At 41.9% G+C, this 57,671-nt stretch carries 50 protein-coding genes (1 of these 50 only partly in view); 11 read left to right on the forward strand and 39 right to left on the reverse strand.

The window, feature by feature from the left end; translation table 11 throughout:
- Positions 1-559 precede the first annotated feature (559 nt).
- From nirB to V7783_RS07335, 4 genes are all read left to right on the forward strand, one after another.
- Positions 560-3,133, forward strand: a complete 2,574-nt coding sequence (gene nirB / locus V7783_RS07320; RefSeq protein ID WP_335678152.1) for a nitrite reductase large subunit NirB — start codon at positions 560-562, stop codon at positions 3,131-3,133.
- Positions 3,120-3,476 (forward strand): nitrite reductase small subunit NirD, encoded by a 357-nt coding sequence (gene nirD, locus V7783_RS07325; RefSeq protein ID WP_192542145.1) that lies wholly within the window; start codon positions 3,120-3,122, stop codon positions 3,474-3,476. The genes nirB and nirD overlap by 14 nt, the downstream gene beginning before the upstream one ends.
- A gap of 14 nt (positions 3,477-3,490) precedes the next feature.
- Positions 3,491-4,354: a uroporphyrinogen-III C-methyltransferase gene (gene cobA, locus V7783_RS07330; protein ID WP_335678153.1), complete on the forward strand. Its 864-nt coding sequence runs from the start codon at positions 3,491-3,493 to the stop codon at positions 4,352-4,354.
- A gap of 280 nt (positions 4,355-4,634) precedes the next feature.
- Complete coding sequence (locus V7783_RS07335; protein ID WP_335678154.1) at positions 4,635-5,906, forward strand: nitrate- and nitrite sensing domain-containing protein; 1,272 nt, start codon at positions 4,635-4,637, stop codon at positions 5,904-5,906.
- A 168-nt stretch (positions 5,907-6,074) separates the two neighbouring features.
- Here the strand turns inward: V7783_RS07335 and V7783_RS07340 are convergent, their stop codons facing one another.
- The 13 genes from V7783_RS07340 to modA form a co-directional block, all read right to left on the reverse strand.
- The gene (locus V7783_RS07340) at positions 6,075-6,536 is read right to left on the reverse strand and encodes a molybdenum cofactor biosynthesis protein MoaE (protein WP_335678155.1); all 462 of its coding nucleotides are present in this window, start codon (positions 6,534-6,536) and stop codon (positions 6,075-6,077) included.
- Positions 6,536-6,808, reverse strand: coding sequence for a MoaD/ThiS family protein (locus V7783_RS07345; RefSeq protein WP_335678156.1), 273 nt, complete (start codon positions 6,806-6,808; stop codon positions 6,536-6,538). The genes V7783_RS07340 and V7783_RS07345 overlap by 1 nt, the downstream gene beginning before the upstream one ends.
- A complete protein-coding gene (gene moaC / locus V7783_RS07350; protein WP_192542120.1) occupies positions 6,786-7,256 on the reverse strand; it encodes a cyclic pyranopterin monophosphate synthase MoaC in 471 nt (156 codons plus the stop codon). The genes V7783_RS07345 and moaC overlap by 23 nt, the downstream gene beginning before the upstream one ends.
- A gap of 2 nt (positions 7,257-7,258) precedes the next feature.
- A complete protein-coding gene (gene moaB, locus V7783_RS07355; protein ID WP_335678157.1) occupies positions 7,259-7,792 on the reverse strand; it encodes a molybdenum cofactor biosynthesis protein B in 534 nt (177 codons plus the stop codon).
- A 17-nt stretch (positions 7,793-7,809) separates the two neighbouring features.
- Positions 7,810-8,397 (reverse strand): molybdenum cofactor guanylyltransferase, encoded by a 588-nt coding sequence (gene mobA, locus V7783_RS07360; RefSeq protein ID WP_192542118.1) that lies wholly within the window; start codon positions 8,395-8,397, stop codon positions 7,810-7,812.
- A gap of 4 nt (positions 8,398-8,401) precedes the next feature.
- Positions 8,402-9,403 (reverse strand): GTP 3',8-cyclase MoaA, encoded by a 1,002-nt coding sequence (moaA, locus tag V7783_RS07365; protein WP_335678158.1) that lies wholly within the window; start codon positions 9,401-9,403, stop codon positions 8,402-8,404.
- 48 nt (positions 9,404-9,451) lie between these two features.
- On the reverse strand, positions 9,452-12,148 hold the full coding sequence (locus tag V7783_RS07370; protein ID WP_335678159.1) for a nitrate reductase: 2,697 nt from the start codon (positions 12,146-12,148) through the stop codon (positions 9,452-9,454).
- A 9-nt stretch (positions 12,149-12,157) separates the two neighbouring features.
- Positions 12,158-13,666, reverse strand: a complete 1,509-nt coding sequence (locus tag V7783_RS07375) for an FAD-dependent oxidoreductase (RefSeq protein WP_301562303.1) — start codon at positions 13,664-13,666, stop codon at positions 12,158-12,160.
- 166 nt (positions 13,667-13,832) lie between these two features.
- A complete protein-coding gene (locus V7783_RS07380; protein WP_442961348.1) occupies positions 13,833-15,605 on the reverse strand; it encodes a protein kinase domain-containing protein in 1,773 nt (590 codons plus the stop codon).
- A 10-nt stretch (positions 15,606-15,615) separates the two neighbouring features.
- Positions 15,616-17,085, reverse strand: a complete 1,470-nt coding sequence (locus tag V7783_RS07385) for a NarK family nitrate/nitrite MFS transporter (protein WP_335678160.1) — start codon at positions 17,083-17,085, stop codon at positions 15,616-15,618.
- A 223-nt stretch (positions 17,086-17,308) separates the two neighbouring features.
- Positions 17,309-18,334 carry an ATP-binding cassette domain-containing protein gene (locus tag V7783_RS07390; protein WP_335678161.1) on the reverse strand — a complete coding sequence of 342 codons (1,026 nt, stop codon included), beginning with the start codon at positions 18,332-18,334 and terminating at the stop codon, positions 17,309-17,311.
- On the reverse strand, positions 18,321-19,013 hold the full coding sequence (gene modB / locus V7783_RS07395) for a molybdate ABC transporter permease subunit (protein ID WP_192542110.1): 693 nt from the start codon (positions 19,011-19,013) through the stop codon (positions 18,321-18,323). Before modB ends, V7783_RS07390 begins: the two co-directional genes overlap by 14 nt.
- Positions 19,007-19,756: a molybdate ABC transporter substrate-binding protein gene (modA, locus tag V7783_RS07400; RefSeq protein WP_335678162.1), complete on the reverse strand. Its 750-nt coding sequence runs from the start codon at positions 19,754-19,756 to the stop codon at positions 19,007-19,009. Before modA ends, modB begins: the two co-directional genes overlap by 7 nt.
- A gap of 47 nt (positions 19,757-19,803) precedes the next feature.
- Here modA and moeA point away from each other — a divergent pair, with 47 nt between their 5' ends.
- Complete coding sequence (gene moeA, locus V7783_RS07405; protein WP_335678163.1) at positions 19,804-21,024, forward strand: molybdopterin molybdotransferase MoeA; 1,221 nt, start codon at positions 19,804-19,806, stop codon at positions 21,022-21,024.
- A 44-nt stretch (positions 21,025-21,068) separates the two neighbouring features.
- Here the strand turns inward: moeA and V7783_RS07410 are convergent, their stop codons facing one another.
- The 8 genes from V7783_RS07410 to V7783_RS07445 all read right to left on the reverse strand — a co-directional run bounded on the left by V7783_RS07410 (position 21,069) and on the right by V7783_RS07445 (position 34,318).
- A complete protein-coding gene (locus V7783_RS07410) occupies positions 21,069-22,943 on the reverse strand; it encodes a hypothetical protein (RefSeq protein ID WP_335678164.1) in 1,875 nt (624 codons plus the stop codon).
- An 8-nt stretch (positions 22,944-22,951) separates the two neighbouring features.
- Positions 22,952-24,043 carry a hypothetical protein gene (locus tag V7783_RS07415; RefSeq protein WP_335678165.1) on the reverse strand — a complete coding sequence of 364 codons (1,092 nt, stop codon included), beginning with the start codon at positions 24,041-24,043 and terminating at the stop codon, positions 22,952-22,954.
- A 57-nt stretch (positions 24,044-24,100) separates the two neighbouring features.
- Entirely contained in the window at positions 24,101-27,166 is a 3,066-nt protein-coding gene (locus V7783_RS07420) for a hypothetical protein (RefSeq protein WP_335678166.1), read from the reverse strand.
- A gap of 418 nt (positions 27,167-27,584) precedes the next feature.
- Positions 27,585-28,754: a 2-methylaconitate cis-trans isomerase PrpF gene (gene prpF, locus V7783_RS07425; protein WP_335678167.1), complete on the reverse strand. Its 1,170-nt coding sequence runs from the start codon at positions 28,752-28,754 to the stop codon at positions 27,585-27,587.
- A gap of 9 nt (positions 28,755-28,763) precedes the next feature.
- On the reverse strand, positions 28,764-31,370 hold the full coding sequence (acnD, locus tag V7783_RS07430; RefSeq protein WP_335678168.1) for a Fe/S-dependent 2-methylisocitrate dehydratase AcnD: 2,607 nt from the start codon (positions 31,368-31,370) through the stop codon (positions 28,764-28,766).
- Between the two features lie 133 nt (positions 31,371-31,503).
- Positions 31,504-32,628, reverse strand: a complete 1,125-nt coding sequence (prpC, locus tag V7783_RS07435) for a bifunctional 2-methylcitrate synthase/citrate synthase (RefSeq protein WP_335678169.1) — start codon at positions 32,626-32,628, stop codon at positions 31,504-31,506.
- Between the two features lie 36 nt (positions 32,629-32,664).
- Positions 32,665-33,537: a methylisocitrate lyase gene (gene prpB / locus V7783_RS07440; protein ID WP_335678170.1), complete on the reverse strand. Its 873-nt coding sequence runs from the start codon at positions 33,535-33,537 to the stop codon at positions 32,665-32,667.
- Between the two features lie 79 nt (positions 33,538-33,616).
- Positions 33,617-34,318 (reverse strand): GntR family transcriptional regulator, encoded by a 702-nt coding sequence (locus V7783_RS07445; RefSeq protein WP_335678171.1) that lies wholly within the window; start codon positions 34,316-34,318, stop codon positions 33,617-33,619.
- A gap of 265 nt (positions 34,319-34,583) precedes the next feature.
- On the opposite strand from V7783_RS07445, the gene rsmF reads away from it, so the two are divergent.
- Positions 34,584-36,020, forward strand: coding sequence for a 16S rRNA (cytosine(1407)-C(5))-methyltransferase RsmF (gene rsmF, locus V7783_RS07450; RefSeq protein WP_335678223.1), 1,437 nt, complete (start codon positions 34,584-34,586; stop codon positions 36,018-36,020).
- A gap of 351 nt (positions 36,021-36,371) precedes the next feature.
- Positions 36,372-37,190: a polysaccharide deacetylase family protein gene (locus V7783_RS07455; protein ID WP_335678172.1), complete on the forward strand. Its 819-nt coding sequence runs from the start codon at positions 36,372-36,374 to the stop codon at positions 37,188-37,190.
- A gap of 15 nt (positions 37,191-37,205) precedes the next feature.
- Here V7783_RS07455 and V7783_RS07460 read toward each other — a convergent pair whose 3' ends face one another.
- The 14 genes from V7783_RS07460 to yceD form a co-directional block, all read right to left on the reverse strand.
- Positions 37,206-39,059 (reverse strand): metallophosphatase, encoded by a 1,854-nt coding sequence (locus V7783_RS07460; RefSeq protein WP_335678173.1) that lies wholly within the window; start codon positions 39,057-39,059, stop codon positions 37,206-37,208.
- Between the two features lie 7 nt (positions 39,060-39,066).
- A complete protein-coding gene (locus V7783_RS07465) occupies positions 39,067-39,846 on the reverse strand; it encodes a TatD family hydrolase (protein WP_335678174.1) in 780 nt (259 codons plus the stop codon).
- A 12-nt stretch (positions 39,847-39,858) separates the two neighbouring features.
- A complete protein-coding gene (locus tag V7783_RS07470; RefSeq protein ID WP_335678175.1) occupies positions 39,859-40,185 on the reverse strand; it encodes a PilZ domain-containing protein in 327 nt (108 codons plus the stop codon).
- An 8-nt stretch (positions 40,186-40,193) separates the two neighbouring features.
- Complete coding sequence (gene holB, locus V7783_RS07475; RefSeq protein WP_335678176.1) at positions 40,194-41,090, reverse strand: DNA polymerase III subunit delta'; 897 nt, start codon at positions 41,088-41,090, stop codon at positions 40,194-40,196.
- A 1-nt stretch (position 41,091) separates the two neighbouring features.
- Positions 41,092-41,721: a dTMP kinase gene (tmk, locus tag V7783_RS07480; protein ID WP_335678177.1), complete on the reverse strand. Its 630-nt coding sequence runs from the start codon at positions 41,719-41,721 to the stop codon at positions 41,092-41,094.
- A 26-nt stretch (positions 41,722-41,747) separates the two neighbouring features.
- Positions 41,748-42,749, reverse strand: coding sequence for an endolytic transglycosylase MltG (mltG, locus tag V7783_RS07485; RefSeq protein ID WP_335678178.1), 1,002 nt, complete (start codon positions 42,747-42,749; stop codon positions 41,748-41,750).
- The gene (pabC, locus tag V7783_RS07490; RefSeq protein ID WP_335678179.1) at positions 42,743-43,546 is read right to left on the reverse strand and encodes an aminodeoxychorismate lyase; all 804 of its coding nucleotides are present in this window, start codon (positions 43,544-43,546) and stop codon (positions 42,743-42,745) included. The genes mltG and pabC overlap by 7 nt, the downstream gene beginning before the upstream one ends.
- A gap of 76 nt (positions 43,547-43,622) precedes the next feature.
- Complete coding sequence (fabF, locus tag V7783_RS07495) at positions 43,623-44,861, reverse strand: beta-ketoacyl-ACP synthase II (RefSeq protein WP_335678180.1); 1,239 nt, start codon at positions 44,859-44,861, stop codon at positions 43,623-43,625.
- A gap of 112 nt (positions 44,862-44,973) precedes the next feature.
- Positions 44,974-45,210, reverse strand: a complete 237-nt coding sequence (gene acpP / locus V7783_RS07500; RefSeq protein WP_016707440.1) for an acyl carrier protein — start codon at positions 45,208-45,210, stop codon at positions 44,974-44,976.
- Between the two features lie 239 nt (positions 45,211-45,449).
- On the reverse strand, positions 45,450-46,196 hold the full coding sequence (gene fabG / locus V7783_RS07505) for a 3-oxoacyl-ACP reductase FabG (protein ID WP_335678181.1): 747 nt from the start codon (positions 46,194-46,196) through the stop codon (positions 45,450-45,452).
- 12 nt (positions 46,197-46,208) lie between these two features.
- On the reverse strand, positions 46,209-47,135 hold the full coding sequence (fabD, locus tag V7783_RS07510; protein ID WP_335678182.1) for an ACP S-malonyltransferase: 927 nt from the start codon (positions 47,133-47,135) through the stop codon (positions 46,209-46,211).
- Between the two features lie 59 nt (positions 47,136-47,194).
- Positions 47,195-48,238 carry a phosphate acyltransferase PlsX gene (plsX, locus tag V7783_RS07515; RefSeq protein WP_335678183.1) on the reverse strand — a complete coding sequence of 348 codons (1,044 nt, stop codon included), beginning with the start codon at positions 48,236-48,238 and terminating at the stop codon, positions 47,195-47,197.
- Between the two features lie 12 nt (positions 48,239-48,250).
- Positions 48,251-48,421 (reverse strand): 50S ribosomal protein L32, encoded by a 171-nt coding sequence (gene rpmF, locus V7783_RS07520; RefSeq protein ID WP_002962381.1) that lies wholly within the window; start codon positions 48,419-48,421, stop codon positions 48,251-48,253.
- Positions 48,422-48,430: 9 nt separating this feature from the next.
- Positions 48,431-48,955 (reverse strand): 23S rRNA accumulation protein YceD, encoded by a 525-nt coding sequence (yceD, locus tag V7783_RS07525; RefSeq protein ID WP_335678184.1) that lies wholly within the window; start codon positions 48,953-48,955, stop codon positions 48,431-48,433.
- Between the two features lie 142 nt (positions 48,956-49,097).
- Here yceD and V7783_RS07530 point away from each other — a divergent pair, with 142 nt between their 5' ends.
- The gene (locus tag V7783_RS07530; RefSeq protein ID WP_335678185.1) at positions 49,098-49,700 is read left to right on the forward strand and encodes a Maf family protein; all 603 of its coding nucleotides are present in this window, start codon (positions 49,098-49,100) and stop codon (positions 49,698-49,700) included.
- Here the strand turns inward: V7783_RS07530 and V7783_RS07535 are convergent.
- Positions 49,675-50,340 carry an HAD-IA family hydrolase gene (locus tag V7783_RS07535; protein WP_335678186.1) on the reverse strand — a complete coding sequence of 222 codons (666 nt, stop codon included), beginning with the start codon at positions 50,338-50,340 and terminating at the stop codon, positions 49,675-49,677. The two genes, V7783_RS07530 and V7783_RS07535, sit on opposite strands and share 26 nt — an antisense overlap.
- Positions 50,337-51,296, reverse strand: coding sequence for a 23S rRNA pseudouridine(955/2504/2580) synthase RluC (rluC, locus tag V7783_RS07540; protein ID WP_192542090.1), 960 nt, complete (start codon positions 51,294-51,296; stop codon positions 50,337-50,339). The genes V7783_RS07535 and rluC overlap by 4 nt, the downstream gene beginning before the upstream one ends.
- A gap of 625 nt (positions 51,297-51,921) precedes the next feature.
- On the opposite strand from rluC, the gene rne reads away from it, so the two are divergent.
- Positions 51,922-55,143, forward strand: coding sequence for a ribonuclease E (gene rne, locus V7783_RS07545; RefSeq protein ID WP_335678187.1), 3,222 nt, complete (start codon positions 51,922-51,924; stop codon positions 55,141-55,143).
- 142 nt (positions 55,144-55,285) lie between these two features.
- Here the strand turns inward: rne and V7783_RS07550 are convergent, their stop codons facing one another.
- Both V7783_RS07550 and yejK read right to left on the reverse strand, forming a co-directional pair.
- Positions 55,286-55,648: a hypothetical protein gene (locus V7783_RS07550; RefSeq protein WP_335678188.1), complete on the reverse strand. Its 363-nt coding sequence runs from the start codon at positions 55,646-55,648 to the stop codon at positions 55,286-55,288.
- Positions 55,649-56,094: 446 nt separating this feature from the next.
- Complete coding sequence (yejK, locus tag V7783_RS07555; protein WP_064667073.1) at positions 56,095-57,108, reverse strand: nucleoid-associated protein YejK; 1,014 nt, start codon at positions 57,106-57,108, stop codon at positions 56,095-56,097.
- Positions 57,109-57,170: 62 nt separating this feature from the next.
- Between yejK and V7783_RS07560 the strand changes: the two genes are divergently transcribed.
- Both V7783_RS07560 and V7783_RS07565 read left to right on the forward strand, forming a co-directional pair.
- Positions 57,171-57,383, forward strand: a complete 213-nt coding sequence (locus V7783_RS07560; RefSeq protein WP_016707302.1) for a DUF1414 domain-containing protein — start codon at positions 57,171-57,173, stop codon at positions 57,381-57,383.
- A 5-nt stretch (positions 57,384-57,388) separates the two neighbouring features.
- Positions 57,389-57,671, forward strand: partial view of a DUF3413 domain-containing protein gene (locus tag V7783_RS07565; protein ID WP_335678189.1) — the start only. Its footprint extends 1,214 nt past the window's final position; the window shows 283 of its 1,497 coding nt (coding positions 1-283); its start codon is at positions 57,389-57,391; its stop codon lies off the right edge, out of view.

Here is a 57,671-nt window from a genome sequence, read left to right on the forward strand (position 1 = left end):
ATTAAGAAGAAAGAGCACTACCCACTCTTGATCACCCGGTCCAAAGGTCGGTGGTTCGAATCCACTCAGTCGTACCAATTAATGAATAAAAAAACATTAAGAAGAAAGAGCACTACCCACTCTTGATCACCCGGTCCAAAGGTCGGTGGTTCGAATCCACTCAGTCGTACCAATCCTAAATATAAAACCTAAAGAAAAAGCACTACCTACTCTTGATCACCCGCTCCAAAGATTAATAGTTCAAATCATCGCTGTAGTTAATTATTAGCAATAGGCTTTTATGTTGCGACAGAATTAACAGCAAGGAAGTTGCACTGTTAATGTGCCTTTACTGCACCATCGTAACACATTCAATAAAGCTCACACCTCTCATAAAAAACAATTATTAATAAAAACAATTGGATAAAAACATGGCAATGATATTGCTTAGTTAGGTATATAAAAATAAAACTGCTTTTGCAGTAATGGCAACGAAGCCCGCACACACTAACCGAACGGTTTACTGTGGCGGGCTTTTTTATTGCCAAAATTTAAACCGTCAGCATGAAGGAAAAAACAAATGCCACAGAAAATTCTCGTTATTGGCAATGGCATGGTGGGGCACCATTTTGTTGAGCAAATGCGTGGTAGCGATCAGCATGCGCAGATCACGGTATTGTGTGGTGAAGCAAATCTTGCCTACGATCGGGTCTATTTATCAAGTGTGTTTAATGGTAAAACCGCTGCTGATCTAGCGTTAACGACACATGAAAACTACCAAAAACTCAATATTACTGTGCATACAAGTCAGTGGGTTGAGCATATTGACGCTACGCAAAAGCAGCTCACCACTGCTAATGGCACAATCTATGACTATGATAAATTAGTGTTAGCAACCGGCTCGTACCCTTTCGTACCACCCATTAAAGGCAATGATCAATCCCACTGCTTAGTCTATCGCACCCTAGAAGACTTAGAACAAATAAAAAAGTGTGCGAATGATAGTAAGGTAGGCGTTGTAATTGGTGGTGGTTTACTGGGCTTAGAAGCTGCGAACGCATTAAAACAACTCGGTTTAAATACCCATGTTGTCGAGTTTGCGCCACAGTTAATGGCGGTTCAACTTGATCAGCAAGGAGGGAAATTACTCAGAAATAAAATCGAAAACTTAGGTGTTAGCGTGCACACAGGTAAAGCAACTAGTGAGATAGTTGCTGGTGAGCAGTGTCGTTACCGCTTAAATTTTGCTGATGGTAGCCACTTAGAGACCGATTTAGTGTTGTTCTCAGCAGGTATTCGCCCATACGATACCCTAGGGAATAAAGCGGGGCTTACTTTAGGTGAGCGCGGTGGAATCGTGATCAATAACGCATGCCAAACGTCTAATAAAGATATTTTTGCGATTGGTGAATGCGCATTATGGGATAAAAAATTATTTGGTTTAGTCGCCCCTGGCTACAATATGGCACGGGTTGCAGCAAGTCAGTTGTCAGGTGGCGACCTTCAATTTAACGGCGCCGATATGAGCACCAAGCTTAAATTGTTGGGGGTTGAAGTAGGTTCAATTGGTGATGCACATGGTATTACCGCTAATGCGAAAGAATTGATATATCAAGATCCAATTCGTGATTGCTATAAAAAAATAGTCCTCAACGAAACTGGCGATAAGTTACTAGGCGCAGTGTTAGTAGGTGACACCAGCGACTATGACACGTTATTGCAGTACATGCTTAATGATATGGCGTTGCCCGAGCATCCTGAATGCCTGATTTTACCAGACAGCGCAGGCGGCGCGCCAACACTGTCAAGCAGTGCCCTACCCGATACAGCCACTATCTGCTCATGCCACAACGTCTGTAAAAGTGACATTATCAGCGCTATCGATAATGGCGCAAACGAACTTGGCGCAGTAAAAACCTGCACTAAAGCCAGCACCGGTTGTGGCGGCTGTACCGCATTACTTAAATCAGTGGTCGATGCTGAACTTGCCGAGCGTGGCGTTGAGGTAAATAACCATCTATGTGAACACTTCGCTTATTCTCGCCAAGAACTATTACACCTTGTTAAAGTAGAGAAAATCAAAACATTCGCTGAGCTGCTTAACAGTCATGGTGAAGGCCATGGTTGTGAGATATGTAAACCGGCTGTGGGTTCAATTTTAGCTTCAACATGGAATGACTATATCCTGAGTGAGCAACATGTCAGCCTACAAGATACCAATGACAACTACTTAGCTAATATGCAAAAAGATGGTTCATATTCCGTGGTACCGCGTATTGCCGGTGGCGAGGTGACCGCTGAGAAGCTGATTGTACTGGGTGAAGTCGCCAAAGAATTTAATCTATATTGTAAAGTGACTGGCGGCCAACGCATTGATTTATTTGGCGCACGTCTTGAGCAACTGCCTGTTATTTGGCAAAAGCTGATAGCCGCAGGGTTTGAAACCGGCCACGCTTATGGAAAATCATTACGTACCGTTAAGTCTTGCGTTGGCAGCACATGGTGTCGTTATGGCGTTCAAGACAGTGTTGGTCAAGCCATTGCTATTGAAGATCGATACAAAGGCTTACGCTCCCCGCATAAAATAAAAATGGCCGTGTCAGGATGTACCCGTGAATGCGCTGAGGCGCAAAGTAAAGATATCGGCATTATTGCAACCGAAAGTGGTTGGAACCTGTATGTCTGTGGTAATGGTGGCATGCGTCCACGTCACGCAGACTTATTTGCAACTGACTTAGACACCACCACTTTAATCACCTATATCGACCGTATTTTAATGTTTTACGTTAATACTGCTGACAAGCTACAACGTACCTCGGTATGGCTTGAGAATCTTGAAGGCGGCTTAGAATATTTACGCCAAGTCGTGATTGATGACAGCTTAGGTATTTGTGCAGAGCTTGAACAACAAATGGCGCATATCACTAACACCTACGCATGTGAGTGGCTGCGCACCATTGAAGATCCAAATGCAGTTAAGCGCTTCCGTCAATTTGTGAATAGCCCAGATACTGATGAAAACATTGTATTTGTACAGGAGCGAAATCAAATTCGCCCCGCGACTGAAGCTGAAAAAAGTGCCCTTAAATACGCACAGCAGCGCCCTATCGCAGTAACAGAAATTACACAGGAGCAAGAAGATGTCTTGGTATAAAATTGGTACATTAAATGATCTCGTTTTAAATAGTGGGATCTGCGCACAAGTTAATAATCAACAAGTTGCCGTGTTCTATGTTCCTAACGATAAACAGTCCGTATTTGCTATTAGTAACTTTGACCCAATCGGCAAAGCAAATGTGTTAGCCAGAGGGATTGTCGGCTCACTGCAAGCACAGTTAGTTGTCGCTTCGCCATTATATAAACAGCATTTTTGCCTAAAAACCGGTCAATGCTTAGAAGCAGAAACAATTCGCGTACCTGTCTATAAAGCAAAAGTAGAACACGATCAGGTTTTTATTAGTAGCCAGCCAGTACTAGCAGCTAGCTCGGTCAGTTAAAAAGTGAGATAACTATGAGCGTATTTTCATATTTTTCAAGCATAGAGAATAACTGGCTTGATAACATTTTTACTCGATACGGTACTGGCCAAAGCCGCAATAATAAAACCGGTCAAGTGTATCTGATCGGCGCAGGCCCAGGCGATCCAGAACTTATTACAGTAAAAGCACAGCGTATATTAAACAGCGCAGATGTGGTTTTATATGATTGGCTGGTGGCAGATGAACTCATTACCTCACTACCAGCCAGCTGTAAACGCGTATTTGTTGGTAAACGCGCTGGCAAACACTCAATGACGCAACCGCAAATTTGCCAACAACTCGTTAAGTTTGCTCAGCAAGGCCTTACCGTGGTGCGTTTAAAAGGCGGTGATCCGAGTATTTTTGCACGTATTTGTGAAGAAGCTGACGCACTCCAACAAGCTGCGATAAAGTTCGCCATTATACCCGGTGTAACAACCGCATGCGCCACGTCCGCTTATACCGGTATTCCACTCACTAAACGCCATGTAGCAGCAAGTATTACCTTTATGACGGCTCAATTTAGCGACCCTAAAAAGCAGCCTGACTGGCATAAATATCGTCACATGCCTAATGGTGATAATTCCACACTGGTGGTTTATATGGGATTAAATAGATTAGAGCAGTTGGTGTCGGGGCTGGTTTCGGTCGGTTGGCCGAAAAATACCCCCATCGCCCTGATTGAACAAGCCACCACCTTAGAGCAACGTGTTAATACATCAACCTTGGATAAAGTATATAAAATCCCCTCATCAGAGGCGATACATGGCCCTACGCTGATTATTATCGGTGAGGTTATCAATCACACTATGCCAATTAGTCCCGAGTTATTAAATGTCACAGCCTATGGCGTTTAACGCCTATTAAAACAAATCATACGCGCGCTTGCTCTCACCTACAGGAGAAAAAAACTGAGCAAGCGCACTTTATAAGCATCTTAGCAGTGCATTGCTTGCACCAAAATACACCACTTTAGACTATCCCCTTGACTTGCAATAATTCACAAGCGCTCACCAGCCTCTCAAGCTACTGTAATTTAATAAATTTATTTTTAACTTTAATAAATTTATGGTTTATTTTTAACTGGAATGAAGGTTGCTACTGTTAGCATAAATAACAACACAAAAATAACTATCTATGGCTCACAATAATTCGCTCACTAAAAAATTTCTATTAGCCGCTAAATACGAAGAGATCCATGCGTTAGAACAATTACAAAAAAGTTGTTACAACCTGATTAAACTCGGCCAGTTTGTGCATCAACTACAAAAAGAGCGTGCGATGAGTAATATTTACCTCGCCTCAAACAGAACGCTTTTTGAACAGCAACTACAACAGCAAATAAAACATTCTGATGTGTTACAACAAGCCTTGTTTGAATCTCTGGCGCAAACTTATTTATGTACAAAACCAGGCGTTGGTAATAGCCGCTTATATAATTTAATAACTATCAGCCTACAATCCCTAGATACACTTTATTCATTACGTGAAAAGGTAGCCAAACAAGCACTGAATGCGAGTCAATCTACGCAGTCTTTTACGCAAATTATTACCAGTTTATTAAATGTATTTTTAGAAACCGCTGATGGTGCCAGTGATCCTGTGATCACCCGTCTGTTAGTTGCTTATTTTAACTTTATGCAAGGCAAAGAATACGCAGGGCAAGAACGTGCATGTGGTGCAATGGCTTTTGCCAGTAATAAGTTTGATAGCGAACAAAAAGCATTGTTAAGCCATTTTCAACACAACCAACAAACCAGCTTTGAATTTTTTAGCCAATATGCCGATGAGCAACTTACAGCAAGCTACAAGCTACTGTTACAGGATGAGTCAAACCAAGAAATAGACAAATTACGCACTATGCTACAACAATTAGCGCCAAACAATAACCAAGAACTGTCACAGCTCAGTGAAGTCTGGTTTGACGTAGCAACTGCAAGAATCGATATCATGCATCAAATAGAACAACAAATTTCTAAACGTTTGATAGCAGCGGCTAAAGAGCAAATTGTTGCAGCAAAACAAAGTTTAGACACTCATCAAGGCACGCTGGCTATAATTACTAAAGACAGCCCTGATATTAGTATATCAACCACCGCGACCCTTTTATCTGCTGAGCTAAATGGCTGCACCGCTACCAATATTGCCGCCGAGAAGCTCGCTGCAAATAAAACCATGTATGATTTAATAGCCGAGCAAAGTCAGCATATAAAACTGATAAATAATGCGCTCAGTGAAGCCAGAAATGTCATTAATGAACAAAAAATCATTAACCAAGCTAAGTTTATTTTAATTGAACAATTAAAGTTAACTGAAGCCCAAGCGCATAAAAAGTTACAAAAACAAGCAATGGATAACCACGTCAGTTTACATAAAGTCGCAGAGCAAATAATTACGCTGGTAGATTAGGTGCGATAGTAACAAGCGTTGAAAAATCGCTATGCAACGCACTTGCTAGCGATAGTTAGTTTAAACTTTTTCATAAACTTTCCATGTCAGTCTAACCAGTGCGTAGAAGTACTCGTTAGTCATTTATTTTTATTGGTGTTTCAACCATAGCCGAGTTGCTATTTTGGGTCAATCTTCCATCCATTTTTGTTGAGCTTGTAAATCACTGGCTTTAAATTCAACCCACTGTGATGAATGGCTAAAATGTTCTTTTTTCCAAAATGTGGCTTGGGTTTTTAAGTAATCCATAATAAATTGCGCGCCATCAAAGGCATTTTGCCGGTGTTTGGCACTCACGCCAACAAAAACAATTTGCTCGCCAAGGGGCAGATAACCAATCCGGTGATAGATACTAATTCGGCCCAACTGCCAACGCTTTTGAGCTTGCTCTGCAATGCTTAACAGTAGTTGCTCGGTCATTTGTGGGTAATGTTCAAGCTCCAGTGCGACCACATTATCACCCTGACTGAATTCTCTCACTAAACCTGTAAAAGTAACCACTGCGCCTTGCTGCACATTACCTATTTGCAGTGCATCATGCAGTACTGCAATGTCAAAATCATCATGGCTGATGGTTATTTCAATACTCATTAGCCACCTGTTACGGGTGGGAAAAAAGCTACTTCATCACCCCCTTTAACAATCGCTTGCTGTTGCGCTATTTGCTGATTAACTGCCGCTATCAGTAAGTCATTATTAAGCGCTGCTTGCCAACTAGGCTGTAAGCTAATCAAATGCGATTTTAATTGTTTAATTGAAAGCGGTTGCTTAATAGCTAAATTATAACTTGCGCATTGTAAGCGCTCTTTTAGTTGACCAAAAAACAATAGCTTTACTTGCTCAGCGTCGTTGCCAATCACCATGTTTACCTCCTGATTTTTTTATCACCCGAATAGAGTGAATTTCCATATCCGGATCAGCGGCTTTGCACATATCAAATAATGTCAGTGCGGCAACTGATACTGCGCTAAGCGCTTCCATTTCAACTCCAGTTTTGCCTGAGAGTTTACATAAGCTGGTTATTTTTATAATGCAGTTTTGCTCGTCTAGCTCAAAATCAACGGCCACTTTGGTCAACGCCAACGGATGGCACAGCGGGATAAGATCAGCGCATTTCTTTGCTGCTTGAATACCCGCAATACGTGCAACCCCGATGACATCACCTTTTTTATTCTCATTGGCCACTACCTGTGAAAAAGCTTCTTTCGACATCGATATCATCCCTTGCGCAATCGCTTCTCGGGTGGTGATTTGTTTTAGTGAAACATCAACCATATTCGCTTGGCCGTGTTCATCAATATGACTTAACATGTTTAACCCCTAGTTGCACAGCGACTGCCAACACTAATATGTGGCACAAAATTACATGGCTTAAATGTTGCGCTTAATTGCTGCTCAATAATGCCCGTCCACGCAGTTTTGCACGCTCCCGTTGAACCTGGCATGCAAAAAATAACGGTGTTGTTTGCAAGTCCCGCAAGCGCCCGAGATTGAATGGTCGAGCTGCCAATTTCACTGTATGAAATATGTCTAAATAGCTCGCCAAATCCGTCGACCGTTTTATCAAATAACGGCAGCATTGCTTCAGGCGTTGAGTCTCGCTCAGTAAACCCTGTGCCACCAGTCACTAAAATGGCTTGAATAGTTTCATCTGCAATCCATTGCGAGGCAATTGCCCGCATTTGATATACATTATCTTTAACGATTTTTTTATCAAGCAATTGATGCCCAGCATCTTGTAAAGCTTGCACTAGATAATGTCCTGAAGTATCAGTATTTTCATTGCGAGTATCACTGACGGTTAAAACCGCAATATTGACCACGCTGTTATCTGTTGTATTAGCCATAATTTTATTACTTCTTTTTAATAAATTAATTGATTCAATTCTTTAATACCGTGCGCCTTACATAATTGGTTGTATTGCACTGGGGTATTAATATTACTAAATGCGTCGGTTTGTGCGCTTTCAAGCGACTCACCTTGGCATGTTTTTATAAACTGTTTAATCGATAAGTTACTGTCAGTTACACTGAGCACAGAAAATAAATAGTCCTGTGTCACTTGATTATTTTTAATGTAAATGGGTAATGGAAAGTCACTAAAATGCACTAAATTCATGGTTTCAGTGTGCATTTTATGCTGATAAAAATTAACTAAGCGTGTTAATAACGCGCCATTGAGTAATGGCATATCAATCGCCACGACCAGTAAATCGTTCTTAGTGTGTTTGAGGGCGCTATAAATTCCCCCTAGAGGCCCTTTATTTGGATATATATCAGCTAGATAATTTGGGCAACCGTTACGACTGATCAAAACATCGAGCACCCCAACACTGTGCAATAAATCAACACTGTGTTGTTGCAAGGTTTTATCGCCAAACAGCAGCTCAGCCTTATTGGTTTTCATGCGTGAAGATTTACCACCAGCGAGCACTAACCCAGTCACAGCCATTGCTCTATCCCCCTAACATCGCTAAATGTTTGGTTGCGCCCGTTAAGCGCTTATCAAGCTCGTGACTAATGGTTTTGTTACTCATTGCGCTGCGGATCAGTTTAATCGTTTGCTCAGCCGCGTTTTCAGTGGTGCCACTATTTAATGCACTGCGTAAGTCGATACCTTGATCAGCAAATAAACATAAATGTAATTTACCCAGCGCAGAAACACGCAAACGATTACAGCTTTGGCAGAAATCTTTGCTGTAAGGCATTATCAAGCCAATACGGCCTTGATAATCGGGATGCCAAAATTCTTGCGCAGGACCATTCAACGTGCCCTTTACGACTTGTAACCAGCCTGCTGCTAGCAAACTATCTTTAACGCCTTGGCCACTTAAATGATTTTGTTCAAAAAATTGCGTGCCATTACCGGTTTCCATCAATTCAATAAAGCGCACTGTTACTCTCTGGTGCTTTATCCAAGCAAGGTAATCTTTTAGCTGGTTATGATTAAATGCTTTAGCTAATACGGCATTGACTTTAATGCGCTTAATGCCTATCTGCTGAGCTCGTGCAATGCCGTTTAAAATATGTTGTAGCTTGTCGTGGCCAGTTATTAGTTGAAACATTTTCGGATCTAAGCTGTCGATACTGACATTAATGGCATCAAGTCCAGCGGCTTTATATTCATCAACATTATTTAATAAGTTAAAACCGTTGGTTGTGAGCGCCACTTCGCTAATTCCGCTGGTGGCTTTACAACGTTTGATGATCTCTGGCAAATCTTTACGTAGGCATGGCTCGCCGCCCGTTAAGCGAATTTTTTTAGTGCCTAGCTTGGCAAAAGCACTCACTACAGTGGTAATTTCTGCTTGTGTCAAGAACTCACGCGGCGTATTACACTGATAACCATTCGGTAAGCAATAACTACAACTAAAATTACAGACATCGGTAATCGAGAGTCTTAAATAATTAAAACGGCGTCCAAATTTATCTTCAAGTTGATAGTTGTCTTCACGCATAAATTGTTCTACTTATTATTTTTATATACATCTGCTTTGGCATAACAACTACACCGTGACCAGCACATCAATTTGCTGCCCTTGAGCAATCACAGCATGGCGCTTAATGAGCTGACTTAATTCAGTTTTACATGATCCACAATTAGTCCCGCACTGTAACTGCAAGCCCAGTTCATCAACCCGGTGAGTCCCCGCTTTTATGGCATCAACAATTGGCTTTTCTCTGACTTTAAAGCAGCTACAAATTTGTCGCCCTTGGCTAAACTCTTCGTCAGGTGTGGCCGTTAATAATGACTGCAGTTGTGCAAAGTTCAGTGCCGATTGGCTAAACAAGTGATTGATCCACTCAATTGATGTGGTTACTTGCTCATTCGTTACCATCGCCACAAACACTAATCGACCATTGGCAATACATTGAATACGTTGCGTAGCGCCTTCATAAAAACCTGACCACTGCCCTTTTATGCCACTGCTTTGTTGGCACCAGTAAAGTGCATCTGCGATAACATCGTTAAATGCGAGCTGATATTGGCTGCAATTACTGGCATTAACTTTTAACCAATAATCACTTTGCGCCGTTAGATCAGCCTGGCAGTTACTTTGCTTATTAACAAATACATCCATATATTGGCTAAACTCTACCGGTTGCAGCTTTATGGCCGTAAACTTCGTTTCTGGTTGACCTGAAATAGGATCAGCAATGGACGAATATAATTTGCCAACATTAGCTGATGAGGCAAATTGCTGATTCCAATGGATCGGCATAAAACATTCACCCGCTCTGAGTGAGTCGGTAATTTTGGCATTCGCTATTACTTCGCCCACCTTTGACTGCGCTCGAACTAAATCATCATTGTTGATGCCAAGCCGACTAGCATCCTTCGGATGAAGCTCAATATAAGGACGCGTAATATGGGTTGAAAGCGTTGCAGATTTGCCCGTACGAGTCATGGTATGCCATTGGTCGCGAATACGCCCAGAATTCATCACTAACGGATATTCACTTGAGGTAGCTTGCTTAGGGAGTTGCGGCGTAATGGCAATAAAACGCGCTTTTTTATTCGTTGTGCTGAATTGATTTTGGCTGAACACTTGCCCGTGTTGGTAGTTATCGCCTTTAATACAGGGCCATTGGATAGGCCTCAAGGCATTATATTCGCGACTGCTCATGCCCGCTAAAGCAGATAAATTAAGCTGTCGTGACCCGTTATTCTCAAAGCTTGTTAATCGCGCCCACTCATCAAAAATTTCACTTGGCTGGGTAAAATCAAATCCACTGAAACCCATTTTTTTTGCGACATCACAGAGTATTTGCCAATCGTTTTTTGCGCCAGCGAACGGCGCGATAATTGCTCTTTGGCGAGAAATACGGCGCTCTGAATTGGTCACGGTGCCTTCTTTTTCTCCCCAACCAGTGCTGGGTAGTTTGACATGGGCATAATCAAGGGTGTCGTTACTTGCCACGCAATCCGATACAACCACCAGATCACAGGCTTTCAGTGCTTCTGCTATCGCATCGGTATTTGGTAGACTAACCATCGGATTGGTCGCCATGACCCACACGGCTTTGATTTTGCCATCGCGGATCGCATCAAACATATCCAGCGCTTTAGCTCCTGCTTGAGTGGCGATAGTCGGTGATTGCCAAAAACGCTTTACTAATGATTGATGCTGCTCATTTTCAATGTCCAAGTGTGCTGCAAGTTGATTTGCCAACCCACCCACTTCGCGTCCGCCCATGGCATTGGGTTGACCTGTGATAGAAAACGGCCCAGAGCCTGTTTTTAATAACTTCCCTGACGCTAAATGGGCATTAATAATCGCATTACATTTATCAACCCCTGACGATGATTGATTAATGCCCATTGAGTAAAAGCTAATGGCTGAGGCGCTAGTGGCAAACTCGCTATAAAATTGGCTAACTTCGTGGCGACTTAGTTCACAATAGCTGGCAACCTCATCTATCGTCCATGACTGCGTTGCTGCTAATGCAGTTGCAAAATCATCGGTGTGCTTTGCAATAAAATCATCATCAAGCAGTTGGTTATCCGCTAAGTAACGTAATAAACCGTTATACAGTGCGGCATCTGTGCCTGGCTTTAGTTGTAAAAACCTATCGGCCAGCTCTGCGCTATCGGTGCGTCTTGGATCGATAACCACCACTTTCATGGTTGGGTTCATGCGCTTTGCTCGTGCGATGCGCTGATATAACACAGGATGTGTCCATGCCGCATTAGAGCCAATTAAAATAAGCAGTTCAGTGTGCTCTAAGTCTTCATAATCACAAGGCACTACATCTTCACCAAAAGCGCGTTTATAACCCGCCACCGCAGAAGACATACACAAGCGTGAATTGGTATCAATGTTGGCCGAACCAATATAACCTTTCATGAATTTATTGGCGATGTAATAATCTTCGGTTAACAACTGCCCAGAAACATAAAAAGCCACCGCATCTGGGCCGTGCTCGGCAATTATTTTGCTGAATTCACTCGCCACGTAATCACTCGCCTCAGACCAGCTTACTTGTTTATTGTTAATTTCTGGTGCGCTAAGGCGATTCTCGTTGCTAATTGTATCTAATAAATGGGTGCCTTTTACGCATAACCGGCCGTAGTTTGCCGGATGCTCAGGCATCCCTTCTAGCTGTGTCGGTTGATTGCCCGCTAAGGCAACATCAACGCCACAGCCTACACCACAATACGCACATGTTGTTTGAATTAAACTCTCTTTTAAAGTGGTCATGGCGCTCTCTTATGCAAGTTCGGTTACGGGGATCAATGCGCTATCACTGAGTCGCTTAGGCTCTGCTTGAGTGACGGCTAAGCTGTGTTCGGTTACACAGTGTTCGATAATGCAATTTACTCGGCTTTCGCAGCTGCCACAGCCAGTGCAGGCTTTAGTGACTGTTTGTACACCCACTAAATCGATGGCGCCGGCTAACACGGCTTGTTCAATCGTGTGTTTAGTTACTTGGTGACAACTGCAGATCATTGCTTCAGCAGGTAAATCAGCAATTGAAATCGTATCTGCTGTCGGGGCCAGCGGGAAAATAAGTGATTCAGGGGCAACACTAAGTGCCAAATCGTTCAAGTGATATTGCAGTAAGTTGTCATAATCGCTGGTATCACCAACCAATACTGCACCAATCAAACGGGTACCGGCTGGATCAGTGACTATTTTTTTGTAAACACCGCTGAGTTGATCATCAAAAACATAACTACGAGCATCCTGCGTCCGCCCATGAGCGTCACCAATTGAGCCTACTTCAACGCCCATTAGTTTTAATTTGGTGCTCATATCAGCACCAGTAAATGCACAATCACTATGACTAGACAAAATATGTTTAGCAGCAATTTTCGCCATAGCGTAACCCGGTGCCACTAAACCAAAGATAAAGTTACTCCACAGCGCACATTCGCCAATAGCATAAATATTTTGATCTGATGTTTGGCAATGATCATTAATAACAATGCCACCACGCTCACCAACAGCTAAATCAAATTCTCGGGCTAAATTATCATAGGGACGGATACCCGCTGAAAATAAAATAAGATCGGTTTCTAGCGTTTCACCACCTTTAAAGCACATTTTGTAGCGACAGCTATCTCCATCGACAATTTCTTCTGTGGCCATCGAGGTATGAACCTGCACACCTAATGCGCTAATTTTATCTTTCAGTAATCGCCCGCCGCCGCCATCAACTTGCACGCCCATTAATTGCGGGGCAAACTCTACAACATGAGTTTCAAGACCCAACTGCTTCAGCGCATTCGCCGCTTCTAAACCGAGCAAACCACCACCAATCACCACCCCCACTTTACTGCTGCTGGCAGAGTGTTTAATCGCATTTAAATCAGCAATGGTGCGATACACTAAGCAATGTTCACGGTCTTTGCCTGGGATAGGCGGTACGAAAGGAAATGAGCCAGTTGCCAGTACCAGCTTGTCATAATCAAAGATTGCGCCTTCACTGGTCGTTACTTGCTGCTTTTCCCGGTTTATATGAGTGACTTTTGCATTGGTGTAAAAACGCACTTGCCAATCCGCATATATTTGCTCGTTTGTTAGCGCAAGGTCATCGGCTGTTTTGCCAGCAAAAAATTCTGATAAATGCACTCTATCGTAAGCTAAACGCTCTTCACCACTGAGTACTGTCACTTCAGCATCTGAACTAGGGTTTATAAGGCTGGTAATTTGCTCCACGAAATGATGCCCAACCATTCCATTACCGACGACAACGACTCGTTGTTTGTGGTTCATCAGTTCACCCTACTTGCTATATATTTATTGTTATTAGCAATTAAAGCAAGGGCCATACCAAACATTTAAATTCAATATATACAACAACTTAAATTTTAAATAAATATTAAAAGCTAGGTACAGCACCACGACGATCCATTGCTTGCACCACAGTGATACTGCGTTGTTATTTAATGATAAGCACCGTGAGTAAGCAAAGGAATAAACAAATAGCGATCACTTGCCATACCATCACGGGATTACGCTGATAAAAACCAGGTTTATCTATTGGCGTGATACTCAGCTGTGAGTTTGGGGTATTGAGATCGTTAATAAACTCTGAAAATGAACTATAGCGATGCTCAGGCTTTACCGCTGTGGCTTTCATTAACGTTTGGTCAAACCAAAATGGGATATCACTACGATAGTCACGAATACTGCGATAATGCCAAAGAGTACTACCTGAAGGTGCTTGTTGAACAGAAGATAACGATTTATACGGTAACTGCCCAGATAATAGCTCGTAGATAATCACTGCAAGTGAAAACAAGTCACTTTTAAAATCGGCGTTTAAAGTAACCAGTGTTTCTGGCGCTGTGTAACCAAGCGTACCTTGCGGACACTCATCCACTATTTGATTAATATCATCATGCATAGCGGCAATTTTTACGGTGCCGTAATCAATCAAGGTGACTTTACCATGCGCATCAATCATGACGTTATCTGGTTTTAAATCACGATGCACCATGTCAAGACGCTGAAAAGCTCGCAACGCTTGAACCATTTGCAAAGCGATATTACGCACTTGGCTCAATTGTGGATCGGGCGTGTCTGCTAGCCACTGTCTTAGAGTTTGGCCATCCATATATTCACAAATATGATATAAAAAATCACTGTCATCGGCAGTATTAAGGACTTTCATAACATTGGGATGGTTAATACGCTGGCCAACCCACCCTTCCCGCATAAATCCTTGCAAGTAATGGAGGTCTTCTGCGAAGTTTATCGAGGGGGTTTTTAGTACTACTGGTGCTGAATACTCGTTACTTTGCACTAAGTAAATATGTGAACGAGTGCTGGCGTATATTTGCCGAAGTACTTTGTACTGATCAAGTTGCTGACCAACCTGCAATACCGCTGGGATTTTACGTTTAGTGAGATCGCGATATCGCTCATCTAAGCATTTTTTGGGGATTTGTTGCACTTTTACAAGTAAACAACTGACATTGTCATCACTGCCCTGTGCAATCGCAAGTTTTGTTATCGCTTTTGCTGCCGCTTCTAAATCCTGCTCACTATTAATGCACTCTATGATCTGAGCATTACTAAGAAAATCGTGCACACCATCACAGCTCAATACATAAATATCATGCTGTTTTATTTCAAACTGATAAACATCAACTTCTTGGTGTAACTCTGCCCCTAAGGCCTTGGTTAAATGTTGATTAACTTTATGATCACGGGTTAATTGAGTGAGTTCACCATCGCGTAATTGCGCAACACGCGTATCACCCAAATGGAAAATAAAGCCACTGGTTGATTTTAAAATCAGTGCAGTAAACGTAGTCATCCAGTGGGCTTGACGGTGCATTTGTTGACTATTAGTCGGTGTTTGCGAATAAAGCCACAAATTTAAACTCGCCAGCACTTTTGATACTGATTTTTTTACCGACCAACTAGGCTCGGTAGCTAAATATTCATTAATAAAGTGACTGACCGCTAAATTAGCCGCTTCTTTGGCGAATTTAGCGCTTGAACAGCCATCCGCAATACACGCAACAATACCTTTGTAATCACGGTCATGACCTTTGGTATGCAGGGCTGCAAAAGCGTCTTGATTATCGGCTTTATTGCCTGGCGCTGAATGACCACCAAATGACACTTGCAGCTCATTTTTAGCATGCATATTTGCAGTGCGTTTATTAACTTGGCTGCTCGCTTTGGCGGTTTCAGCTATCATCTAATTTGCCTTATGTGACAGAAATTAATTCAACCGAGCCGTCTTCATTCACTTCTGTGATATGGCCCTTCGGTTCTTGCATAAACATTAACGCTATCAGTCCCACTAACGCACTGCCTGCGATAACAAAAAAGAAGGTTTGATAATCAACCATTGATAATACCGTTAAATACACCACCGCCCCTACGTTACCATAAGCCCCTGTCATACCGGCAATTTGCCCAGTTAAGCGACGCTTAATAAGTGGCACCGCCGCAAAAACAGCGCCTTCACCGGCTTGCACAAAGAACGAGCACGCCATTGCAGCCACAACCGCTAACCAAAGCGGCCAACTTGCATCAACTAGCCCCATAACAAAATAACCTACTGCTAGACCCATGGTTAGCACGATTAAGGTAATTCTACGTCCGAGTTTATCAGAGATCCAACCACCACCTGGGCGCGATGCGAGATTCATAAAAGCATACGCAGAGGCGAGTAATCCGGCATAAACCATATCCAGACCAAAAACCTCACTAAAAAATAACGGCAACATAGAAATAACCGCCAACTCTGAGCCAAACGTTGTAAAATATAAAATATTCAACACCGCTACTTGTTTAAACTCATAACGCTGTGACTCTGGGACAGGATGCTTAAAAATAGCTTTATTGATATCGTAGGTTTTATATACTTCATAAACATAAAGTGAAACAAGAACAACATATACGCCTAGCACAAAGTTAGCTGATATAAGATTGGCACCACTTGGCGAAAGTTTCCAACTTAGTAATGCCAATGCCGCATACATAGGAATTTTCATGATCAACAGTAAGACAAAATCGCCTTTACTGGTTACTTCCATTGCGCCAATTTTTTTCGGTTTAAAATAGGTTGCCCCTTTTGGGGTATCGCTGACATTAAAAAACCAAATAAGACCAAATAGGATGCTAATAACCCCAGTTACAGCAATCGCATAACGCCAGCCATCTTCGCCACCAAATAACAGCGCAATCGCAGGCAGTGACATTGCAGCGGCAGCTGAACCAAAGTTACCCCAACCACCATAAATACCTTCGGCTATGCCAAGTTCATTAGCAGGAAACCATTCACTAACCATGCGAATGCCGACCACAAAGCCAGCTCCTATAAAACCCAGCGCAAAACGGGCAATTGCAGCTTGTTCAAAGGTCGTAGCCGCAGCAAACATAAAACACGGAATACTACAGCTAATAAGTAATGCCGAATAAACAATGCGCGGGCCATATTTATCGGTGAGCATACCCACCACCACCCGTGCTGGTATCGTTAATGCGACATTCAAAATCAATAAGGTTTTAACTTCACTCATACTGATACCCAATGAACTGGCTATTGCACCTAACATCGGTGCATGATTAAACCAGACAAAGAATGACACGAAAAAAACCATCCAACTAAGATGGAGCACTTTCATCTTGCCCCGAAATGATAATAAATTGAATCCTGTAGTTTGCTGCATACGACACACTCCTGACGCTATTTTTATTAGAATAAAATCTTAAAATACTTTTAATACTATTTTTTAGTTCTAAGTAAGTTAAAAGCAGGTAAGGGCGAGCAAATTATGAGCCACATAATTATTTTCAATTATTTCAATATGGTAGGGATTTAAAATTATCTAAAGCAGGCCTGTTGCACTATTAAGGGAATGTTAATGTGCTGTATCGGTGCAAAATAGCGTACTAAATTGCATGCAGTTGTGCATACAAGGTTTGTCCTGTCGTTATCGCCAACTGCTGCCATGCCAGCGGGTTGAGACTACACAATAATGTTTGCCCATCAACATCAAGATACAGTAGCGCTTCATGCTGCTGCAGCTGACAACCCACAAACGTACAGTGCAGAGTATTGATGCAGCTGCTATTTTTTTCAGGCGCTGTGCTAACACTGATGTCATTTGCGTTTATACAAATTTTATAGTTGTTTCGATCATCAAACTGATTGATATAAAGTACTTGTTGGCTTTGGCTAAGCGTGACTTTTGTTAAGTTATACTCAGGTAATGGGCTCGGTTGTTGAAAGTTAATAAAACTAAAATGTGTAGTACCTTGCTCATTATTAATATGTTGGCTAATAATATCTGTATCGCCAAATCGAATTATTTTTCCTCGGCTTAATTGCAGTAGTTTATCAGCGCAATAACTAAGCTCTTTCAGAGAGTGACTGACAATAATAAAGGTAATCTTTTTATTTTTTGCTAAGTATTTAATTGCCGAGAGTAACCGCTGTTTTTTTTGCCAATCTAGTGCAGAAAAAGGCTCATCTAACAAAATAATATTTTGGCCAAGCAATAAAGTTCTAGCAAAAACAATTCGTTGCTGCTCTCCACCGGATAAGCTGCCAACCTCACGGTTTAGCAAGTCTGCAACACCTAGTAACGAGACAATCTCGTCGATCATTAATTGATTATTATTTTTAGGGCGATGCTTATAGGCAAAATTTAAATTCCCCAGCACATTTAAATGAGGGAACAACGGGCACGCTTGCAACTGTAAACAAATACCCCGCTTATCTGGTGAAAGCGTTGCTAAATTTAGCTGGTTATTAATAATAGACTGCCCAGTACTAATACCACTAATTGCAGCTAATAAACTCGATTTTCCTGCACCAGATGGACCATAAACACCAACAATAATGCCCTGTTCAACTGCAAACTCTACATCTAAAACAAAGTTTTCAAGTGGCTGATTAATATTAACTTGTAGCATTAGCGCCTCTAAAGCCAAGGTTTGATCTATTAAACTTAAACAGTAAAACTAGGCAGATAAATGAAATTGCAAATAAAATCAGTGATAACTCATGGGCGGCTTGATAGTTAAGTGCTTCAACGTGATCATATAAAGCAATTGAAACAACTTGTGTTTCACCGGGTATATTGCCGCCGATCATAAGCACTAAACCAAACTCGCCAAGTGTATGGGCAAACCCAAGCGAAAAAGCACTTAAAATTGTACTTTTGAGTAACGGGATCAATAAATAGAAAAACCGCTTTGTAGCACTAAAACCAAGCGCAATCGCCGCGCTGTTATATTGACTATTTACTTGGCTAAAACCAACCAATAAAGGCTGCATAACAAAAGGCAGTGAGTAAATGAGTGAGCCAAGCACAATCCCTGAAAAGCTAAAAGCTAACTGATGACCCGTCAGGCTTTGCCAAAACTCCCCTAAAATTGTATTAGGTGAAAAAGCCACCAGCAAATAAAAGCCAAGCAATGTTGGCGGTAAAACTAAAGGTAGCGCAATGACCGCTTCAAAATACGGTTTCAAACGACCTCTGTAGTTTGATAATAGCCAAGCAATTGGAAAACAAATAATCAGCAATAATAAGGAGGTTATAACCGCTAATTTCACAGTCAAAAATAATGCTGTAAAGTCAGTATCTAGCATTGGCTACAGGCCTTTTGATAGCCGAGTTCTGTGATCTCACTTTGCACTGCGGGGGAGAGTAAATAACTCAGTACCTTATTAGCGGCAGCTAAATTGTCAGTTGATTTTAACACCACAACTTGTTGCGTTATGGCTGGGTACTGCTGATAAGGGAGCTGCGTATATGCTAAATATTTATCATTAGCGTGTTGCTGATACGCAGCTTTTAAACTAGCCAAAGCAACAATGCCCTGCCCCGCATTGCCGCTGTCTACAAACTGAAATGCCTGCGTAATATTATGCGCCAATACAAATGATAAGTTGGTTTTAAGATAACGGTCGTTATAATATTTTGCAGCTTCGCCATAAGGTGAAGAGCGAGGATTAGCTATCGCTATATAAGAGTTTGACGAATTTAATTCAGGTTGCCAAAGTGCCAATACTCCCGTTGCATAAGTATGAATACTCTCCTTAATAATTAGGTCTTGTTGCTTTAGTAATGCCGGCCTTTTAGCATCTGCTGAAAGAAACATATCAAAAGGCGCACCATGAATTATTTGCGAATACAATACACCACTTGCGCCAGCTGACAGGGTTATTTCAATTTCATCAGCAAAAGGGGCTTTATTTAAAAGTTGCTCTAAAGGGGCTTTAAAGTTACTGGCAACCGCAATATGTAGGTTTTCTTTTGCCGATACGCTATTAATATTGAGTAATAACACAAACCAAAAATAGTAACAGACTCTATTGTAAAGCATTGACATTATGAGTATTGTTTTAATTATCTAATGAATAAGAAGAATCAATATATATGAATGACTGCTTTAATGCATCCGCTTTATTATCGGTTGAAGACGCGATTGAAAATATCTTATCGACAATAAAACCCATTGCACAACATGAACAGATCAGTCTGTTCAATTCTTTAGATAGGGTTTTAGCCAAAGAGCTAGTCTCCAACATAAATGTGCCTATTCATGATAACTCTGCAATGGATGGCTACGCTATTTGTTATCAATCGTCAGCTAATAGCTATCAACTTATCGGAACCGTGCTTGCTGGCGAATACTTTGAGCAGCCGTTACGCCCAGGCGAGTGCGTTAGAATTATGACCGGTGCACCCATACCTAAAGGCTGTGACGCAGTTATTATGCAAGAAAATGCCACTAAAGTAGGCAATCACGTCACTATAAATCAAAAAATCAAAATGGCCGATAACATCCGCCGCGCCGGTGAAGACATCACCAAAGGTGAAACCGTTTTAACCATTGGCCATAAGCTAACCCCAGTTGACCTAGGTTTACTTGCCTCGCTGGGCATTGAGCAATTAACAGTTTATAAAAAATTAACCGTCGCTGTATTTTCAACTGGTGATGAGTTAACGCTGCCCGGCCAGCCATTAAAAGCCGGTGCAATTTATGAAAGCAATCGCCCGGTACTTATTTCATCACTGCAAAAGCTTGCGTTTGACGTTATTGACTTAGGGATCATTAAAGATACTAAAACAGCGATAAAAGACGCATTTTTAAAAGCTGACCAAGCTGCTGATGTTATCATTAGTTCTGGTGGGGTCTCTGTAGGTGATGCGGATTATACTAAGGAAGTGTTGAACGAGATTGGCGAGATTGGATTTTGGAAAATCGCTATGAAACCAGGTAAACCGTTTGCATTTGGTAAACTTACTAACAGTTACTTTTTTGGTTTACCCGGCAACCCAGTCTCTGCAATGGTTACATTTATGCAGCTGGTGTGCCCGGCACTTAATTACCTATCAGCCCAGCCACGTGCAACTAAAACAAATAAACTCACTGCTACCACCACCACCGCAATTAAAAAACGCCCTGGCCGAACTGATTTCCAAAGGGCAATTGCATCCATTGATCACAAAGGGTTTTACACTGTAAGCGCGCTGCCTTATCAAGGCTCTGGCGTACTAACATCAATGAGTAAAGCAAATTGCTTTATCGTCCTTCCAGCTGATTGTGCAGATATCGCTGAAGGCGCCCGGGTGGAAATTGAAATATTTAAATAGCTTAGTAAAGAAAGTAGCCTATAACACTTATAGGCTACTGTATCTTAAAATAAAGACTCGAATGTACCATCAGGGAATAAAATGCCCGGTACACCTCTTACCGCTGTTACATCAGCAATTTGCGTGTCTCCGAAGTATAAACCACCACTGTAGTTACGCCCTTTTTGTTTAACGTCTAACCAGCGTCCTTGTGCACCTTTGATCACCGCGTTGATATTATTGCCTACCGTACGTATGTTTATTTCAAGTGCTCTGTTTTTTAATCGTAAGGCAAGCTCTGCATTGGTAATTTCAGCTAAGCGATTCAACCTACCTACATACGCGAATTGAAAATCCTTAGCGCCGCTCAATGGCATCATCAATTGCACAGCAAATACGATGTTCGTTGTTGATTCATCAATAAATGGAGTGGCTTCTATTGCTTGCAAATTAAATTGAGTGGTCTGATTTTCGCTGTCTAACTGTCCTTTAAAATCAAAGCCCGATAACACAGTCACAAGCTCTTCAAAAGGTGTTACAAAGCGATTAGCGGTTAGATTTATATCACCTGTCAAGGTGCTAGTTTGATTTTCTAATGTAACGTTTGTGGCAATAGTTAGTTGCCCCGTTGTTTCGCTTTGATCAGTTGAGAATGGATCGTCTGTGCCATCAAACGACACGACTAATTCTCTCGCATCTACATTTAATTGCGTATCATCCCCCGTGACTTTCGCATTCATAACACCACTAACTTGATTACCCAATACGCCACTTATACGCCATTGTGGGATGTTTAAATCTAACTGCACGTCATGATTGTCATACTGCCCTGTGATCACCCACGAGTAAGGTGACTCTTGGTAATTAATAGTTAGCCCTTGCAGAGTATAAATGCCAGCCTCAGTATCATTCAGTGGTGAAAAATTGTAGATAACATCATAAAGAACATTCGCCAGAACGATAAGCGTCTGTTGCGACTGTTGATCTAGTATATCTTCAAACTCAGTTAAATTTTGGGTTAATTCATCACTGTATTTTTGCTCTTGTAATCGCGCAACACCTAATATATTGCGTACATCTTCTAGCAGTTCTTTAGAGTGTAATTGCGGCTGTTCAATTGCTCGTGTAGCTATGTTTTGTGCATCACCGATACTTGCCAACTTTTGTTTCACTTCCCCAACGACTGCTTGCAGTAACTGGTTTCCTTGAACATTCAATAAGTTTTCAGATACATAGCGGTCTGCATAAGTGCGATAAAATGGCAAGCTCTCTAACTGCGCTTGTTGCTCAATAACACTATTACTAGATGTATTTAAACTTTCCTCAATGTCAGCGGCTCTTTTTAAAATAACACCAAAGGTCAACGCGTTAGTCAATAATTCGGCTTCAAGATTATCATTCAACTGACTGTGTGTAAGGTGATAAAAAGGTGTAGCACTTAAACTCTCTAAAGTAATATCTAAATTCTCATCGCTGATAACTGAACTGACTGGCGATAAATACAGTTTATTTTCACCTGGGACTGCAAAAAAGTCAGCCCGATAACTCAGCGTCATGTCCATCACTTCTTGATAATCAAGACGACGGTTGCTGTTCTCATCATACGGGTTATCTCTAAAGGTACGACCACAACCTTCAAAGCTTGGACATGGTATCGTTGTACCATCTGAAACAAATTCAACACGATAAAAATTTAATGTCGCTGCAGGTAGCGTTACATTGTTAATATCTGCAACCGCAATGCTTTGTACATTTCCTGTATCATCATTAGCGAGGGTTAACGTGCCTGTTTTAGACTGCCAAGGTGCAATATAAAAGCTCACTAATGACGAAGTGCTTTCTACCGCCACTGGCACAGTGCTGGTTTGGCTATCATCTGATGAACCACCACAGCCGACCAATGACATTAGTAAACTGACCGATAAAAGTTTTTTTAACATCATGATCCTTAAAACGCCCACTTCACATACCAATTCAAATTGGCATAATAGGCTTTATCAATATCAATATTGTCGGTTTGAATATTTAAACCAAAATAATCATTTTCAATACCAAGCAAAAAGGCTTCACTTTTTGTTTCATAACCACCAATCACGGCCCAATGATCCCAAAAATGCATGCGCCCTTTTAACTGCGAAAAGGTATCTTGATCAAATCGTTTAACCATAAGCTCCGTTGAGAACAAATCGTTAATACGATAATCCGCATAGACTTTAATGCGCACGGGCATATCGAACTTATGCGTGACTTCGTTACCATTTTCAGAGGTTGCTAAACGAACAGTAGGCTCAGTAACAATATCGCCATCGTCATTTTCGGTAAATGGTACTTCTGTGGTATACCCATTTACATAACCACTTTGTTCATACTCAGTTTCATAGAACAAGTCTTGCGCAAGTACGCCTAAAGTTAAATCTTGATTTACTTTCCATTGTGCTGCCAAATCAAAACTGTACCCGATCCCTGACGGGTTCTCATCCGGAGTAAATCTTTTAAATAAAATGTCCTTTGAGAAGTAATAATCAACCGTTAATGCGCCTTGAATTTCATCACTATATACTTGCCCTTGCACATTAGCATCTTGATAATGAGTGCTGGCAAAAATGGTTAATTTAGGGGTTATGGTCAACGCATTTGCTTGCAAAAACTTGAAGTCATATGAAAGGAATAGACCATTGCTGGTTGCTTGTTTACCGTCTAAATAGTAGTTGTAGTGTCGTTCTTCAAAAGGTAAGTCATTTTTTTCAGTATGCAGATACAAAGCAGTATCAGGGTCAAAATTTAACGCATAATCAAAACGGCTTTGAAAACCGAGTTTAAAGTTACCGTAGCCAACACCAAATTCAAATACATTATAAGTAAACGCGCTATCGCCTGATGTTAAAGGCGCATCAAAGTCATCAATAAAAGCTTTTACAGGTTGTGCTTCGGTGTAAACTTCTGAATCGAAGGTGGTGAATATTTGCAGCTTGTCTTCAGCGTGACTTAACGGGGTAATTAAAAATGCAGAAAATCCTAACGTAAGAATTTTTTTTTTCATACTTATATCACTTGTTATTATTTAAGAGGGAGAATCACTCTCCCTCTTATTTTTATGTTACTTAGATGAGTCTAAGAAACTAATGTCAGTGTAATCGATAACTTCGCCATCGATATACTCAACAGAAATACCATTTGTGATTTCTGTTACTGTACCAAACTTCATCATAGCGCCTGCAAAATTTGCATTTACACTGCCCATGAAGTCCTCACCTTCTTCAGCCATTAACGAAAGTTTGTAACCGATGCCATTATGAAGCTCAACATCGACTGCATAAATATCATCTTCGTTTGCCCAATCAAGAGATAACATTGCAGTGAAATCAATTTCACTGGTAATACCTTTAGCACTGATAGTCGCAAGCTCTGAAATATCAGTACCAGCAATGCTTAAAGTACCTACAAAGCCTGAGTCACCATCTACTATCTCAACACGACTCCAGCCATCTACTGATAATACTTTGCCATCAATAGCTGTATCAGCAGTAATTTTATCTTCAAAATTAATAACTAAACAAGAATCAGATGCATCCTTTTCGATTTGACCATTGTTCGCTTCAACACAGTTATCTAATGCAAGCACCATATTATCAAGGGTTTCTACATGTACTTTAGCGCCATCAACAGTTTCAATCATGCCACCAAACGCAAATACCAAAGCCTTATTGTTAGCAGAGCCACTTACTGTGACCATTTCACCTGTAACAGTATTAACAAGATCCAATACGAGCTCATCTTTATCGAAACTGTAGGTCCAATCAGGATAGCGGGTAGAAACAACATCGGTACCTTCGTCACCTAAATCCCACGCTTCAGTTAGAACGTCATATATAATCTCAGCTATATCAAATAATGCTTTACCGCCCGTTTTTGTTACTAAGGTTGCATTTCTTACAGTATCCGTACCTGCTTTAACCTCAACTAACAGCTCAAATTTTGCAATCGTTGATTGCGCATTTATCTCTAATTCCGTAGCTTTTACGAGAGCTGAAGAGGCTTCTTCCGCAATGTTTATTGCAAGCTCAGCACTGAATTCAGCAGCTTTTAATAATTCAGTAGCTATTGATTTATCACTCTCTTGTGAAGCAACTTCAGCTAACGCCACAGCCGCTATTTCTGCTTGAGAAGCTGCATTAGTAAGCCCACCTGCTTGTGTGCTAAGCGCCATTGACGCAGTAATTGCAGTTTGTGCTGAGGTTAATGCCATTTCTGCATTTTCTTTTGTGTCAAGTATTGCGGCATCAACAGCTATCATAGCTGTTGATAAATCGGCTTGCGCTACCATTGCTGTCGAATCAGCTAAACTAAGTGCAGCATTAGCTGCATCGGCATTACTTTTAGCGACATCCAGAGCTAGTTCAAATGCTGCTACAGCTTCATTTGAACGCTGTTCCTCAACCTCAATGCCAGAAATTAATAATGCAACTGATGTTTGTTGGGCTGTTATTGCATTGACTAATACATCTGATCTGTCTGCTAATTGTTGATATTCATCACCTAGACCTGACGCTGTACTTGCAATTGAGGTTGCTAAATTAAGCATTGCAACAAGCTCACTTTGTAACTGACTGAATGTTGATTTAGTGCCAGATAATGAGAATACTGCAGCGCTGTATGCAAGTACTTCACTTGTTGAATCTAAACCAGCATCTCCCAACTCTTTAATTACTTTAAGTTCAGCTGTTCCTGCAGAAACAGAATTTTCTGTAGTTGCTAAGTCAGCTGTGATAGCTGTTATTTGCAATTCTAATTCTGCTGCTGCTTTTGCGATAAAGTCATCGCCCGCGTCACATTTGTCTTCACAACCAATTTTCTTAAGTATTTTTTTAAGTTGCTTAGCCGTTTCTTTTAAGTCTTTATCAAGCCCTTTTTCTTTGGCTTTTTGCTGAACTTTCTCGACCGCTTTAGTGGCTTTATCTCTTAACTTAGCTATTGCATCAGGGTCGGTAATACCTAGATTTTCAGCCACTTTCGCAAATGCTTCATCTAGGCCTTCACCCGTGATCACAGCAGCAAAAATTAAACTTGTGTTTTCAACTGCCTTTTGTAGCTCAGCAGCAATTTTTTGAACAACTTCATTGTCGCTATTTGCTACTTTACCTTCTTGGACCGCGGCAGATAAACTTGCAATCAGCTCTTTTAATGAGCCATTTGCACCAGCGCCAGCTACAGACTGTAAAGACACAGCTGTTTGCACTAATGCCAAAGTACCTGCATCAAGCGAATCACCATCACCAATATCACTGAAATCAACAGCACCACCCAGTGACACATCACCTAACAAACCGGCAGCTTTTATAGCAGCTTCAGGGCCTAATATTTGAATCAAAGTTTTTAAGCTCGCTGCAGCAACTGCTTCATCTGACACTGCAGAGCCATCTTTAGCACCATCAAGTAACATTTTTGCAGCGATACTTGTGTAAAGGGTCACATTAGCAAAATATTGTTCTACACCCGTACCATCACCTTCAGCAAAATTAATACCACGCACACTTGCAGCGGCTGACGAAGGAGCTTTGATAAATTTGACAACTTGTAATTCAAGATCGTCTTTATACCATTCACCAAAATCAATCGCGCTATCACCATTGTTAACCATACCAGCGACATCTGAGATTTCAGGTGCACTGTCATAATCACCACAGCCAGTGAATGCATCACACTTCACCATGCTGTCGTCACCTTCTTTCGCTGTGCTAACCGTAATATAAAGCGGACCAGTAAAACCATCTTCAAGATAAATACTGTAACCACCAGAAGCTGATGTCATTGCATCAGCAGGATTAGCTGCCGTTAGCATAGCAAGTGCTTTGGCATCTGCATCCGCTTGTGACGTTGTCGACTCTGCAGCATAACTTGCATCCGCTGCAGCTTCTAAACGAAATGCAACCGGCACAGATTCACCGGCATCATTTAACGTTGACACGGACACTACCGCATTCATCAGCGAGCCTTTTACAGCTTTACCTGATACTTGAGTATTGAAGTTAGTGCTGATCTGGGCTTTATATACAGTAGCTGGAACTGGTTTGTTATTATCATTGTCCGAACCACAACCCGCTAATCCTAGGGTCAATGCAACCGAAGCTGCAATTGGGGTAAACTTTATTATTCTTTTCGCCATGGAAATCTCCTTGAGTGCTTGTTAGCAAATATCATTATTGAAATGTAGCCTACGTTATTGTCAACAGTCATTTAAGTTAAAATTATGTATCAAACTGTATTGAATTAACGTAACAAACTACAATTGTTATTACATGTTATCAACTTACCACCAATATATGACAATTAATGGAAAAATGTAATTTTAATTATCAGTAGAGAAAATTAACTAATCAGATACTCAGTTTTTAATAAGAAGCATAAAAAATACTATTAAACAAAGTGTTATGACTGTATTTAATTGATTGTATTTTATAATGAGCAAAAACAATACGAACATTGTTAACGGATTGATACAAATACATACAATACCGTTTACATTTTTTCACATAAAGATAGGGACAAAAGTGACTTGGCAGTCACTTTAAGTTATTTATGGCTTATTGAGGTACTCGAACGACCCCTTCCATTAGTACCCGAGCGCTGCGACTCATACTGGCTTTTGTAACCTGCCAATCACCCTCAACCAACTGTGCTTCTGCGCCAACTTTTAGCGTGCCTGAAGGATGACCAAAGTTTACTTCGCTTAGTAGGCCGCCACCAGCAGCCAAGTTCACTAAAGTGCCATTGATAGCCGCTGCGGTACCAATTGCAACAGCAGCAGTGCCCATCATGGCATGATGCAGCTTACCCATCGACATAGCGCGAACCAATAGATCAATACTGTCTTGACTGATCTGTTTGCCACTTGATGAGATATAACTAGCAGGCTTACTGACAAAGGCTATTTTGGGTGTATGTTGGCGCGCAGCGGCTTCATTTATGTTTTTAATTAAGCCCATTTTTACTGCGCCATGTGCGCGAATAGACTCAAGCTTAGCCAATGCCTGCTCGTCATTATTAATGTCATCTTGCAGCTCAGTGCCGGTGTAGCCAATATCGTGGGCATTTACGAATATAGTAGGAATGCCGGCGTTGATCATGGTCGCTTTAAGTACACCAAACTCAGGGACTTCCAGCTCATCAACGATATTACCAGTAGGAAATAGCGCGCCCTCGCCATCGGCAGGGTCGATAAACTCAAGTTTTACCTCAGCAGCTGGGAATGTCACGCCGTCGAGTTCAAAGTCGCCAGTTTCTTGTACTTCAGCATTCGTTATAGGCACATGCACTAGAATGCTTTTTTTGATATTCGCTTGCCACACTCGAACAACCGCAACACCCTTTTCAGGAATACGGCTTGCGTCAACAAGACCATTGCTAATTGCAAAAGCGCCAACCGCAGAAGTTAAATTACCGCAGTTACCACTGAAGTCCACAAACGGTTTATCAATGGCCACTTGGCCGAATAAATAATCAACATCGTGTTCTGGCTGCTCACTTTTACTTAAAATAACCGTTTTACTGGTACTTGACGTCGCTCCGCCCATACCATCGGTTTGTTTGCCGTACGGATCAGGGCTACCGATCACCCGCAGTAATAAGTTGTCGCGCGCAGATCCCGCCACACGGGCGGCCTCTGGTAAATCAGTTAAATTAAAAAACACCCCTTTACTGGTGCCGCCACGCATATAGGTTGCCGGCACTTTAATTTGTGGTTTAAATGTCATTAGGATTCCTTATGCGCTTTGCGTGGCTTCTAAAAAGTCTTGTGCAAAGCGCTGTAATACACCGCCTGCAGCATAGATGGACAACTCTTCTTGGGTATCAATTCTGCATTTAGTGGGTACCGTAAGTACTTCGCCATCAACTCGCGTGATGATTAAATTAACGTTTCCACCTGGGGTCAGCTCACCTGCTACGTCGTAACTTTCACTACCATCAAGCTTAAGTGTTTTACGCGTAGTACCAGCTTTAAATTCCAGTGGCAATACGCCCATACCGATTAAGTTAGTACGGTGAATACGCTCAAAGCCCTCAGCTGCTATCACTTGTACACCCGCTAAACGTACGCCCTTCGCCGCCCAATCTCGTGATGAGCCTTGGCCATAATCGGCACCAGCAACGATGATCAACGGCTGTTTACGTTGCATATAAGTTTCGATTGCTTCCCACATACGCGTAACCGTACCTTCAGGTTCAATTCGCGTATACGAGCCCTGTTTTACCTCACCATTTTCAATCGCCATTTCATTGAATAATTTAGGATTAGCAAAGGTTGCACGTTGCGCAGTTAAATGGTCGCCGCGGTGGGTTGCATACGAGTTAAAGTCTTCCTCTGGTACGCCCATATGGGTCAAATACTCGCCTGCGGCACTACTCGCCATAATCGCGTTAGATGGTGATAAATGGTCCGTTGTAATGTTATCGCCAAGTACTGCAAGCGCACGCATGCCCTTCATAGTGCGCTCACCAGCAAGCGCCCCCTCCCAGTAAGGTGGACGACGAATATACGTACTTTGTGGACGCCAATCATAAAGCGGGTCATTATTTTCACCGTAATCTACGGTTAAATTAAACATTGGCTCGTATACCTTTTTAAACTGCTCAGGTTTTACGCTTTGCTTAATAACCGCATCGATTTCTTCATCCGACGGCCAAATATCTTTTAACGTAACATCGTTACCTTGCTGATCTTTACCCAGTACGTCTTTTTCTATATCAAAACGAATTGTGCCAGCAATTGCATACGCAACCACCAAAGGCGGCGATGCTAAAAATGCTTGCTTGGCATAAGGATGGATCCGACCATCAAAATTCCGGTTACCCGAAAGTACCGCAGTTGCGTATAAATCACGATCGATCACTTCTTGTTGAATAACTGGATCCAACGCGCCACTCATACCATTACAGGTAGTACAGGCAAAGCCAACAATCCCAAAACCAAGTTGCTCAAGCTCTGTTAATAACTTGGCATCTTCAAGATACGACTGCACCGCCTTTGACCCTGGCGCTAAAGAGGTTTTAACCCATGGCTTGCGCGTTAATCCCTTGGCGTTTGCATTACGCGCAATCAAACCTGCGGCAATCACGTTTCGTGGATTACTTGTATTAGTACAACTGGTGATTGCGGCAATAATACAGGCACCGTCAGGCATCAAGCCCTCTTCGTTTTCAACCACACCAGAGATCCCCGTGCTTGCTAAATCAGCAGTTGAAACGCGTCGATGCGGATTAGAAGGCCCAGCGATATTGCGTCCAACGCTAGATAAATCAAATTTCAATACCCGATCATACTCGGCTGTTTTTAAACTATCACTCCACAAACCGGTCGTTTTAGCGTAGTTTTCAACGAGCGCTATTTGCTCTTCTTCTCGCCCTGTAAGGCGTAAATAATCAATGGTCATTTGGTCGATATAAAACATCGCGGCCGTGGCGCCAAACTCGGGAGTCATGTTTGAAATTGTGGCACGATCACCTAAAGTCAGCGCATCAGCACCTTCACCATAGAATTCTAAAGAAGTTGAGACAACACGTTGCTCACGTAAAAACTCAGTGATCGCCAACACAATATCCGTTGCAGTAATACCTGGTTGGCGCTTACCGGTCAGTTCTACCCCAACAATATCTGGTAAACGCATATAAGATGCACGCCCTAGCATCACGCTTTCCGCCTCCAGGCCGCCCACTCCAACAGCAATAACGCCCAGTGCATCAACATGTGGAGTATGGCTGTCAGTTCCCACTAAGGTATCTGGGAAGGCAATGCCATCGCGGTTTTGGATCACCGGTGACATTTTTTCAAGGTTAATTTGATGCATAATGCCGTTACCTGGCGGGATCACATCAATGTTTTTAAAAGCCGTTTTGGTCCAATTAATAAAGTGGAAACGGTCATCGTTACGTCTATCTTCGATAGCACGGTTTTTTTCGAATGCATCAGGATCAAAGCCTGCGTGCTCTACGGCTAGGGAATGATCAACGATTAACTGAGTTGGCACGACTGGGTTTACTTTCGCTGGATCGCCGCCTTTTGCGGCAATCGCATCGCGAAGGCCAGCTAAATCAACTAACGCAGTTTGACCTAAAATATCATGGCAGACGACCCTTGCTGGGTACCATGGAAAATCTAAATCTTGCTTGCGCTCTATAATCTGTTTCAGTGCATCATCTAACATAGATGGCTCGCAGCGACGCACTAAGTTCTCTGCTAAAACACGGGATGTATAAGGCAATGTTGCGTATGCGCCCGGTTTGATAGCATCCACTGCGGCTTGCGTGTCAAAGTAATCAACATTGCTATTTGGTAACGGTTTTCGATATTGAGTGTTATTAATAATGGTCATGGTAAGACTCGCTAAATTGGGTGACGGTGGCTGCACACAGGTAGCGTGTTTAAGGAAAGTTCGAGAAAACTGTCAGCTCAAGGCTATGTGCAAAAAAAGGTGGGCTCATATCATAATGCGCCCACCCTATGTCTTAACGTGATTCAATCGGCGTATAGCTGCGTGCTTCTGGCCCTGTGTAATCAGCACTTGGACGAATAATACGGTTATTAGCGCGTTGCTCTTTTACATGTGCAGTCCAGCCTGTTACTCGGCTCATCACAAAGATAGGAGTAAATAATTTCGTTGGAATGCCCATAAAGTGATACGCCGAAGCATGGAAAAAATCAGCATTACAGAATAATTTTTTCTCACGCCACATAATTTCTTCGCAGCGAACAGATACAGGATAGAGCACGTTATCGCCTAACTCAGCGGCCAGTTTTTCAGACCATTTTTTAATGATCACATTACGCGGATCAGATTCACGGTAAATAGCATGACCGAAGCCCATAATTTTGTCTTTACGCTCTAACATGCCCATGATTTCTTGCTCTGCATGGTCTGCATCTTTAAAGCCTTCAATCATATCCATTGCTGCCTCATTGGCGCCACCATGTAATGGCCCACGTAACGTACCAATAGCACCCGTTACACATGAATGAATATCAGATAGCGTTGACGCACAAACGCGACCGGTAAAGGTCGAAGCATTAAACTCATGCTCTGCGTATAGAATAAGTGACACGTTCATCACTTGTGCAAATAATTCTGACGGTGCTTTATCGTGTAATAGCGTTAGAAAGTGCGCGCCAACTGAATCATCATCAGTTTGCGTTTCAATACGCACGCCATCATGGGTAAAGCGATACCAATAACAAATAATACTTGGGAATAGCGCAACCATACGATCAATCGCATCATTAGCTTCACTAAAATCATGTTCCATTTCAAGGTTACCTAGCATTGAGCAACCAGTACGCATCACATCCATCGGGTGCGCATCTTTTGGAATATTCTCAAGCACTGTTTTAAGTGCTGCTGGCAAGCCACGTAGACTTTTTATTTTTGCTTTATATTCAGCAAGTTCCGTTGCCGTAGGCAGTTCCCCACGGGAAAGTAAAAATGACACTTCTTCAAACTGTGCTTTTTCTGCAAGCTCGCTAATATCATAACCGCAGTAAGTTAAACCTGAGCCTGTTTGCCCTACTGTACATAATGCCGTTTGACCCGCTACTTGACCACGTAAACCTGCGCCACCTAATGCTTTATCAACCATGTGTGTTCTCCTTAAATATTGTTATTATTAGTACGATTATTTATTTGCTGAAAAAAGGCTATCAAGGGTGTTTTCATAGCTGTGATAGTCTAAAAAGTCATACAGCTCTGCACGTGTTTGCATGTTTTCAATTTGGCTTTGTTGTGAGCCTTCATTCAAAATAGCAGAGTACACGTTTAGTGCCGCTTTATTCATCGCTCTAAATGCACTTAACGGGTAAAGCACCATTTGCACACCCACATCAGATAACTGCTCTTTGGTATAGATAGGCGTTTGGCCAAATTCCGTAATATTTGCCAGAACAGGTACGTTTAACGCTTTCGTAAATGCCTGATAATCAGCAAGATCATGCACTGCTTCTGCAAATATCGCATCGGCACCGGCTTCAACACAGGCCGCAGCACGGTCAATCGCCGCATTTAAGCCTTCTTTTTGAAATGCATCAGTACGCGCCATAATGTAAAAGTCGCTATCAGTTTTTGCATCAACCGCCGCTTTAATACGATCAACCATTTCACCTTGGCTAACAATTTCTTTATTAGGGCGATGACCACAACGCTTTTGCGCTACTTGATCCTCAATATGAAATCCTGCGGCACCGGCTTTAGTCATTTCTTTTACTGTACGGGCAATATTAAACGCCCCGCCCCAGCCGGTATCGGCATCGACTAATAATGGCAAGTCACTAGCACCGGTAATACGGCGAATATCTTCGAGCACATTATCAAGGCTGGTCATACCTAAATCAGGCATCCCGAAAGAGGCATTCGCCACTCCCGCCCCAGATAAGTAAATAGCTTGATGACCCATTTTTTCAGCCATCATCGCAGTGTATGCGTTGATTGTGCCCACCACTTGCAGTGGATGGTTATTGGCAATCGCCTGTTTGAACTTCGATCCTGCTGACATTGCTGTCTCCTTTGAACGGTAGCTGCTCGAGGCAGACTCTATTTTTAAATTTTGTTTATGACAATTTTGCTGTCTGTAATTACTGTGCGGCCTTTTTTTGGGCTGCTAATAAATCGAATTTTGCTTGAATATTAGCTTGCGATGCACTGATATGACGCTTCATTAATAACTCAGCTAACTCGCCATCATGATTTTCTATGGCATTGATAATTGCCAAGTGCTCATCAAAGGCTTTAGACACCCGCGGCCCTACCATGCCCATTTGCACCCGATACATACGGATCAACTGGTACAAACCATTACTGAGTAAATGAATAAGATGCTCATTTTTACTGCCCTTTATGATCCGAAAATGAAAGTCTAAATCACCGGCTTCTTGGTAGTACGATTCACCTTCTTTCACTCGTTGAGTTTGTAAATGCTGATTAAGTAATTGTTTTAAACTTTGTACTTCATCAGGGGCCATATTGTCGGCAGCTAAACGACAGGCTAAACCTTCAAGGGCGCTGCGCACTTGGTATACTTCGATTAACCGCTCTGCGGTCAAGGCAACAACCCGACACCCTACATTGGCTTTACGCTCAACCAAGTAACAGCTTTCAAGACGGTTTAATGCTTCACGTAATGTGGCACGGCTTACGCCATAACGCTTAGCCAGCTCTGGCTCAGAAATTTTGCTACCTTGCTCAATACTGCCCTCAACTATCTCACGGCGCATATCTACAAACACTTGATCTGAGGCTGTGGTAATGAGTGTTTCGCTAAAAGCATCTTGGGTCATTAATCACTTCTTTAAGATTGTCGACAATTCGTAGTAACACTATGGTAGTTCGCAGTAACAGAGTCAAGCCTAAATCAGCAGAAAAGTCATAAAAACACAACCATTGTCGACATAACTCAAATTTATAATGCTTAACTTGGTCGTTATAAGTAGTAAAAAAAGAAAACTGTCGACACGTTACGCACTTTTAAAAACGTTATTAAGGCGCTGCTCTTGCGCGTTAAAAATGCTAAAATGCGTTTTTATTTTTTCTGTGAGCTTAGTCTTGGACGCCAATACGTATATTCCCCAGCATTTTATCGATGACGTAAACACCTATATACCTGAGCACTTAGATCTCGCTGATTTTATTAGTGCCTGTCGCAGACCATTGCGTAAATCGGTTCGCGTCAATACATTAAAAATGTCGGTTGCTGAATTTAAACGCATTGGTGAACAAAAAGGCTGGCAGTTAACACCCGTTCCTTGGTGCGCAGAAGGTTTTTGGCTTGAGCGCCCTGCAGATGAAGAGCATGCATTGGCGCTAGGTAATACCGACTTACACTTAAGTGGTGCTATGTATGTACAAGAAGCCAGCTCCATGTTGCCGCCCATGGCACTTAAAGAGTCATTAGCTCAAGCGCAACATGTCCTCGATATGGCCTCGGCACCAGGTTCTAAGACTTCGCAACTCGCCGCACTAATGGATAATCAAGGGGTATTGGTTGCTAATGAACTCTCATCATCACGATTAAAGGTACTCAGTGCTACATTAAAGCGCATGGGCGTGGGTAATTGTGCCTTGTCGCATTTTGATGGGGTGATTTTTGGCGACTACATGTTTGAATGCTTTGACAGCATATTGCTTGATGCTCCTTGCTCTGGTGAAGGCACAGTACGCAAAGACGCTGATGCGTTAAAAAATTGGTCAATAGAATCAAATATTGATATTGCTAAAGTACAAAAAGACTTAATAAAAAGTGCCTTTTATGCATTAAAACCAGGCGGTACATTAGTGTACTCAACGTGCACATTAACCCCACTTGAAAACCAACAAGTGTGTGAATACCTTTTAACTGAGTTTCCTGAGCAACTTGAAATACAACCATTAGATAATTTGTTTGCAGGTGCAGAGCAAGCAACAACCAGCGAAGGCTATTTGCATGTCTGGCCGCAAACATTCGACAGTGAAGGTTTTTTTATTGCTAAATTTAAAAAGCTTGCCAGCTGCGACAACCCGAATCAAAAAATAAAAAAAGGTGCATTTCCATTTCAACCGTTTGATAAAAAGTCCAGCCAAGCTTTTTACGCTGAATTAAACAAACAGTTTGGTATCAGCACACTGAGCGGTTCATTAATGCAGCGGGATAAAGAGCTGTGGTTGTTTCCTGAGCAGTTCGCTGTAATTGAAAATAAAATAAAGTACGCACGTTTGGGTATCCATCTTGGCATGATCCACAAAAACGGTGTGCGCCTTAATCACGAATTTGCCACTGTATTTGGCGATCGTTGTAAAAGTAATACCTTCGCACTGAGCGATCAGCAAGCCAATGATTATTTCCAAGGCAAAGATATTCGCTTAGATAAACCCACCAACACCTTAGGTGAAGTGATTTTAACCTTATGTGGCTGCCCTATCGGGCTGGGTAAATGGCAAAAAAACAAAATTAAAAATTCCCTACCGCGGGATCTGGTCCAAAATAATCAATTAATAACCTGGTGAGAATAAGCTGTGTATAAGCTGCCTACAAGTGATGGATAAAATTCATACTGTTTGAGGAATTTTAAGACAAATAACTGTTTTATAAGCAGTATAAAATTTCATCATTTATTGGGCATTTTTACATCTGTTAACTACACTTAATAATACTTTCTACTTCTCCCTTAATGAATTTAGAAGGTGTTTTTAAAGTTAGCGCAGGCTCACTAGAGCCATCCCCTAAGCCCAGAACAATGCGGATTCGTTCTGGGCGTTTTTTTGCTCTTATCTAATAGTCGTAATTTTTTGATCATCGATTGCTTTTACAGTCATTTATTGTTTCTATAATGAATAAAACAATAACGATAATCCACTATGCTTAAACGACTTTCAGTAATTACATTGGCTGCGGTATTTGTTAGTAATGCAAGCGTTGCAGCAGACTCTAACCGCTATCTCGGTTTTCAGTATCCAAATAAAGCAAAGAATGCAGTGAGCATCACTTTTGATGATGCCCGACACAGTCAGGTCGATGTCGGCACCGCTATTTTGAACAAATACCAAGCCAAAGCCACTTTTTATGTATCTCCTTTCAACGTAAAAGAACGTCTAATTAAATGGCAAGATGCGGTCAAATCGGGCCATGAAATTGCAAATCATACCAGCAGTCATGTTTGTACGGGTAACTTTGAATGGTTACGAAAGCAAAACCTGTCACTGGAGGAAACCACCCTTGCTTGGCTTGAAAATGACATTCTCAGCGCGCAAACTTATATAAAAGAACAACTCGGCGTTACACCACGCGCTTTCGCCTACCCATGCGGTAATACTTTTGTTGGCCGCGGTGTCGATACCCAAAGTTATGTACCGCTTATTGCCAAGTATTTTGATAGCGGCCGCACTTGGTTAGATGAATCTGCAAATAACCCAAATTTTACCGATTTTTCACAGTTAACCGGGCTAAGAATTGACGGCTTGAGCTTTGCTGAGATCATCACTATGTTAGAACAACTTCGCGAAAATAATGCTTGGTTAATTTTAGCAGGCCATGAGATTGGTAAAGGGGATCAATACACCACAGATGTTAAAGTGCTCGAGCAGTTGCTTGTGTATTTACAAGACCCTGACAATGGATACTGGATTGATACCGTCAGTAATGTGGGTGATTACGTTAAAGCTAACCGTAAAAAGTAGATTAGCTCAAGCCACTTAATTATCGTCTAAATCAAACTCTGTGGTGCGGCTATCAGCATGAATAAGTTGATAGCGGGCAAGCTTTCCAGCTTTTAGATCAATCAAACTGATTGCTGCATCACTCACTAGATACTTTTGTCCATCGCCCTTGGTTTGATGTTTATCAACCTCCATATGCCAACGCTTGGTAAAAAAGTTTAACGGGCTTTTTGGTGCGTATAGAATCGAATCGAGTTTATCAAGAATATTAATTAGCTTACGCGGGAATTCGTTTTTAATTCCGCTGGCAGTGAGTTGCCAAATGCGGTTTGGGTGTTTGCCAAAGCGTTTTTGCACGGAAAAACAAAATGAGTAATGGACATCTCCGGATAAAATCAGGGTTTCTTTTGGGGTATCGTCGCGGCGAAAAGTATCGAGTAATTTTTTTGCCGAGCCCTCGTGAGCCATCCAGTTTTCTACATCGACCAGCAAAGGCTGACCACACATATTAAATAACGCTTGGATAGCTTCTATTGATTTCACCCCGAATACTGGCGCAGGCGACACTATAATCACTTGCTCATGGCTTAATAGGCTGTTTTCAAGCTCAGTGAGGCGTTCCCAATCCAGTAAACCAGATGGCTCATTAAAATTTTGTTCATTGCGCCAACGATGAGTCCGTGTATCAAGTACCACTACTTTGGGCACGGTGTTGAGCTCATAGTGCCAATGATTAAACTCTAAAATGGTTTTATCAAATGTATTAAAGTGCCATTGCTGTTGACTGCTTAAACAGGCTTTAAAGTCATCAACTAACGCTGCTGTTTTAACCCCAGCGTCATTACCAAAACCTTGCATCAACCAATAGCTGATCAAGCCATTATTAACAATACGCCGACTCACCGGATGTTGGTAAATTACTTGTTCCCAGCCTGCGGTTAAATTCCAATCATCGGTGACATCATGATCATCAAACATCATCAGTGTTGATACATTGGCAAATAATCGCTGTACCTCGTATAGCCCTTCACTATAGCCTGTTAATGCCCGTTTTTCACTCTCAAACAGTTGTTGGCATTTAGGTGATTTAGCCTGATAACTAATTGACTCTAAATCAATTAACGACCAAACAATGGGACTGAAATTAAGTAAGTACAGCGCGATAAATTCTTCAAATGAGACTAGGTGATTGGCTGCTTTTAAACTAGAAAAATGCGGTTCGTCTTTTTTTAACCAATACCCGACACCAATTTTACTGCGCTGTTGCCATGGAACTTTAGGCAAAAATAGATGGCGTTGATAAAGCTGCTCTGAGAGCTGCTCTGGCAGTGCAATATCCAGTGGCTGCTCTTTGTAAATGCCCAATAATTCAATCAGCCGATATATGGCAATTAACATAGCGCCTGCGACATCATCAGCATACACCTGATCCCCTGATAGCAGTAAAATATCAGCTCCGGGCTTACCTTGAGAGCGCTGCGCTGCTTGCCATTGCTGTGCTGCAACGAGGCTATCCTGTGCTGGGTGATGGGGATTACGACACGAGCCGTGAAATATCTGCTCAAGTGTTTGCGGGATCACAAACTCTGGGGTTGCCTTGCCATCATAACAAAAAACACTGAGATCAACTTGCTGCTTAGCGTTATACAGACGATAACCAAGTAGTACATCGGTAGGCAAGTTTTCATTAATCGATTTTAAAACAATGAAATGCAAAAACAGTTGGCTGCCAAGCGCAATGCTGTGATGTTCACTATAGGTATCAATGTTATCCAGCTCAATGCGGTATTGTGAAGGGGTGCTGGTGGCAAATTGAAAGCACACCCCTTTGGCATCAGCACGGCGCACCATTGGCCCCATTAATAGCTCTGGGAGTGCGGCTGTGCTCATACGTTAATTAACCTTTATCTACTAAATTAAATAGCGAATAAAAATTCGCCGTAGTCGCCTCGGCCAGCTCTTTGTAGCTGATGCCTTTTAGCTCGCTAATGTAATACGCCACATCCTGTACATAGGCTGGTTGATTGGTTTTACCACGATATGGCACCGGCGCTAAATACGGAGAGTCTGTTTCAATTAACAGTCTATCAAGGGGGATTTGCTTAACCACGTCTTTAAGTTCAACGGCATTTTTAAAGGTAACAATGCCGGAAATAGAAATATAAAAACCTAAGTCGATGGCTTTTTTCGCCATTGCCCAATCTTCAGTAAAACAATGAAGTACACCACCACATTTTTCTGCGTTGTGTTCACGCATTAAGTTGATAGTGTCTTCGCGGGCATCGCGGGTATGAATAATAAGCGGCTTTTGTAGCTCGTTGGCAACCTCAATATGACCGACAAAGCTGGCTTGCTGTACCGCATGCGTGTCTTTTGCGTAATAGTAATCAAGCCCCGTTTCACCAATAGCCACCACTTTATCGTGGCTCGCTAAGTCGATTAAGCGCTGCTTATCTAGTGCGTCTTTTTGATCAAGCGGATGAACACCGCACGACGCTGATACGTCACGGTAACCCTGAATTTTTTCCAACATACTTGGGAATTGGTCAAGTGTTACGCTTACACATAAAAAGTGCTCTACTTGCTTTGCTCTCGCATTATCAAGTACTTGGTCTAAGTTTAAATCGAGTTTATCAAAATCGAGACGGTCTAAATGGCAATGAGAATCTACAATCACAGTTACTGCTTACTACATGGTATAAGTTGGATTACCAGAGTTTAACATAGTCCCTAGTAGTTTTTCGATCTTCGCATTCAGGTTTGTTTTATCATCAATAAAACAAATACCAATACCCGGTGGATTTGAGCTTTGTGCACCTTGCGGGGTGATCCATGCAACCTTGCCTGTTATCAGGTCGTCTTCAAGTGCATCAGGTAAAGTGACTTTAAGTGCTAAAGAATGGCCCATTTCATAGCGCATGTTAGTACGCACAAATAAACCACCGGCTTTTAAATACGGCATATAACAGCGGTATAACTCGTCTAAATCATCTATATCGACTAATAATTCTTGCACAATCAATCCTACTTATGGCTGTTACGTAAACGATACGCTAAACGCGAAACTGCTAATGGCAGATTCAATCCGAGTATCTGGGTGCTGTTTTGCACAAACTCGGCCAAGGCGTTTTGCGCATTGTGGTACGAGTCAAAGTCCATTCCAGTGAGCAGTTGTTGTTTTAATTGCTCGCTTAAAAATAAGTTAAATACACGAATGCGTTCATTATCTTTACTTATAATATCAACTAACGCACTGAAATTATGGCCTTGTTTTAACTCAGTTGCAAATTTATAAAGTTGATCAATTACCTCAAGCTGTTCGTCCTGCTGCCAGCGTGCAACAAGTAACGGCTGCTGGGTAAATAATTTTAACCACGGATAAGCTGGCACATTTAATTGGCTAATCCACTGCATTGCAACATGACTATCTTGGACTTTCACTTCGCTAAGCGCGCAACGACTTAAAATAGTAGCGGGTAATTGTGCTGTCGCATTGGTAGTTAGTAATAAAAATCGCTGTGAGCTTGGCTCTTCTAAGGTTTTTAGCAGTGCATTTGCAGCAGCCGTGGTCATTTTGTGGCAATCATTGATGACCACCACTTTACTGGCATTTTGCGCCGCTGACTGATGCATAAAGTCACTGACATTACGTATATCGTCAACTCCGATACTTTGTCCGTCAGCTTGCACAGTATATTTATCAGGATGAGTAGCTGCTTGATTTAACTGACAGCTTTTACAATGCCCACACGCAACTAAATTTTGCGGTGCGTTACACAGTAATGCATTAGCAAGTTGTTCAACTAGGGCACGTTTACCTACACCTTGTTGACCATTAAATAATTGCCCATGATGAAAGCGTCCTGCATTAAAACTAGCGCTTAATTGCTGGTGAACGTCATTAAGCCAAGGATAAATCATACTACGGGTTACTTTTTACAAATTGCTCAAGCACCGCAACGATGTCTTGATGAACTAATTCTATGCTCTGCCCTGCATTTACTGTTTTAATGCGCTCATCATTACTGGCAAGTTCTAAATAGCGCGATCGGGTGCGTTCAAAAAAGCTTAATGCTTGCTTCTCGATTCTATCAAGTTCACCACGACCTTTGGCACGGGCAAGGCCCACGGCAGGATCAATGTCTAAATAAATAGTAAGATCTGGCTTTAAGCCTTTTAACACAATATCGCCAAGTGCAGTTAAGGTGCTTGCCGCAATTTCTCTGCCGCCGCCTTGATAAGCTTGTGACGATAAGTCATGGCGGTCGCCTAATACCCACTGACCTTTTGCAAGCGCTGGGCGAATTACATTATGCAACAATTGCGAGCGGGCTGCGTACATGAGTAATAACTCAGTCTCACTGGCAATATCTTCATCGTGGCTGTTTTTAACGATAGTACGCAGCGCTTCGGCAATCGGGGTGCCGCCTGGCTCTCGCACATTAACAAAGTCAATATTGTGTTGTGCTAAAAATTGTTGGCAAATAGCAATAGCCGTTGATTTTCCAGCACCTTCAAGGCCTTCAATCACAATAAATTTTGCTGCTGTCATGATCTCTCTTTTTAGTTTTAAATTCTTTAATCTAATTTACTTAACTGTTTTTGATAACGTAAATAATCTTGCACTGCTTTGTTATGTTCTTTTAAGGTTTTCGAAAACTGATGGCTGCCATCCCCTTTCGCAACAAAATATACATACTCAGACTCAGGCGGATTAACGGCCGCTAAAATGGCTGCTTTTGATGGCATAGCAATGGGTGTTGGCGGTAAGCCGTTTATTCTGTAAGTGTTATACGGCGTATAAGCGGTTAAATCTTTACGTTTAATGTCACCATCAAAACCTTCGCCTAAGCCATAGATAACAGTTGGATCAGTTTGCAAACGCATATTGGAGTTTAAACGATTACTAAAGACTGACGCAATCAGTGGCCGCTCACTGGCAAGGCCGGTTTCCTTTTCAATAATTGACGCTAAGATCAACGCTTGATATTGGTTTTCATACGGTAATACATCTGCTCTTTGTGACCATGCATCATCAAGGACTGTCTGCATTTTTTGATAAGCACGCTTTAACACGCTGCTGGCTGTATCATTAGCATGGTAATGGTAGGTTTCAGGAAACAACCAACCTTCTAAATGTTGTTCAATACCCGTAATTTGCACACCCAACTCGGTAGGTTTTAAATTTTGCTGTAAATTTGGGGCTCGTTTTATTTTTGCCAGTACGTCACGCAGCATTTGCCCTTCGATAATAGTAAAACTAAAGCTCACTTGCTGACCCTGATTAATACGACGAATATTATCAAGCACTGTGCGCTTATCAAGCTGATATAACCCTGCTTTTAAATCAGTAAGGGTTGGATCGAGCTTGGCGAGTATTTGATAACGCAAACATCCTTCTAACCACTTTTTAGCTTGCCACTGTTGGCATAATTGATTAAACCCAGTGCCTTTTTTAACTTCAAATAGCGTACTCGCTGGAACAGCTAATGTACTGTTGATAGTGCTTTGTAACTGTTGATAACCAATGCCTGTGACCAGCAATGCTAACAACACGATAGAGATAATCACTCTTAACACACAGACTCCTTGGCTAAATAACCATGCAATAGTTTTAAACTAGTTGTTAAATCAAACTCAGTATCAGCAATAGCTATAACAGGCACTACGGCCATTAAACTGTTACACAGATACACCGCATCCATTTGCAATAATTCAGGCAATGTAATATCAATAAATTCAATCTCTAATTTATCACACAGTGATTGCAGATAAACCCCTTTGATACCACAGTTTTGTAAATTTGGGCTGACAACGCGACCATTGCTAATGGCAAAAATATTCGCGGCAGAGGCTTCAATCACATTGTTGTGGTAATCACAAACCAACACATCATCACATGTTTGTTCGTTCATCGCGCGTTTGATCATGACTTGCTCTAAGCGGTTCAATGTTTTTAAACCCGCAAGTAATGGCTGTGAAGCAAGCTTTATAGGACTTACTGCAAGTTTTATCCCCTGCTGCGCTTGCAAATTATAATGCTCAGGAAACGTTAACTGTGATAACAAAATAGTAGTTTGCGGCTGCTCAGGCAATGCATAGCCTCGCCCGCCTTCGCCCCGAGTGACAACGATTTTTAACACACCCAGAGACACACTTTGAAGATACTCGTCAACGGCTTGAGTTAGCGCGGCGATATCAAGCGCATCGAAACCTAAACGTGCGGCACACTCTTCTAAGCGCGCACAATGTAACGACCAGTGTTCAACTTCGCCATTGTGCACTTTTGCGGTAGTAAAAAAGCCATCGCCATAATTCAAGCCTCGGTCTTTATTACTCACTGTGCTTGTTGCATCAGTAAAAATTATTATTTGCATCGGTTTTTGTTTTTTTTTGCATATAAAAAAGCCCAGTCACAACTGGGCTATTATTTTGTCTCGTTGTTAAAAAAGATTATACCTTTTTAAATAGCAACGAGCCATTAGTACCACCAAAACCAAACGAGTTACATAATGCATAATCTAATTTCGCATCACGTGCTGTATGCGGAACATAGTCCAGATCACAGCCTTCGTCAGGATTATCGAGGTTAATTGTCGGGGTTACTTTTTGATCTTGTAACGACAAAATAGTGATAATTGATTCAACAGAGCCTGCTGCACCGAGTAAATGACCCATCATAGATTTAGATGAGCTCACCATCACATCTTTTGCTGCATTACCAAAGATTGATTTAACTGCTGAGGTTTCTGCTTTATCACCGGCGTTGGTTGAAGTACCGTGGGCATTGATATAACCCACTTGCTCAGCGTTAACGCCCGCATCATTGAGCGCATTTTCCATCGCAAGTGCAGCACCCGAGCCATCTTCAGGTGGTGATGTCATGTGATATGCATCGCCACTCATACCAAAACCAACTAACTCAGAGTAAATTTTAGCACCACGGGCTTTCGCATGTTCATACTCTTCAAGTACGATCACACCTGCGCCATCAGCTAGTACAAAACCATCACGGTCTTTATCCCACGGACGAGACGCTGCTTGTGGATCATCATTACGCGTTGATAAAGCACGTGCGGCATTAAAACCACCCATGCCAATCGGTGTAGACGCTTTTTCAGCACCACCGGCTACCATTGCATCAGCATCACCGTACGCAATCATACGCGCCGCATGGCCGATATTATGCAAACCTGTGGTACATGCTGTAACAATTGAAATATTTGGACCACGAAGACCGTGCATAATCGATAAATGACCTGAGATCATATTGATAATGGTCGACGGCACGTAAAAAGGAGAAAGCTTACGTGGGCCACTGTTTAATAGTTTGATGTGATTCTCTTCAATCAGCGTTAAACCACCAATGCCTGAACCCACAGCAACACCAACGCGCGGTGCGTTTTGCTCTGTGATCTCAAGGCCAGAATCTTGTAGTGCCTGCACACCCGCTGCTATGCCATATTGGATAAACAAATCCATTTTCTTAGCATCTTTAGGTGACATATAGTTAGATGCATCAAAATCATTCAGCAAACCTGCGAATTTGGTGCCAAAACTTGAAGTATCGAAATGCGTGATAGTTTGAATACCACTTTTGCCATTTAACAAGCCTTGCCAGGTTGATTCAACATCGTTACCTAGCGGTGTCAACATTCCTAAGCCAGTTACGACTACTCGACGTTTAGCCACGGGTTGCCTCCAATAAGGGAATTATTATTTTAGGTGGGTGTGTACTAAATTAATTAGTATCATATTATGGATAGATTAAGGGCAGCGAATGCTGCCCTTAATGTGCGATTGATTACTCAGCGTGAGCTGTTACGTAATCGATTGCAGCTTGTACTGTAGTGATCTTTTCAGCTTCTTCATCTGGGATCTCAGTGTCAAACTCTTCTTCAAGAGCCATTACTAATTCAACAGTATCAAGTGAATCGGCGCCTAAGTCATCAACGAAAGAAGCTTCATGCTTTACTTCTTCTTCTTTAACACCTAGTTGCTCAATGATGATTTTCTTTACGCGTTCTTGGATGTCGCTCATTCTTCTTTCCTTTATTAAAAACGCCAATGCGTTATTTTCAGATTGCGGCGTAGTTTACGGCGCATAATTCTGTGATTCAAGGATTTGCTGATAAATATTTATCTGGTCAAACCTCTTGAGGGTTATTTGTGTCTTTTATCGCTTATTTTCAATGCGAATTCAAGTATGTTTAAAGCAAGATCACAAAAAATTCAACATTTTTCGACAAACTTATTAAAAACAAAAAAGGAACAAAGTTCCTATACCATGTACATTGCACCGTTTACATGCAGGGTTTCACCCGACACATACGCTGCTGCATCAGATGCTAAATAGCATACAGCTGCGGCAATTTCATCCGGTTGACCTAAACGTCCAGCAGGAACATTAGCAAGCGTAGCTGCTTTTTGCTCATCTGTAAGCTCATCAGTCATATCTGTTTGAATAAAACCAGGTGCGACCACGTTCACCGTAATGCCACGAGAAGCAACTTCACGTGCTAGTGACTTAGAAAAACCAATTACGCCCGCTTTCGCTGCTGCATAGTTAGCTTGACCTGCGTTGCCCATTGTACCAACAACTGAACCGATATTAATAATACGGCCATTTTTCTTTTTCATCATTGGGCGTAATACAGCCTTAGATAAACGGAAAATAGAGCTTAGATTAGTATCAATGATATCGTCCCATTCAGCGTCTTTCATGCGCATAAGTAAATTATCACGGGTAATACCGGCATTATTTACTAATACATCGATATCGCCTAAATCTGCTTTTATCGCCGCAAGTGTCGTCTCAATCGATGCAGGATCAGTTACGTTAAGCGCATAACCTTTACCGTTTTCACCTAAATATTCACTGATATTCGCAGCACCAGATTCGCTTGTTGCAGTACCGGCTACTTTAGCACCTTGTGCTACAAGCGTGGTTGCAATTGCTTTACCAATACCACGGCTTGCGCCAGTAATAAGGACAACTTTGCCCTCTAAAGAAAATAAATTTGCCATTGTTTCCTACTCTTATTTTGCTGCATTGATGCTGGCTTGATCATTTACCGAGCCACACACCATTGCTTTATCAATACGCTTTGCAAGGCCAGTCAATACTTTACCTGGGCCAAACTCGTAGCTTTGGGTAATGCCTTGAGCAACTAATGCTTGCACTGTTTCAGTCCAACGTACTGGGCTATATAACTGACGAACTAAAGCATCTTTAATTGCATCCGCTGAATTTGCAGCAGTTACATCAACATTATTAATTACATCACACTTAGGTGTATTAAATGTTAAAGCGGCTAAATCAGCGGCTAATTTTTCTGCAGCTGGTTTCATTAACTCACAATGTGAAGGCACGCTAACTGATAATGGCAACGCACGCTTTGCTCCCGCTTCTTTACAGGCTTCAGAAGCTCTATCAACAGCAGCTTTGTGGCCTGCAATCACCACTTGACCTGGTGAATTATAGTTTACCGGTGCAACAACTTCGTCTTGTGCAGTCGCCGCACATGCCGCTTTAATTTCGTCATCGCCTAAACCAATGATTGCAGCCATAGAGCCCACGCCTGCTGGCACGGCTTCTTGCATGTATAAACCACGGTTTTCAACCAGTTTTACAGCTTGTGCTAAGCTTAGTACATCGGCACAAACCAGTGCTGAATACTCGCCTAAACTATGACCGGCCATAGTCACTTCTGTATCTGGGTTTGCAGCAAGCCATTGACGGTAAATCGCCACTGATGCTGTTAATAATGCAGGCTGGGTACGATGGGTTTGATTGAGTTCTTGTTCTGGGCCATTTAGTACTAACGCTGCCAAATCATAACCAAGTGCTTCTGATGCTTCTGCAAACGTTGCTTTAACAACGTCTGATTGCTCTAAAAGCTCACTTAACATACCCACGGTTTGTGAGCCTTGACCTGGAAAAACAAGTGCAATTTTTTGTGCCATACTTTGCTCTTTTAATTAAACAAATAAATAAATGTTCAAGTACACATCTGACAAAGTAATTAATCGTCAGTTGCGACTTTTTTAGTTGAATGTGTTTGCTCGAAGATAGCTGCTATTTTTTCAGGAAGTTGACGCTCGACTTCTCTGACAGCTTCATCGATTGCAGCATGAAATGCTTTAGCTGAGGCATTTCCATGGCTTTTTACGACAATACCGCGTAATCCTACCAGAGAAGCACCGTTATACTGGTCGGGGTTCACCCGTTTATAGAGTTTTTTTATCACTGGCTGTAACATAAACGCCAAACATTTATAGAAAAAATGCTTCTGCAAGGCTTTCGTCAGCTTAAACATGATAAGTTTAGCAATGCCTTCGCAGGTCTTTAGCGCCACATTACCGACAAACCCTTCACAGACGATCACATCTGACTTTCCAGTAAAAATATCGCTACCTTCACTGTAACCAATATAATTTAGATGATCACATTGCTGCATCAGTTGCGCAGCTTGTTTGATATCTTCGTGGCCTTTAATGTCTTCTGAGCCAATATTTAATAAACTGACTTTCGGGTTATCACAGCCGAGCGCTTGTCCGGCCACCACCGAGCCCATAATGCCAAACTGATATAATGTTTGCGCATCACAGTGCACGTTAGCGCCTAAATCAAGCAAATAAACAGGGTGTTTTTGTTCGGTAGGCACTGCTGAAATTAATGCTGGACGTTTAACACCCGGTAGCATTTTCAATACGTAATGCGCCATAAACAATAATGCGCCAGTGTTACCTGAACTCACGCACGCTTGAGCCTCACCTGATTTAACTAAATCAAGGGCAACGCGCATAGAAGAATCTTTTTTAGAGCGTACTGCTAAAGCAGGCTCACAGCCATTAGTAACAACTTCACTGCAGTGACGGATAATTAATCTTGGATGGGATAAAGAATCGAGGGATTCAAGTTCTTTAGATATTACTTTTTCGTTACCACATAAGATGAGTCTTAAGTTGGCATTGGCATTTACCGCGTTAACGGCTGCGGGGATAGATGAACGGGGGCCATAATCGCCCCCCATCATATCTAACGCAATGGTTAGATTGGTCAGCATAAAAGCAATCTCTTATTTAGAAATTACTTGAACGCCTTTGTAGTAACCATCTGCAGTCACGTGGTGACGACGATGAGTCTCACCAGATGTTTGGTCTACAGTTAAAGTTGGACCACTGATCGCATCGTGTGAACGGCGCATGCCGCGTCTTGCACGAGACTTTTTGCTCTTTTGTACAGCCATAGTCTTCTCCTAAGAATCTTTCTTAAGTTGTTTCAAAATATCAAATGGATTTGGTTTATCATCTTCCGCTTTTAATACACCAAAGCTGGCAGGCTTTGCTGAATAACTGCATGAAGCTTCGTTGTGGGTAGCAACTAATGGCACTGCTAAAATTAGTTCGTCTTCGATTAAATCAAACACGTTAATTTCACCATTTTCATCAAGTGCTACTTCATCGTAGTCTTCTGGAAAATTATCTAACTCTGTATCCTCACCTACCGGGGAATAAACAAAGTCTTGAACCAAATCCAACCCTAAATCACCATTACAACGTTGACAAGTTACAGTTACGTGTGTGGACAAATTGCCTCTAATCACCGCGAAACCTTGCTCGTCGTTTTTGCAATGAATTTTTACCGCTATTTCACCTACTTCTTCCTGCACAACTTCCCGTAAACGGACAAGTTTTTCAAGCGGGACAATGCCGTCGTACTTTAAACGGTGTTGCGCTGCTTTGCCTGGATGAAGAGTGATGGGAATTTTCACCTTTTGCATAGGGGCTGCATCATATAGATAGTTACTTGGTTAGTCAAAGTAAAAAACCATTTTTAGCTGGTTTTTCGTGATTCATTCCTTTGTTTTGCCGACGGATCTGATTTATCCTAACTCAATCTGATTTTCATTAGGAAAGCCTTCCATGCAGCACCCACTTATTTTAGCCTCAAGTTCACCCTTTCGTCAGTCTTTATTGCAAAAATTTAATTTACCTTTCAGTACTTTTTCACCGGACGTTGACGAAACGCCACACCCTAAAGAAACACCACAAGCGCTTGTAGCACGCCTCAGTGAGCTTAAAGCCCGGGCTGCTAAACAACATTTTAGCCAAGGTTTAGTGATCGGCTCTGATCAAGTCGCCGTGTTCAAGCAACAAATTTTGGGTAAACCGCACAATAAAGAAAACGCAATTAAACAACTTAGCTTATTTAGCGGCAATACAGTGACATTTTTAACCGGCTTATGTGTTTACGACATTCAAAGTAATCAAATAAAAACCCTTGTTGAGCCATTTAACGTCACTTTTAAAACACTCTCACAGGCGCAAATAAGCGCCTATTGCGATGCAGAGCAACCTTACAATTGCGCGGGTAGCTTTAAAAGTGAAGGCCTTGGTATTTGTTTATTTGAAAAGCTCAGCGGCGATGACCCTAACAGCTTAATAGGCTTACCACTTATCAAACTCAACCAGTTATTGGCTGAGTTTGGTTTGGATGTACTTAATCAACAAGCTCAGCCGCATTAATTAAAAGCCCATGTAATTGTTGATACGAGTCAACCGTGGCAATAGGCGCAAATTCGCTAAGTTGTAGCGCGTTATGCACCCCCATTGTTACACCCAAGCGGTCAACGTTGGCCGCTTTAGCCATTGCCATATCTATTTTAGTGTCACCAATCATTAGCGCATCTGCATAGCTAACATTAAGCTCTAAAAGTAATTGCAACAACATGTCAGGGGCAGGTTTTGATAACGCATCATCACTGGTGCGCGTTGCGACAAAATACTTTCTAAGCTTGGTTTCGTCTAACAAACGTTCTAACCCTGCCCTGCCTTTACCTGTTGCCACCGCTAATAGTGTGCCCTGCGCGTGCAACGCAGCTAAGGTCGGTTCAACATCTGCAAAAAGAGGTGTTGGCGTTACATCTTGGTGTTTATATTGGTGTTTATAGCCTGCAATTAACTCACTATGAAGCGTTTTATGCTCAATAAATAACGTCGCCACCGCACACTCTAATGACAACCCAATAATATTTTTTATTGCCTCATCACTTGGCGGTGCTACGCCACACGCTAAGGCCGATTGGTGCATACAGTTAACAATTTTAGGCACTGAATCCATTACAGTGCCATCCCAATCAAATATTACTAATTTATACGATTTCACGATTTGGCAGCGCGTAATGTTTTAATACAATTAACTAAGGCTTTATCCAGTGGTGCTTCCACACGCATGGTTGTTTCGTTTTTAGGATGATAAAAACTCAAATCATGAGCGTGTAAAAATAAGCGACTCAAACCAATGTTACGCATTGCAGCATCAAACGCTTGGTTGCCGTATTTATCATCACACGCAATTGCATGACCACGGCACTGAGTGTGAACACGAATTTGGTGCGTACGACCAGTTACCGGTGATGCTTGTACCAATGAGCATTCATCAAAACGCTCAAGCACTTTAAAGCGGGTATGAGATGGCTTACCTTCGGTGTTATTAACACGCACAATACGCTCACCTGATTGTAAGGTGTTCTTTAACAGCCCTTCGGTGACGTTTTTATCTTTTGAATCCCATTGTCCGTCAACCAATGCCCAGTAATTTTTTTCCATGGTTTTTTCGCGTAACTGTTCGTGTAAGCTGGTTAACACTGAACGGCGTTTCGCAATCAACAAACAGCCAGAGGTGTCACGGTCTAAACGGTGCACTAACTCTAAACTACGCTCTTCTGGGCGCAGTACGCGTAATGCTTCAATTAAGCCATAACTTAAGCCACTGCCACCATGAACAGCCATTCCTGACGGCTTATTAATGACCATTAGGTATTTATCTTCAAATAAAATAGCATCTTCAAGCTTGGTGACTACATCTAAGTTTTTTGGCACAAACTCTTCACGCTCAGCCACTTTAATTGGCGGAATACGTACTATGTCATCAAGCTGCAATTTATACACAGGTTTGATGCGTTTTTTATTAACACGCACCTCACCTTTACGAAGAATTCGATATACAGCGCTTTTAGGCACCCCTTTTAAATGGGTAATAAGAAAGTTATCAATCCGTTGACCTAAATGGTCTTCGGTAATCGTGACGAAAGATACTTGTAAGCCGGTTTTTTCTGACATTGCCTAATCACTGATTTAAGTAAAATAATTTTAGTTGCTAACACAGTTATAATAGTGGGATAATCACCGACGCAAATATGTATTTGCAAATAACAACGGTGCTTTTTAACACATTAAAACATTCGTGATGCACATTCTGGGTAATTGATCATACAGATCCGAGATAAGTTTTCCAAAGCTTTTATACATACCCAGTTTACACGTGCGTTCAATTAACTCCGATGCGTGTAATATATCGCCAGTTAAGTTTGAGCATGAAGTGTTATTTAATGTTGATGAAAAAAGCAATTTGAACAGATAATTTGTCTGATAGTGACGGCGTACGATACGCCGTTCAGCAGATGTACTGTAAAACACCTAAGTTAATTTAATAAATGGTCGACTCTGGACAGAACTCGAATACGTCACTGTAAAAAAACAGCCGATAGTTTTGGCACCATAATAGAATTTAATAACGTGACAACACGTTATTGTCAGCCAGCACCATAAAGATACTTAGTGTACGAATACAGTGCCAAGCTCCCCCACAGATCCAGTCGTGAGACTGTACAAAAAGAAGCGATGGAGCAACTGAACAGGCGAAAAGTTTCGTCATGTCAGAGACATAACACAGTAGAGTAACAATATGAAACGTATGCTAATCAATGCGACGCAGCAAGAAGAAATGCGCGTAGCACTGGTTGATGGCCAGCGCCTGTATGATTTAGATATCGAAAGCCCGGGTCACGAACAAAAAAAAGCCAATATTTATAAAGGCAAAATCACACGTATCGAACCGTCATTAGAAGCCGCCTTTGTTGATTATGGTGCTGATCGTCACGGATTCCTTCCTTTAAAAGAAATCGCCCGTACTTACTTCCCACAAGGTTATACTTTCCATGGTCGCCCGAATATTCGTGACGTGATCAAAGAAGGTCAAGAAGTCATTGTCCAAGTTGACAAAGAAGAACGTGGCCAAAAAGGCGCAGCCCTCACCACTTTTATTAGTGTTGCTGGAAGCTACCTTGTTTTAATGCCTAATAACCCACGTGCAGGCGGTATTTCTCGTCGTATCGAAGGTGATGAGCGAACAGAACTTAAAGAAGCGTTAAGCCGTTTAGAACTGCCTAAAGGCATGGGTTTAATCGTGCGTACTGCCGGTGTTGGTAAATCGTTTGAAGAACTAAACTACGATTTAAAAGCATTATTAGTACATTGGGATGCCATTCAACAAGCATCAGACAGCGGTAAAGCCCCCTTTTTGATTCACCAAGAAAGTAACGTAATTTTCCGCGCTATCCGCGATTATTTACGTCGTGATATCGGTGAAATTCTGATTGATAAAGCCCGTGTATTTGAAGAAGCAAAAGCGCACATTGAGCGTTTTCGTCCTGACTTCATGAGCCGTGTAAAACTTTACCAAGGTGAAGTACCGCTGTTCACGCATTATCAAATCGAAAGCCAAATTGAGTCAGCATTCCAACGCGAAGTGCGCCTACCTTCTGGTGGTTCAATTGTAATCGACCCAACTGAAGCGTTAACCTCTATCGATATCAACTCATCTAAAGCCACTAAAGGCGGCGATATCGAAGAAACAGCACTGAATACCAACTTAGAAGCTGCAGACGAAATTGCTCGCCAATTACGTTTACGCGACTTAGGCGGCTTAATCGTTATCGACTTTATTGATATGACGCCACCGCGCCATCAACGTGAAGTAGAAAACCGCTTAAAAGATGCGGTTCGCCCTGATCGTGCTCGTGTACAAATTGGCAAAATTTCACGTTTTGGTTTACTTGAAATGTCACGTCAGCGCCTACGTCCTTCACTTGGTGAAGCAAGCCAAGGCCCATGCCCACGTTGTAGTGGCCAAGGCACAATTCGTTCAAACGAATCGATTGCATTGTCAATCCTACGTTTAATCGAAGAAGAAGCGATTAAAGACAATACCTCACAAGTTAACGCTCAAGTGCCTGTTGCCGTTGCAGCTTACTTACTAAATGAGCAACGCCGTACTGTTAACCGTATTGAAAAACGTCACAATTGTGATGTGGTGATCATTCCAAATAAACATATGGATACACCACACTATGAAGTGATGCGTTTGCGTAAAGATGAAACCATTGAAGCGGCAAGCTACGAGCAAATTACAGCGCCAGAGCCTGAAGTGTATGAAACATCAAAAACGCCAACGGTTGCAGTACGTGAAGAGCCAGTGTTAAAAGGCGTTGTAATGCCTTCAACACCAGCGCCACAACAAGCTCAAGTAACACCAGCAGCGCCACAAAGTGCTGCAGCACAACCGCAAGTAAGCTTGTTCACTGCTATTGGTAATTGGTTTAAGGCTTTATTTGCAACACCTGCTGAGCAGACTGAAAGCAAACAACAGCAACAAAAACCATCGAGCGAATCTCGCAATAATCAACGTCGTAATAACGAGGGTGATACGCGTCGTCGTAATAACCAACGTCGTCGTAATAATAATTCGCGCGGCAAACCACAAAATGAGCGTACAGAGCGCGTAGCTGAAGAAACACCAGCAGCTACAACAGCAAATAACGAGCAACAGGAAAGAAACGAAAATCGCAATAAGCGTCGTCGTAATCCTAACTCTCGTAAACGCAACGACACGCGTAACGATGACAGCAAAGTTGTAGCAGAGAAAACAGAAGCAAAAGCTGACGTTAAAGACACTGCAGCAGCTAAAGATGTGGCTGTTGAAGCAACTGAGCAAAAGCCTAAAGTACGTCGTCAACGCCGTAACTTACGTAAAAAAGTTCGCTTGCAAGATGAAAACGCCCAACAAGCAGTTGCAACAAACAATGACGCTGAACAGCAAGCTACGCCAGTTGTTGATGAAAAACCAGCTAAGCCAGCTGTAACACAACGCGAAGAAGTGAAAGCAGCTGCTGAAGCTGCGCCTGTAGATGCACCTGAGCAAAAAGTTGCACAATCAGCAACTCCTAGTGAGCAAGTGGCACCTAGCGAGCAAGACGCAGCACAAACTGATGAAGAGCAAGGCCAAACACGTACACGTTCACGCCGCTCACCACGTCATTTACGTGCAGCAGGCCAACGCCGTCGTCGCCCTGAAGGTGAAGAAGCTACGCCAACACAAGGTACGCAACCGCCAGCGTTTATTCCTGTGGCCGACCAAGCCGCTGCTGAATATGAAGCCGAGTTAAAAGCGAAGCAAGATGCGCAAACAGCTGAAGCTGTAGAAACACCAGCAGCTAAAGAGTCTACTCCAGAAGTAGTTGCAGAAGCACCTGTTGTTGAAGCTACTCCAGAAGTAGTTGAAGAAGCACCTGTTGTTGAACCTACTCCAGAAGTAGTTGCAGAAGCACCTGTTGTTGAACCTACTCCAGAAGTAGTTGCAGAAGCACCAGTTGTTGAAGCTACTCCAGAAGTAGTTGAAGAAGCACCTGTTGTTGAACCTACTCCAGAAGTAGTTGCAGAAGCACCTGTTGCTGAACCTGCTCCAGAAGTAGTTGCAGAAGCACCTGTTGCTGAACCTGCTCCAGAAGTAGTTGAAGAAGCACCTGTTGCTGCTGAATCTGCTCCAGAAGTAGTTGAAGAAGCACCAGTTGTTGAAGCTACTCCAGAAGTAGTTGAAGCTGCACCAATGACAGAGACTAAGCCTACTACAAAACCTGTCGCGCACACTAAAACAGTGATCACATCAGGTAAAGCAAGTGCGCCAATGGCACAACCTACTGCCGTTGCAGATAGTGACGTTACCCACACGCCTAAAGCGATGGCACACGACAAACGTGAAGCTATTCCTGATAGCGGCTTACGTGCCGGCTCTATCAAGCCAGCTGGTCGTGCAAATGCTGCAATGACTAAAACTATGAGTGTTGATTAACACCTTTGGTTTAGCTTAAAAGCACAGTAAAAAGCCGCGTTAATGAAAATTAACGCGGCTTTTTTAATAGCAATCACAGGCTTAGGGTATTCCATCTAGCTTATTTATCAACAATTTTTAAGGAGCTATTATTCAGGTTATATTAGTTTTCCGAAGGGAAAAATTTCCAAATTTTAAAACCAAGAATATTTTTACACCACTCTTCAAAAAGGTAGCTTGATTCTCCTGTGGTGAATTTTAATGGTAGCGGGTAAGTACGAATATTCTTATTAATATTCAAATCAGTGAATTCAACAAAGAAGTTATCTTTTGAATCTGTATAAAGTTTAAGTGCATCAAATTTTCTTTTAATGCATATTTCTTTCAATTGACCATTTTCGATTGTAGTGCAAACATCGATAAAAAATGTGACTTCACACTCCCCTTGCCACATTAGTTTAGGTGATTGTCTATAGCAACGTTGTGTAAACGAATACTTAGTTTCACCTGTTACCGAAAAAACCATTGTGAAATGACTTGAAGCTGTCCGTCAATTTCATACTCAGGCATTAACAACTCAAAAACTCGAATATCTTTTAGTTCTTTGCAAAAACCTCTGAAGTACAAATTACCATCATGATTCGATAGTAACTGCTTCATTGTTGCTTTTCGGTTTATACAGTGCTGCACCCCATTATGATTACACACTTCGATAAAACTAATTGAATGTTTTAACTCACACACAACAAACAACCCCTCAGTGAAGGAAGTATAATCATGCGGAAACATATATTGTTTTTTCTTTCTCCAAAACATCTAGCTGTGTCCTTAAGCTAATCATTTTAATTTTATAAATTTTGATCTAAAGAAAACCAACAATCACAAGTAAGCAAAAAAGCGCGGTGTAAACACCACGCTTTCAACTAACTCAAATCTGCTTAAAACTTACCACTTAAAGCTTAAATTGACGGCTTAGTCTTCACTTTCCATAAACCGTTGTAGTTGGTCTTTAAGATTAGGTGGTATGCCTTTAATCACCAAAGTATCGGTAGCTTCGTTGTACATGACGCGCTCACCTAAGTGTTTACGCTCAAAGCTGATACTCACGCCGCCACCAAGTCCGGAGAATTTAACCATGCTGGTAACGGTTTTTTTATCGACCGGGAATGACTCTTCTAAATCATAGCTTTGCTCTTTGCAAAAGCTTTCGAACGGGTTGTCGTCGCCTTTGGTGAGCGTTGCTGATAATTCACTAACGTTGGCATCTTCGCCGGTGGTGACGCAGTCATTACAGTAATCAAACACTTGCTTACGTAGGTCGTCTTTTTCTGATTTATCGAATTGTTGCTCTGATAAATAATCTTCCACGGCATTAAGCATCACTTGGCTTTGCTGTTTTGGATCAATCCCTTCTTCACAGCCTAAAAAGTCTAAGAAGAAGTCGGCGACTTTGCGCCCTGCTCGGCCTTTTATAAAGGAGATATAGCGATTGTCTTCTGCTTGCGTATCCCAACCGGTTAAATCAATGCGGGCCGCAAGTTGCATGCGCGAAATATCTAAATGACGCGACGACGCTAAATCAAGATCAGAAGTAATTGAGTAATGCTCTTTGATGTTGATCATAGCAATCAGCATATAGTCCGTGGCTACATATTGGTAATGACAAAAAATTAAATAACCGGTTTCGTTAAACGCGTATTTATTTAACTCTTCTTTTAAAACCGTTGTAGCTTGCTCGGTCATGTGCCAAAAACCAAGCTCGTGATTACGGTAGCTTTGCATCGCTGAGGCAACCACAGAGTTTTTATCACCACTGAAAGCACAAAAACCTTTACCTGGTTTGCCGTTGTATGCGTGATGAAGTTGCTCGATGAATACAGCGACTTTTTCATTCACTGCCATTTCGTCATTGCGCAAATGAATTTGTGTATCGTCGTCTTTTTTGTCTACATAATGAACGACTAACTTTTTAACATCTATTGCCATCTTTGTTTTTCACGCCTCTGGTGTTAAAATATGAGAATATAACTCTTTTATTGAACCAACTGATGCCAATCTTATCAAAATATTCTAATGATGAAGTAGAACAAATCGTCGATCAGCTCATTGATGTGTTAACTAAGCACAATGCGCCGGTTGATTTAAGTCTTATGTGTTTAGGAAATTCTATCACGCATATCTTAAAAGAGCATGTACCAACAGGGAAAAGACAAGCGGTTGCAGACAATTTTGCTAAAGCACTTGCGCAATCGGTTAAATAGACTTTATGAATTTATCGCAGCACAATCAATTTTCGTCTAAAGCAAGTCAATTATTAAGTTGGGGGCATTGGTTCACATTCGCCAATATCGGCTTAGTGTTGCTTATAAGTTCAAGCTACTTATTTGCCGACTCTCCTCCAACCAGCTTTATGGGTGTTCTTTATATGCTAGTGACTTGGCTTAGCCACACTAGTTTTATTACCTTTATTGCTTTTGTGCTGACGGTATTTCCGCTGAGTTTGATATTTCCTTATCCGCGACATATTCGCGGTATGGCGGCGATCCTCG

Source organism: Pseudoalteromonas sp. (genome assembly GCF_036960685.1).
GTDB lineage: Bacteria > Pseudomonadota > Gammaproteobacteria > Enterobacterales > Alteromonadaceae > Pseudoalteromonas.

What these genes read in the sequence shown, in the direction of transcription:
- nirB (WP_335678152.1), top strand. Translation starts at nt 560, where the DNA reads ATGCCACAGAAAATTCTCGTTATTGGCAATGGCATGGTGGGGCACCAT.
- nirD (WP_192542145.1), top strand. Translation starts at nt 3,120, where the DNA reads ATGTCTTGGTATAAAATTGGTACATTAAATGATCTCGTTTTAAATAGT.
- cobA (WP_335678153.1), top strand. Translation starts at nt 3,491, where the DNA reads ATGAGCGTATTTTCATATTTTTCAAGCATAGAGAATAACTGGCTTGAT.
- V7783_RS07335 (WP_335678154.1), top strand. Translation starts at nt 4,635, where the DNA reads ATGGCTCACAATAATTCGCTCACTAAAAAATTTCTATTAGCCGCTAAA.
- V7783_RS07340 (WP_335678155.1), bottom strand. Translation starts at nt 6,536, where the DNA reads ATGAGTATTGAAATAACCATCAGCCATGATGATTTTGACATTGCAGTA.
- V7783_RS07345 (WP_335678156.1), bottom strand. Translation starts at nt 6,808, where the DNA reads ATGGTGATTGGCAACGACGCTGAGCAAGTAAAGCTATTGTTTTTTGGT.
- moaC (WP_192542120.1), bottom strand. Translation starts at nt 7,256, where the DNA reads ATGTTAAGTCATATTGATGAACACGGCCAAGCGAATATGGTTGATGTT.
- moaB (WP_335678157.1), bottom strand. Translation starts at nt 7,792, where the DNA reads ATGGCTAATACAACAGATAACAGCGTGGTCAATATTGCGGTTTTAACC.
- mobA (WP_192542118.1), bottom strand. Translation starts at nt 8,397, where the DNA reads ATGGCTGTGACTGGGTTAGTGCTCGCTGGTGGTAAATCTTCACGCATG.
- moaA (WP_335678158.1), bottom strand. Translation starts at nt 9,403, where the DNA reads ATGCGTGAAGACAACTATCAACTTGAAGATAAATTTGGACGCCGTTTT.
- V7783_RS07370 (WP_335678159.1), bottom strand. Translation starts at nt 12,148, where the DNA reads ATGACCACTTTAAAAGAGAGTTTAATTCAAACAACATGTGCGTATTGT.
- V7783_RS07375 (WP_301562303.1), bottom strand. Translation starts at nt 13,666, where the DNA reads ATGAACCACAAACAACGAGTCGTTGTCGTCGGTAATGGAATGGTTGGG.
- V7783_RS07380 (WP_442961348.1), bottom strand. Translation starts at nt 15,605, where the DNA reads ATGATAGCTGAAACCGCCAAAGCGAGCAGCCAAGTTAATAAACGCACT.
- V7783_RS07385 (WP_335678160.1), bottom strand. Translation starts at nt 17,085, where the DNA reads ATGCAGCAAACTACAGGATTCAATTTATTATCATTTCGGGGCAAGATG.
- V7783_RS07390 (WP_335678161.1), bottom strand. Translation starts at nt 18,334, where the DNA reads ATGCTACAAGTTAATATTAATCAGCCACTTGAAAACTTTGTTTTAGAT.
- modB (WP_192542110.1), bottom strand. Translation starts at nt 19,013, where the DNA reads ATGCTAGATACTGACTTTACAGCATTATTTTTGACTGTGAAATTAGCG.
- modA (WP_335678162.1), bottom strand. Translation starts at nt 19,756, where the DNA reads ATGTCAATGCTTTACAATAGAGTCTGTTACTATTTTTGGTTTGTGTTA.
- moeA (WP_335678163.1), top strand. Translation starts at nt 19,804, where the DNA reads ATGAATGACTGCTTTAATGCATCCGCTTTATTATCGGTTGAAGACGCG.
- V7783_RS07410 (WP_335678164.1), bottom strand. Translation starts at nt 22,943, where the DNA reads ATGTTAAAAAAACTTTTATCGGTCAGTTTACTAATGTCATTGGTCGGC.
- V7783_RS07415 (WP_335678165.1), bottom strand. Translation starts at nt 24,043, where the DNA reads ATGAAAAAAAAAATTCTTACGTTAGGATTTTCTGCATTTTTAATTACC.
- V7783_RS07420 (WP_335678166.1), bottom strand. Translation starts at nt 27,166, where the DNA reads ATGGCGAAAAGAATAATAAAGTTTACCCCAATTGCAGCTTCGGTTGCA.
- prpF (WP_335678167.1), bottom strand. Translation starts at nt 28,754, where the DNA reads ATGACATTTAAACCACAAATTAAAGTGCCGGCAACCTATATGCGTGGC.
- acnD (WP_335678168.1), bottom strand. Translation starts at nt 31,370, where the DNA reads ATGACCATTATTAATAACACTCAATATCGAAAACCGTTACCAAATAGC.
- prpC (WP_335678169.1), bottom strand. Translation starts at nt 32,628, where the DNA reads ATGGTTGATAAAGCATTAGGTGGCGCAGGTTTACGTGGTCAAGTAGCG.
- prpB (WP_335678170.1), bottom strand. Translation starts at nt 33,537, where the DNA reads ATGTCAGCAGGATCGAAGTTCAAACAGGCGATTGCCAATAACCATCCA.
- V7783_RS07445 (WP_335678171.1), bottom strand. Translation starts at nt 34,318, where the DNA reads ATGACCCAAGATGCTTTTAGCGAAACACTCATTACCACAGCCTCAGAT.
- V7783_RS07455 (WP_335678172.1), top strand. Translation starts at nt 36,372, where the DNA reads ATGCTTAAACGACTTTCAGTAATTACATTGGCTGCGGTATTTGTTAGT.
- V7783_RS07460 (WP_335678173.1), bottom strand. Translation starts at nt 39,059, where the DNA reads ATGAGCACAGCCGCACTCCCAGAGCTATTAATGGGGCCAATGGTGCGC.
- holB (WP_335678176.1), bottom strand. Translation starts at nt 41,090, where the DNA reads ATGATTTATCCTTGGCTTAATGACGTTCACCAGCAATTAAGCGCTAGT.
- tmk (WP_335678177.1), bottom strand. Translation starts at nt 41,721, where the DNA reads ATGACAGCAGCAAAATTTATTGTGATTGAAGGCCTTGAAGGTGCTGGA.
- pabC (WP_335678179.1), bottom strand. Translation starts at nt 43,546, where the DNA reads ATGCAAATAATAATTTTTACTGATGCAACAAGCACAGTGAGTAATAAA.
- acpP (WP_016707440.1), bottom strand. Translation starts at nt 45,210, where the DNA reads ATGAGCGACATCCAAGAACGCGTAAAGAAAATCATCATTGAGCAACTA.
- fabG (WP_335678181.1), bottom strand. Translation starts at nt 46,196, where the DNA reads ATGGCAAATTTATTTTCTTTAGAGGGCAAAGTTGTCCTTATTACTGGC.
- fabD (WP_335678182.1), bottom strand. Translation starts at nt 47,135, where the DNA reads ATGGCACAAAAAATTGCACTTGTTTTTCCAGGTCAAGGCTCACAAACC.
- plsX (WP_335678183.1), bottom strand. Translation starts at nt 48,238, where the DNA reads ATGCTGACCAATCTAACCATTGCGTTAGATATGATGGGGGGCGATTAT.
- rpmF (WP_002962381.1), bottom strand. Translation starts at nt 48,421, where the DNA reads ATGGCTGTACAAAAGAGCAAAAAGTCTCGTGCAAGACGCGGCATGCGC.
- yceD (WP_335678184.1), bottom strand. Translation starts at nt 48,955, where the DNA reads ATGCAAAAGGTGAAAATTCCCATCACTCTTCATCCAGGCAAAGCAGCG.
- V7783_RS07530 (WP_335678185.1), top strand. Translation starts at nt 49,098, where the DNA reads ATGCAGCACCCACTTATTTTAGCCTCAAGTTCACCCTTTCGTCAGTCT.
- rluC (WP_192542090.1), bottom strand. Translation starts at nt 51,296, where the DNA reads ATGTCAGAAAAAACCGGCTTACAAGTATCTTTCGTCACGATTACCGAA.
- rne (WP_335678187.1), top strand. Translation starts at nt 51,922, where the DNA reads ATGAAACGTATGCTAATCAATGCGACGCAGCAAGAAGAAATGCGCGTA.
- V7783_RS07550 (WP_335678188.1), bottom strand. Translation starts at nt 55,648, where the DNA reads ATGGTTTTTTCGGTAACAGGTGAAACTAAGTATTCGTTTACACAACGT.
- yejK (WP_064667073.1), bottom strand. Translation starts at nt 57,108, where the DNA reads ATGGCAATAGATGTTAAAAAGTTAGTCGTTCATTATGTAGACAAAAAA.
- V7783_RS07560 (WP_016707302.1), top strand. Translation starts at nt 57,171, where the DNA reads ATGCCAATCTTATCAAAATATTCTAATGATGAAGTAGAACAAATCGTC.